Origin of the sequence: Sphingobium sp. TKS (assembly GCF_001563265.1) — a bacterium.
GTDB lineage: Bacteria > Pseudomonadota > Alphaproteobacteria > Sphingomonadales > Sphingomonadaceae > Sphingobium.
The window spans coordinates 3,052,331-3,107,852 of the sequence record NZ_CP005083.1; the positions used below are offsets into that span (position 1 = coordinate 3,052,331).

General features: G+C 64.4%; 58 protein-coding genes and 2 tRNA genes (2 of these 60 cut by a window edge). 31 read left to right on the forward strand and 29 right to left on the reverse strand.

Features of this window, described 5'->3' with window-relative positions; genetic code table 11:
* Together K426_RS15115 and K426_RS15120 are read left to right on the forward strand one after the other, a co-directional pair.
* Nucleotides 1-193: the end of an MFS transporter gene (locus K426_RS15115; protein WP_066558714.1), read on the forward strand. 1,556 nt of this gene lie to the left of the window's left edge; 193 of the gene's 1,749 nt are visible here — the last part of the coding sequence; the start codon falls outside the window, past its left edge; its stop codon occupies nt 191-193.
* Nucleotides 194-300: 107 nt separating this feature from the next.
* Nucleotides 301-819, forward strand: a complete 519-nt coding sequence (locus K426_RS15120) for a GNAT family N-acetyltransferase (protein ID WP_066558716.1) — start codon at nt 301-303, stop codon at nt 817-819.
* 149 nt (nt 820-968) lie between these two features.
* Here K426_RS15120 and K426_RS15125 read toward each other — a convergent pair.
* The 5 genes from K426_RS15125 to K426_RS15145 all read right to left on the reverse strand — a co-directional run bounded on the left by K426_RS15125 (nt 969) and on the right by K426_RS15145 (nt 3,455).
* A tRNA-Arg gene (locus tag K426_RS15125) sits at nt 969-1,045 on the reverse strand.
* 35 nt (nt 1,046-1,080) lie between these two features.
* Entirely contained in the window at nt 1,081-1,563 is a 483-nt protein-coding gene (locus tag K426_RS15130) for a DUF1178 family protein (RefSeq protein ID WP_066558722.1), read from the reverse strand.
* Nucleotides 1,560-2,390 carry a carbon-nitrogen hydrolase family protein gene (locus K426_RS15135; RefSeq protein ID WP_066558725.1) on the reverse strand — a complete coding sequence of 277 codons (831 nt, stop codon included), beginning with the start codon at nt 2,388-2,390 and terminating at the stop codon, nt 1,560-1,562. Before K426_RS15135 ends, K426_RS15130 begins: the two co-directional genes overlap by 4 nt.
* Nucleotides 2,391-2,394: 4 nt before the next feature.
* Nucleotides 2,395-2,652, reverse strand: a complete 258-nt coding sequence (grxC, locus tag K426_RS15140) for a glutaredoxin 3 (RefSeq protein WP_066558728.1) — start codon at nt 2,650-2,652, stop codon at nt 2,395-2,397.
* A gap of 44 nt (nt 2,653-2,696) precedes the next feature.
* The gene (locus K426_RS15145) at nt 2,697-3,455 is read right to left on the reverse strand and encodes a ComF family protein (RefSeq protein WP_066558730.1); all 759 of its coding nucleotides are present in this window, start codon (nt 3,453-3,455) and stop codon (nt 2,697-2,699) included.
* Between the two features lie 41 nt (nt 3,456-3,496).
* Between K426_RS15145 and K426_RS15150 the strand changes: the two genes are divergently transcribed.
* Nucleotides 3,497-4,345 (forward strand): class I SAM-dependent methyltransferase, encoded by an 849-nt coding sequence (locus K426_RS15150; RefSeq protein ID WP_066558737.1) that lies wholly within the window; start codon nt 3,497-3,499, stop codon nt 4,343-4,345.
* 79 nt (nt 4,346-4,424) lie between these two features.
* Here K426_RS15150 and K426_RS15155 read toward each other — a convergent pair whose 3' ends face one another.
* From K426_RS15155 to K426_RS15175, 5 genes are all read right to left on the reverse strand, one after another.
* The gene (locus K426_RS15155) at nt 4,425-5,414 is read right to left on the reverse strand and encodes a nucleotidyltransferase domain-containing protein (protein ID WP_066558739.1); all 990 of its coding nucleotides are present in this window, start codon (nt 5,412-5,414) and stop codon (nt 4,425-4,427) included.
* Nucleotides 5,411-6,274, reverse strand: a complete 864-nt coding sequence (locus K426_RS15160; RefSeq protein WP_066558744.1) for an HprK-related kinase A — start codon at nt 6,272-6,274, stop codon at nt 5,411-5,413. The genes K426_RS15155 and K426_RS15160 overlap by 4 nt, the downstream gene beginning before the upstream one ends.
* Complete coding sequence (locus K426_RS15165) at nt 6,271-6,552, reverse strand: HPr-rel-A system PqqD family peptide chaperone (protein WP_066558747.1); 282 nt, start codon at nt 6,550-6,552, stop codon at nt 6,271-6,273. Before K426_RS15165 ends, K426_RS15160 begins: the two co-directional genes overlap by 4 nt.
* 67 nt (nt 6,553-6,619) lie before the next feature.
* Nucleotides 6,620-7,804 (reverse strand): glycosyltransferase, encoded by a 1,185-nt coding sequence (locus K426_RS15170; protein ID WP_066558750.1) that lies wholly within the window; start codon nt 7,802-7,804, stop codon nt 6,620-6,622.
* Nucleotides 7,805-7,915: 111 nt separating this feature from the next.
* Nucleotides 7,916-8,341, reverse strand: a complete 426-nt coding sequence (locus K426_RS15175; protein ID WP_066561843.1) for a hypothetical protein — start codon at nt 8,339-8,341, stop codon at nt 7,916-7,918.
* Between the two features lie 98 nt (nt 8,342-8,439).
* On the opposite strand from K426_RS15175, the gene K426_RS15180 reads away from it, so the two are divergent.
* From K426_RS15180 to phoB, 7 genes are all read left to right on the forward strand, one after another.
* Nucleotides 8,440-9,708: an ATP-binding protein gene (locus tag K426_RS15180; RefSeq protein WP_066558752.1), complete on the forward strand. Its 1,269-nt coding sequence runs from the start codon at nt 8,440-8,442 to the stop codon at nt 9,706-9,708.
* A gap of 154 nt (nt 9,709-9,862) precedes the next feature.
* Nucleotides 9,863-10,918: a substrate-binding domain-containing protein gene (locus K426_RS15185; protein ID WP_066558755.1), complete on the forward strand. Its 1,056-nt coding sequence runs from the start codon at nt 9,863-9,865 to the stop codon at nt 10,916-10,918.
* A gap of 10 nt (nt 10,919-10,928) precedes the next feature.
* On the forward strand, nt 10,929-12,323 hold the full coding sequence (gene pstC / locus K426_RS15190) for a phosphate ABC transporter permease subunit PstC (RefSeq protein WP_066558757.1): 1,395 nt from the start codon (nt 10,929-10,931) through the stop codon (nt 12,321-12,323).
* Nucleotides 12,320-13,564 (forward strand): phosphate ABC transporter permease PstA, encoded by a 1,245-nt coding sequence (gene pstA, locus K426_RS15195; RefSeq protein WP_066558759.1) that lies wholly within the window; start codon nt 12,320-12,322, stop codon nt 13,562-13,564. The genes pstC and pstA overlap by 4 nt, the downstream gene beginning before the upstream one ends.
* A 5-nt stretch (nt 13,565-13,569) precedes the next feature.
* Nucleotides 13,570-14,370 carry a phosphate ABC transporter ATP-binding protein PstB gene (pstB, locus tag K426_RS15200; protein ID WP_269465587.1) on the forward strand — a complete coding sequence of 267 codons (801 nt, stop codon included), beginning with the start codon at nt 13,570-13,572 and terminating at the stop codon, nt 14,368-14,370.
* Between the two features lie 19 nt (nt 14,371-14,389).
* Entirely contained in the window at nt 14,390-15,085 is a 696-nt protein-coding gene (phoU, locus tag K426_RS15205; protein WP_066558761.1) for a phosphate signaling complex protein PhoU, read from the forward strand.
* A gap of 2 nt (nt 15,086-15,087) precedes the next feature.
* Nucleotides 15,088-15,789 (forward strand): phosphate regulon transcriptional regulator PhoB, encoded by a 702-nt coding sequence (phoB, locus tag K426_RS15210; RefSeq protein ID WP_066558764.1) that lies wholly within the window; start codon nt 15,088-15,090, stop codon nt 15,787-15,789.
* Nucleotides 15,790-15,834: 45 nt separating this feature from the next.
* Here phoB and K426_RS15215 read toward each other — a convergent pair whose 3' ends face one another.
* A complete protein-coding gene (locus K426_RS15215) occupies nt 15,835-16,803 on the reverse strand; it encodes a diacylglycerol/lipid kinase family protein (RefSeq protein ID WP_066558766.1) in 969 nt (322 codons plus the stop codon).
* Nucleotides 16,804-16,813: 10 nt separating this feature from the next.
* On the reverse strand, nt 16,814-17,308 hold the full coding sequence (locus K426_RS15220; RefSeq protein ID WP_066558768.1) for a DUF2141 domain-containing protein: 495 nt from the start codon (nt 17,306-17,308) through the stop codon (nt 16,814-16,816).
* Between the two features lie 131 nt (nt 17,309-17,439).
* Here K426_RS15220 and lptF point away from each other — a divergent pair, with 131 nt between their 5' ends.
* Together lptF and lptG are read left to right on the forward strand one after the other, a co-directional pair.
* Nucleotides 17,440-18,660 carry an LPS export ABC transporter permease LptF gene (lptF, locus tag K426_RS15225; RefSeq protein WP_066558771.1) on the forward strand — a complete coding sequence of 407 codons (1,221 nt, stop codon included), beginning with the start codon at nt 17,440-17,442 and terminating at the stop codon, nt 18,658-18,660.
* 3 nt (nt 18,661-18,663) lie between these two features.
* Nucleotides 18,664-19,767: an LPS export ABC transporter permease LptG gene (gene lptG, locus K426_RS15230; protein WP_066558773.1), complete on the forward strand. Its 1,104-nt coding sequence runs from the start codon at nt 18,664-18,666 to the stop codon at nt 19,765-19,767.
* 51 nt (nt 19,768-19,818) lie between these two features.
* Here lptG and K426_RS15235 read toward each other — a convergent pair whose 3' ends face one another.
* Complete coding sequence (locus K426_RS15235) at nt 19,819-20,886, reverse strand: fatty acid desaturase family protein (protein ID WP_066558774.1); 1,068 nt, start codon at nt 20,884-20,886, stop codon at nt 19,819-19,821.
* 155 nt (nt 20,887-21,041) lie between these two features.
* Here K426_RS15235 and K426_RS15240 point away from each other — a divergent pair, with 155 nt between their 5' ends.
* On the forward strand, nt 21,042-22,199 hold the full coding sequence (locus K426_RS15240; protein WP_066558777.1) for a GNAT family N-acetyltransferase: 1,158 nt from the start codon (nt 21,042-21,044) through the stop codon (nt 22,197-22,199).
* A gap of 8 nt (nt 22,200-22,207) precedes the next feature.
* Here the strand turns inward: K426_RS15240 and K426_RS15245 are convergent, their stop codons facing one another.
* Complete coding sequence (locus K426_RS15245; protein WP_066558779.1) at nt 22,208-23,128, reverse strand: diacylglycerol/lipid kinase family protein; 921 nt, start codon at nt 23,126-23,128, stop codon at nt 22,208-22,210.
* 67 nt (nt 23,129-23,195) lie between these two features.
* Between K426_RS15245 and K426_RS15250 the strand changes: the two genes are divergently transcribed.
* Nucleotides 23,196-24,077 (forward strand): metallophosphoesterase family protein, encoded by an 882-nt coding sequence (locus K426_RS15250; RefSeq protein ID WP_066558781.1) that lies wholly within the window; start codon nt 23,196-23,198, stop codon nt 24,075-24,077.
* A gap of 52 nt (nt 24,078-24,129) precedes the next feature.
* On the opposite strand, the gene xth is transcribed toward K426_RS15250, so the two are convergent.
* From xth to K426_RS15280, 6 genes are all read right to left on the reverse strand, one after another.
* The gene (gene xth / locus K426_RS15255) at nt 24,130-24,903 is read right to left on the reverse strand and encodes an exodeoxyribonuclease III (RefSeq protein ID WP_066558787.1); all 774 of its coding nucleotides are present in this window, start codon (nt 24,901-24,903) and stop codon (nt 24,130-24,132) included.
* A 66-nt stretch (nt 24,904-24,969) separates the two neighbouring features.
* A complete protein-coding gene (erpA, locus tag K426_RS15260; protein WP_066558789.1) occupies nt 24,970-25,296 on the reverse strand; it encodes an iron-sulfur cluster insertion protein ErpA in 327 nt (108 codons plus the stop codon).
* 79 nt (nt 25,297-25,375) lie between these two features.
* Nucleotides 25,376-26,098, reverse strand: coding sequence for a peptidoglycan DD-metalloendopeptidase family protein (locus K426_RS15265; RefSeq protein ID WP_197672718.1), 723 nt, complete (start codon nt 26,096-26,098; stop codon nt 25,376-25,378).
* 107 nt (nt 26,099-26,205) lie between these two features.
* Nucleotides 26,206-27,015: a ferritin-like domain-containing protein gene (locus K426_RS15270; protein WP_066558796.1), complete on the reverse strand. Its 810-nt coding sequence runs from the start codon at nt 27,013-27,015 to the stop codon at nt 26,206-26,208.
* The gene (gene bcp / locus K426_RS15275; RefSeq protein ID WP_066558798.1) at nt 27,012-27,473 is read right to left on the reverse strand and encodes a thioredoxin-dependent thiol peroxidase; all 462 of its coding nucleotides are present in this window, start codon (nt 27,471-27,473) and stop codon (nt 27,012-27,014) included. Before bcp ends, K426_RS15270 begins: the two co-directional genes overlap by 4 nt.
* Nucleotides 27,474-27,475: 2 nt before the next feature.
* A complete protein-coding gene (locus K426_RS15280; RefSeq protein WP_066558800.1) occupies nt 27,476-30,175 on the reverse strand; it encodes a bifunctional [glutamine synthetase] adenylyltransferase/[glutamine synthetase]-adenylyl-L-tyrosine phosphorylase in 2,700 nt (899 codons plus the stop codon).
* 71 nt (nt 30,176-30,246) lie between these two features.
* Here K426_RS15280 and K426_RS15285 point away from each other — a divergent pair, with 71 nt between their 5' ends.
* Both K426_RS15285 and K426_RS15290 read left to right on the forward strand, forming a co-directional pair.
* The gene (locus K426_RS15285) at nt 30,247-30,438 is read left to right on the forward strand and encodes a hypothetical protein (protein WP_066561846.1); all 192 of its coding nucleotides are present in this window, start codon (nt 30,247-30,249) and stop codon (nt 30,436-30,438) included.
* Between the two features lie 239 nt (nt 30,439-30,677).
* Nucleotides 30,678-30,995, forward strand: coding sequence for a hypothetical protein (locus K426_RS15290; RefSeq protein WP_066558803.1), 318 nt, complete (start codon nt 30,678-30,680; stop codon nt 30,993-30,995).
* 6 nt (nt 30,996-31,001) lie between these two features.
* Here the strand turns inward: K426_RS15290 and ypfJ are convergent, their stop codons facing one another.
* Nucleotides 31,002-31,874, reverse strand: coding sequence for a KPN_02809 family neutral zinc metallopeptidase (gene ypfJ / locus K426_RS15295; protein ID WP_066558806.1), 873 nt, complete (start codon nt 31,872-31,874; stop codon nt 31,002-31,004).
* 157 nt (nt 31,875-32,031) lie between these two features.
* Here ypfJ and K426_RS15300 point away from each other — a divergent pair, with 157 nt between their 5' ends.
* The 3 genes from K426_RS15300 to K426_RS15310 all read left to right on the forward strand — a co-directional run bounded on the left by K426_RS15300 (nt 32,032) and on the right by K426_RS15310 (nt 35,456).
* A complete protein-coding gene (locus K426_RS15300) occupies nt 32,032-33,210 on the forward strand; it encodes a patatin-like phospholipase family protein (RefSeq protein ID WP_066561847.1) in 1,179 nt (392 codons plus the stop codon).
* A complete protein-coding gene (locus K426_RS15305; protein WP_066558809.1) occupies nt 33,207-33,998 on the forward strand; it encodes a 3-hydroxybutyrate dehydrogenase in 792 nt (263 codons plus the stop codon). Before K426_RS15300 ends, K426_RS15305 begins: the two co-directional genes overlap by 4 nt.
* Nucleotides 33,999-34,100: 102 nt before the next feature.
* Entirely contained in the window at nt 34,101-35,456 is a 1,356-nt protein-coding gene (locus K426_RS15310) for an amidohydrolase (RefSeq protein WP_066558812.1), read from the forward strand.
* A 211-nt stretch (nt 35,457-35,667) separates the two neighbouring features.
* On the opposite strand, the gene def is transcribed toward K426_RS15310, so the two are convergent.
* The gene (def, locus tag K426_RS15315) at nt 35,668-36,198 is read right to left on the reverse strand and encodes a peptide deformylase (protein ID WP_066558815.1); all 531 of its coding nucleotides are present in this window, start codon (nt 36,196-36,198) and stop codon (nt 35,668-35,670) included.
* Between the two features lie 31 nt (nt 36,199-36,229).
* A complete protein-coding gene (gene recR, locus K426_RS15320) occupies nt 36,230-36,826 on the reverse strand; it encodes a recombination mediator RecR (RefSeq protein ID WP_066558817.1) in 597 nt (198 codons plus the stop codon).
* 187 nt (nt 36,827-37,013) lie between these two features.
* On the opposite strand from recR, the gene fmt reads away from it, so the two are divergent.
* Complete coding sequence (fmt, locus tag K426_RS15325) at nt 37,014-37,922, forward strand: methionyl-tRNA formyltransferase (RefSeq protein WP_066561850.1); 909 nt, start codon at nt 37,014-37,016, stop codon at nt 37,920-37,922.
* Nucleotides 37,923-37,926: 4 nt separating this feature from the next.
* On the forward strand, nt 37,927-38,673 hold the full coding sequence (gene truA / locus K426_RS15330; protein WP_066561852.1) for a tRNA pseudouridine(38-40) synthase TruA: 747 nt from the start codon (nt 37,927-37,929) through the stop codon (nt 38,671-38,673).
* Nucleotides 38,674-38,675: 2 nt separating this feature from the next.
* Here the strand turns inward: truA and K426_RS15335 are convergent, their stop codons facing one another.
* A complete protein-coding gene (locus K426_RS15335; RefSeq protein ID WP_066561854.1) occupies nt 38,676-39,395 on the reverse strand; it encodes a queuosine precursor transporter in 720 nt (239 codons plus the stop codon).
* 86 nt (nt 39,396-39,481) lie between these two features.
* Between K426_RS15335 and K426_RS15340 the strand changes: the two genes are divergently transcribed.
* Nucleotides 39,482-39,558, forward strand: a tRNA-Arg gene (locus K426_RS15340).
* Here the strand turns inward: K426_RS15340 and K426_RS15345 are convergent.
* The 3 genes from K426_RS15345 to fsa form a co-directional block, all read right to left on the reverse strand.
* Nucleotides 39,529-41,643, reverse strand: coding sequence for an acyltransferase family protein (locus K426_RS15345; protein ID WP_082748614.1), 2,115 nt, complete (start codon nt 41,641-41,643; stop codon nt 39,529-39,531). The genes K426_RS15340 and K426_RS15345 overlap by 30 nt on opposite strands.
* Nucleotides 41,644-41,770: 127 nt before the next feature.
* Nucleotides 41,771-42,100 carry an antibiotic biosynthesis monooxygenase family protein gene (locus K426_RS15350; RefSeq protein ID WP_066558819.1) on the reverse strand — a complete coding sequence of 110 codons (330 nt, stop codon included), beginning with the start codon at nt 42,098-42,100 and terminating at the stop codon, nt 41,771-41,773.
* Nucleotides 42,101-42,198: 98 nt separating this feature from the next.
* Nucleotides 42,199-42,852 carry a fructose-6-phosphate aldolase gene (fsa, locus tag K426_RS15355; protein ID WP_066558821.1) on the reverse strand — a complete coding sequence of 218 codons (654 nt, stop codon included), beginning with the start codon at nt 42,850-42,852 and terminating at the stop codon, nt 42,199-42,201.
* Between the two features lie 143 nt (nt 42,853-42,995).
* Here fsa and K426_RS15360 point away from each other — a divergent pair, with 143 nt between their 5' ends.
* From K426_RS15360 to K426_RS15370, 3 genes are read left to right on the forward strand one after another with little or no spacing between them, the layout of a single operon-like run.
* Complete coding sequence (locus K426_RS15360) at nt 42,996-43,661, forward strand: DUF2490 domain-containing protein (protein ID WP_082748616.1); 666 nt, start codon at nt 42,996-42,998, stop codon at nt 43,659-43,661.
* Between the two features lie 47 nt (nt 43,662-43,708).
* Nucleotides 43,709-45,880 (forward strand): primosomal protein N', encoded by a 2,172-nt coding sequence (locus K426_RS15365; RefSeq protein ID WP_066558823.1) that lies wholly within the window; start codon nt 43,709-43,711, stop codon nt 45,878-45,880.
* Entirely contained in the window at nt 45,880-46,035 is a 156-nt protein-coding gene (locus tag K426_RS15370) for a DUF1289 domain-containing protein (RefSeq protein ID WP_066558826.1), read from the forward strand. The genes K426_RS15365 and K426_RS15370 overlap by 1 nt, the downstream gene beginning before the upstream one ends.
* Here the strand turns inward: K426_RS15370 and K426_RS15375 are convergent.
* A complete protein-coding gene (locus tag K426_RS15375; RefSeq protein ID WP_443018193.1) occupies nt 46,004-47,503 on the reverse strand; it encodes a tetratricopeptide repeat protein in 1,500 nt (499 codons plus the stop codon). The two genes, K426_RS15370 and K426_RS15375, sit on opposite strands and share 32 nt — an antisense overlap.
* 79 nt (nt 47,504-47,582) lie before the next feature.
* Entirely contained in the window at nt 47,583-48,644 is a 1,062-nt protein-coding gene (gene ada / locus K426_RS15380) for a bifunctional DNA-binding transcriptional regulator/O6-methylguanine-DNA methyltransferase Ada (protein WP_066558828.1), read from the reverse strand.
* Nucleotides 48,645-48,760: 116 nt separating this feature from the next.
* Here ada and K426_RS15385 point away from each other — a divergent pair, with 116 nt between their 5' ends.
* The 6 genes from K426_RS15385 to atpD all read left to right on the forward strand — a co-directional run.
* The gene (locus K426_RS15385) at nt 48,761-50,299 is read left to right on the forward strand and encodes a S1C family serine protease (protein ID WP_066561859.1); all 1,539 of its coding nucleotides are present in this window, start codon (nt 48,761-48,763) and stop codon (nt 50,297-50,299) included.
* 218 nt (nt 50,300-50,517) lie between these two features.
* Entirely contained in the window at nt 50,518-51,072 is a 555-nt protein-coding gene (locus tag K426_RS15390) for a F0F1 ATP synthase subunit delta (protein ID WP_066561862.1), read from the forward strand.
* A gap of 2 nt (nt 51,073-51,074) precedes the next feature.
* A complete protein-coding gene (gene atpA / locus K426_RS15395; protein ID WP_066558832.1) occupies nt 51,075-52,604 on the forward strand; it encodes a F0F1 ATP synthase subunit alpha in 1,530 nt (509 codons plus the stop codon).
* Between the two features lie 3 nt (nt 52,605-52,607).
* On the forward strand, nt 52,608-53,234 hold the full coding sequence (locus K426_RS15400) for a LysE family translocator (protein ID WP_176392265.1): 627 nt from the start codon (nt 52,608-52,610) through the stop codon (nt 53,232-53,234).
* 3 nt (nt 53,235-53,237) lie between these two features.
* Nucleotides 53,238-54,122, forward strand: coding sequence for a F0F1 ATP synthase subunit gamma (locus K426_RS15405; RefSeq protein ID WP_066558838.1), 885 nt, complete (start codon nt 53,238-53,240; stop codon nt 54,120-54,122).
* A gap of 24 nt (nt 54,123-54,146) precedes the next feature.
* Nucleotides 54,147-55,522, forward strand: the 5' portion of a protein-coding gene (gene atpD, locus K426_RS15410) for a F0F1 ATP synthase subunit beta (RefSeq protein ID WP_066558844.1). Its footprint extends 70 nt past the window's final position; the window shows 1,376 of its 1,446 coding nt (coding positions 1-1,376); the start codon lies at nt 54,147-54,149; its stop codon lies beyond the right edge, outside the window.

A 55,522-nucleotide genomic window follows, 5' to 3' on the forward strand; every position in this document is an offset into this window, starting at 1 on the left:
CTCCATGTCGCTGCCCTATCATATCGGCAATGGCTGGCTGGGCGGGCTGCTGCCGGCGATCGGCTTCGCGATGGTCGCCGCGACCGGCGACATCTATTACGGCCTCTGGTACCCGGTCATCGTGGCGGCGGGAACCGTCGTCCTGGGCCTGATCTTCCTTCCCGAAACCTTCCGGCGTAATATCGACGGATAGCGGAACCCCCGGCCGGCGCGCCCAAAATCCTCCGACATTGTCGAGGATCAATGCGCGCCGGCACTTGGCCCTCTAAATCTGGCACCCTTGAAAAGGGAGACGTTTTCATGACCGACGCCACGCACATCCTCACCCTGCCGACCCGTTCGGGCCTCCAGCTTCACGTTCGCCCCGCGGAGGAAAGCGACGAACCTCTGCTCGCCGCCTTCTTCGACCAGGTCAGCGACGAGGATCGGCGCTTCCGCTTCTTCTCGGCCATCCCGCATGTCGGCCACGAACAGCTCGACCCGCTGATCCATGCCGATCATTTCCGCAGCGAAAGCATATTGGCATTCGATGGCGCCACCGGCGATCTCGTCGCCTCCGGCATCCTCGCCTGCGACAATGCGCTGGACACGGCCGAAGTCGCCGTTTCGGTGCGCGGGGACTATAAGGGCCGGGGCGTGGGCTGGGCGGTGCTCGACCATCTGGCCAGCGAGGCGCAGAAGCGCGGCGTGCGGCGCGTCATCTCAATCGAAAGCCGCGACAATCACGGCACCATCGAACTGGAGCGCGAAAAGGGCTTCGCAGTCGAAGCTGTCGAGGGCGATCCGACCCTGGTCATCCTTGCCAAGACATTCCGCTGAACAAGGGAAGCATGATGAGCGCTTCGCGCAAGTCGGTTCCATGGCCATTGCTGAGCACCGCCGACTGCAATTTTTGGCTCGCATCGCCGCTATACCTCGCAGCGAAAAACTGCCCCGCATTGACGACCGACCCACAACTCATGGAAAAATGGTGCACCCGACGGGATTCGAACCCATGGCCCTCAGATTAGGAATCTGATGCTCTATCCTGCTGAGCTACGGGTGCTCCGGTGACGGCTCTATTATGCGAAAAGGGCGCGGTCAATTCTTCGCTTCGGGGGGAACCACCGGAAAAGGCAAGGGTGCCACCTCCACCCCTTCGGCAATCAAGGCTCGCGCCTCGCTGAGCGCGACTTCGCCATGGATGCTGGCCCGATCCTGCTCGCCATAGTGCATGGCGCGGGCCTGTTCGGCAAAGCCGCGCCCGACCCAGGTGGAATCCTCCAGCGCCTTTTGCTGCGCCTTGGCCAGCGCCTGCACCAGTTCGCGCATCTTCGCCTCCTCGCCCGCGCCCATGGTGATGGACGCGTCGCCCGAGGATGTGATTTGCGGCACGGTTTCCGGGCGGCTGTTGCCCTTCGGCGCGACCGCCGGCGCCATCACGGCTTTGCCCACATGTTCATCGCCGCAGAGCGGGCAGGCCAACAGGCCTCGCGCCTTCTGATCCTCATAATCGGCGCTGGAGCCGAACCACGCCTCGAACACATGGCCTTGGGATTCGCATTTGAGGTCGAAAACAATCACGACACTGTCACATCCATGGGCAAGGATCGCCGGTTGGCGAGCGCAGGCACCCGCCCGCGCACGTCCTCTATGCGCGACAGGTCGATCTCCGCAAGAGCAAGACCCGCCTGTTCGCCCATGTCGAGCACTATGTCCCCCCATGGGTCAACGATCAGGCTGTGCCCGTAGGTGTCGCGGCCGTCCGCATGATGGCCGGTCTGCGCGGCGGCGATAACGAAGCAGCCAGCCTCGATCGCCCGCGCGCGGAGCAATATGTGCCAATGCGCCTTGCCGGTCGGGACGGTGAAAGCCGCAGGCGTGAGCAGCACCGTGGCGCCCGCATTGGTCAGCGCCCGGTAGAGATCGGGAAAGCGCATGTCGTAGCACACCGACAGGCCCATGCGCGCCCAGGGCGTATCGACCGCGACGACCTGCTCGCCCGGACCATAGACCGACGATTCGCGCCAGCTTTCCCCTGTTGCCAGATCGACATCGAACAGGTGGATCTTGTCATAGCGGGCACGGATTTCGCCGCTGCCATCGATCATGAAACTACGATTGGCCCAGCGCCCGTCGGTTCGCTCCTCCTTCAGCGGAAGGGAGCCGAGATGCACCCACAGCCCCTGTTTCGCCGCCGCTTCGCGCACGGCGGCCAGCACGGGATCGTCCTTCTCCGAACGCAGCGTCGCCGCCGCCCGCTGCCGGTCGCGGTCCACATAACCGGCCATTTCCGGGGTGAAGAGCATGTCCGCACCCTCCCCCTTGGCGCGCGCGGCCATGTCCACGATCGCGGCGGCGTTGGCGGCGGGATCGATCCCGCTGGTCATCTGGAAGATCGCGGCGCGCATCCGGCTATGCTCCCAGCAACGCGTCGAGCTTGCCCTGCCGGTCGAGCGCCGCCATGTCGTCGCTGCCGCCGATATGTTGGCCATCGATGAAGATTTGCGGCACGGTGTTCCCGCCCTGGGCGCGGTCCAGCATTTCCTGGCGCTTGGGCCCGCCCATGGTGATGTCATATTCCTCGAACGCCACGCCCTTGCCGTCGAGCAAGGCCTTTGCCCGGGCGCAATAGCCGCACCAGGCCTTGGTATAGATTTCGACCTTCGCCATATTTCACTCCTTGACCGTCGAAATTGTGGTTCGACAGCCGTTTGTCAATCGGCACTGTCCGGCAGCACCCGCGCCCAGCACAGCAGGTGAACGCTTGCCGCGCCGCCGCGTTTCAGCGTCCGGGCGCAAGCCGCCGCCGTTGCGCCGCTGGTGTGCACATCATCGATCAGCAGCACCGCGCGGCCCTTGAGCCCATGCTGCGGGGTCAGGGCGAAGGCGCCACGCACCGCCTTGGCCCGGAGTTTCGGGGTCATCCCGCGCAGGGGCTTGGTCCGGCGGCTACGCAGCAGGGCGTGATTATCCACCGGCAATCGCGTCAGCCGCGCCAGATGCCGGGCGATCAGGGCCGACTGGTTGAAGCCGCGCCACCACAGCCGCCAGCGATGCAACGGCACCGGCACGATGACGGCATTCTCCACCGCCGGAACCTGCCGCGCCATCTGCTTGGCAATCAGCCGGGCAAGGCCGATGCGCCGGCCATATTTGAGGCGCAGCGCCACGGCACGGGCGATATCGCCATAGGCCAGCACCGCCTGCGCGCTGTCGAAGGGCGGCGGATCGGCCAGGCAGGCGCCGCATTCCGCTCCGGCACCGCGATCATAGTCGAACGGCACGCCGCACCGGGCGCAGCACGGCGCGCCCAGAAACCGCATCCCGCTCCAGCAACTCAGGCAGAAGGCATCGTCCGCGTCCACGATTTCGCCACAACCGGGGCAGCGCGGCGGCAGGGCGTAATCGAGCGCCGGGCGCAACAGGCTTTTGACAAATGGGGCGGTCTTGTGCAGCGGCGAAAGGGACATCATCTCCCTTGTTCCCGCTCCTTCGCCGTTGCACAAGGCCCGCCATGACCAATGCCGACATCTTCGACCGCGCGCTGCGCGCCAGGCGGCGCGACCGGATGATGGCTCGCTTTGCCGAGCATGACTTTCTCTATCGCGCGATGCTGGACGAACTGCTCGACAGGCTAGGCGATGTGCAGCGGGATTTTGCCGAAGTGCTGGTCATCGGCTGTCCCGACGACAGCGCCAGGGCAGCGCTGGAGGCGATGGGCAAGCGCGTCGTCTGCGCCGATCCCGGCTTTGCGGCGGCGAAGGCGCAGGGCGGCGTGCAGGCCGATGAGGACGCCCTGCCCTTTGCCGATGAAAGTTTCGACCTGGTGATCGCTTGCGGAACACTCGACAGCGTCAATGACTTGCCGGGCGCGCTGATCCTGATGCGGCGGGTGTTGCGGCCGGATGGGCTGATGCTGGCGGCCTTTACCGGCGCTGGTTCGCTGCCCCGGCTGCGGGCGGCGCTGATGGCGGGCGAAGGGGACCGGGCCGGGCAGCATATCCATCCGCAGGTCGATGTGCGTTCGGCGGGTGATCTGCTGGCGCGGGCTGGATTCACCATGCCGGTCGCGGATGGGGATGTGTTGACGGTCCGCTATGGCGATGTCCTGCGGCTGATGCACGACTTGCGGGGGATGGGAGCGGGCAATGTGCTGGTTTCGCGGCCGCCCGCGCTGCGGCGGGAAGTGCTGGGCGGCGCGGCCGAGCATTTCGCGGCGGCTGCGGATAGCGACGGGCGGACGGCGGAGCAGATGGCGATCCTGTATCTGAGCGGGTGGAAGGCCGATCCGAGCCAGGCCCAGCCTGCGCGACGGGGAAGTGCGAACATGTCCCTGGCCGAGGCGCTCAAGCCGAAGCATTGACGGCCGTGCGATAGATTTGAGGGACAGGCATGAGACGAAACGGATTTTTGGCCACCACACACACAGCGATCTTTATCGGCTAAGCGGGCCGGTGCCCCTTGCGCCATTTGGTGAACAAGTGGCGCGCCAGCATGGCGAGCGGCATCCGCAGCCAGTGCGAGCGCAGATAAAAGGCAAAGCGGAGCAGCTTGCGCCGCTCCCGTCCCCATCCGTCCCGCGCCAGCAGCCGGGCGGCGACGATCCGGTCCCAGACCGTCAACCGCGCGCCCTCGCCATAAAGCGCCGCCGCCAGCCGCCGCGCCTGTCCGACATGGGCCGCAAGGCCATGCCGCGCCGCCCGAGCCTTCAGCGCGTCAGCATCCACCTCGTCGAACAAGCAGTGGATATCCCAGAGATTGCGCAGCCCCCCCGCCAAATCGCCATCGGCCAGCAGATGCGCTGCGGCATGGCAGACCCTGTCCTCCGTGGAGAGCATGTATAACTCATTGGTAATGGGAACCGCCTCAGCAATCATCGCTCCGGCATCGGGCGTCTGACGCGCGGTCAGGGGCAGGACGGTATGGTGCACGTCGATCATCCGATCGCGCCCAGCATGAATCATCGGCGGCAGTTCATGCATCCATTGCCGATAATAGGCGTCGTCATAAGGGTCATCCTTGACCCACTCCCACCCTGCGCGGAGCAGCGCATGCTCGACCTGCCCTATGGCCTCCCGCGGCACCAATATGTCGAGATCCCCGATGAAGCGTCCCTGCCCCGCACGCAGCCCCGCCGCCGCATAGGCAGTCCCCTTGAGGAGCACGACCGGCACGTCGAGGCCGGCAAGCGCCTCCGCCGCACGATCCGCCTCCCACAGCGCCTGCCGCGCTTCTCGCTCCGCCTCCAGCCGCGCATCGCTCAATATCGGCCGCACCGCTTCGGGCACTGGCCGGTCCTCGATCCGCAAGGCCAGCGTGCCGATCAGCCGCTCCGCCCGCGCCATGGCGATCAGGTCGTTCCACCTGCGCGCATCCAGCGCCATGACCCCATCGGGATCACGCAAGGCCTGCACGAGCAGCCGCGCACTCATGCCAGTTCCCCCCACAACCGCTCGACCAGGGCTATGGCGTCATCTCCCGAGGGAAAATCGATGGCGCGGGCAGGCACATTTTTGACGAAGCGGGTCAGGGCGGCAAAGCCCGGCTCGCCCAGAGCGACATAGTTGGTCGACGCCTGGGTCAGCCGCATGAAGACCTCACTCTGCCCGACTGAACGGACATCCGCCTCATGACCGAAACGGGGAAACAGCAGCAGCGCGGGCAAGGCGCCCTCCCCCATCCGCCCGACTGCCTCGCTGCGGGGGATGAGGTGGCGGATGTCGCCCTTGGCCGTCCCGGCGAGCAGCGGCCCCATGCGCGCCGGCGAAGCCTCCGCCGCCAGCACGTCGATGGCGCCATTCTTGAGCGAGACCAGGCGCGGAAAGGGAAAGACCGCGCCCGTCGCCAGATCGAGCAGCGCGAACTCGTCGCCCATCAACCGCCAGCCGCGCTCACCCAATTGGGCAGCCAAAGTGGATTTGCCGGAACCGGACTCGCCCGTCATCACAAGCGCTCTTCCGTCCTTCTCGACGCTGGAGGCATGCAGCAACAGATGCCGCCGCCAGCCCAGCGCCATTTGCAGGTTCATCCCCATTTCCGCCGCCAACAGGCCATGGGCGAGGCTCATCGGCGCGGCATCGGCCAGCCCGTGATCGCCAGTGATATAGATCGATGGCCGGAACCAGCGCCGGAACAGGCCCGCCGGCTCCAGCCGCACGGTGAAATCGGCCACCTCGTCCACGGGCGTGGGATAATCGGCATAGAGCCGCGCCAGCGCCTCCACCGGCTGGCGCCAGGCCGATCCGATGCGGAAGCTTGCCGGACCGATCTTCAGGGACAGCACATGCTTCACGCGATGCGGACCAATCCCAGTTCGGTCAATTCGGTGAGATGCGCCTCGATCTGCGGCACCGCCTCCTCCGCCGGGCCCAGATCATAGAGCCGGGTCAGTTCGGCATGGACCTCACCCGCCGTCAGCGCCGCGCCTTCCTCCAACGTCGCCAATATCTCCGGCACCGGGCTGATCACCATATGGGTCTGTCCCGAAGGCCGGTGATAAAGCAGCACCATATCCTCCAGCACGCAGGAGGCGATGGCGTCCGGACTGTCCTGGCAATAGCGGCGGGGCATGGTCACGAAACGGAGCCTTCGGATGGGAATGTCGCGCCATCCTTAGGACAAAGGAGTAGCCAAGTGCCTAACGCGTCAGGCTATTTTGCGCGATGCCGTTCCATTGCACGCCATCGGTCCGGACGAGCCGGGCAAAGGCGCGCAAATAGGCGTCAAGGGCGCTTTCGACGCAATGCTCCCGTACCGCCTCCCCCAAGCGCGCAGGCGAAACCGGATGCTCCAGCGCCCAGAGGATCGCTTCGGCAAAGGCATCCGCATCGCCCACCGGCACTGGCGCATGCTGGCCCGCAGCAGCCAACGCCGGATGAATATTGGGCGTGGAATCGGTCGCCACCACCCCCGTTCCGCAGCCCAGCGCCTCTATCAGCGTCGCGACCAACCCCTCCCAGCGCGACGGTTGAAGCAGCAGATCGGCCTCGGCCATCAGCGCCGCCAGTTCCGCCTGATCATTCACAAAGCCCAGAAATTCGACCCGCCCGGCTATGTCCAGCCGCTGGCAAAGCGCCTCCAGGTCGCGGCGCAACGGCCCCTGCCCGACGATCTTCAACCGCCAATCGAGATGCCTTAGCCGGGCAAGCGCGAGCAGCGCCGTCGCCTGATCCTTCTGCTCGGCCAACCGCCCGACCATCAGGAAATGCCGGGGCGTCCCCTCCGACCTCGCCTCGCGATCCTGCCGCAACCGTTGCAGCAAGGGGGTGACGGTCGGGCGCGGCAGCAGCGTCACGCGACGGCCCTCCAGCGGCCCGGCTTCAGCCAAGGTCAGCCGGTCCGCCTCACCCATCACGATGGTCATGGCGCTGGCCCGGGCGATGGCGCGAAAACGGCTGCGCCTGACCCAGGCGGACAGCCCCCGCTGGTGCGGGCGGACGATCGGGTTGGAAATGCGGCAAACCGCCTGCGTCGCCGTGCCCAGCGCCGCCAGGGCGCACAGCATGTTGCTCTGATTGCCCGCCGAATAGAGAATATCGGGGCGGTACCGTCGCACCATGGCCGCCAGAGCGGGGAATTGCGCGATCATCGACAGCCGCCGGTTGAGAGGCGGGGCAGGCACCCGGCGCACGGTCAACTGCGGGTCGATCAGCCCGGCCACAGGGCCGTCCACCCGCGTCATCCACAGTTCGACATCCACGCCGCGCATCAGCAGATGATTGGCCAGCAGGATCGCGACCCGATCCAGGCCGCCATCGCTGGGTTCATAGAGATAGATCGCGACCGAACAATTTTGCGTCACCCAATGGGGTGTATGGAACATGGGGTCGCCCTTGCTGCGTCTGACGGGATCGTCGAAGTCTCGACGCCGTCAACGCGGGTGATCCGTAAAAGTTCGGGCCGTAAAAAGTTCGGTCGAAAATCCCGCCTTCGTTCAGCGGGGCATTTGCAGCGATGCGTAGCAGGTAAAGCCGCTCGTGCCGGATTGAAGGCGGCGGATATAGTTCAGATAGGCCTGATTCTGGTCATAGCTGGTGCCGGGCAGACGGCCCCCTCGCAGCGCCTGTTTCACCTGATCGCCGGTAAAGCCCTGCCCGGCGCCGGGGAAGGCGCCCTGCGTGCCCGCCGGCACGACCTGCCCATTGGCGGCGATATAATTGCCCGAACGGCCCTGGTCGGGAACGGGGATCGTACAATTGAGGACCGACGCGGCCGTGTTCGCCAGCGCCGGGCGGATCGATATGATGGCGGATGCCGCGACCGCTCCGCCCATCAGCAACTGACGGCGCGACGGCACGGCAAGGTCCGGTCCGTCGTCCTGCGACTCGGCATTGTTCCGAGGGGGCAAAGGCTCGCTCATGTCATCCTGATCCGCTATCGCGCTTGCCAAACTGTAAAAATTGCACGCTATTGCGACGGTCTTTGCAGCAAATGCGTCAAATTTCCAGCATGGTAACCATGAATCGCCTGACCGCTTCCCAGATCACCGCCTCGCTTGCCGTCCTGCTGCTGGCTACCGGGGGGGCGCTGATGATCGGCGCGGAGCCGCTCGACATCATCCTGCCGGTGCTGGCGGGGCTGGTGGTGCTGATCATCGCGGCGGGAGGCGGCCAGGTCCAGGCGAAAGAGTTGCCCGCAGCGGCTGCGGATGCCACCGACATCATCTCCCATCCCGATGCCCGGAGCCTGCTGGAAGGCATTTCCGATCCGCTGATGCTGATCGAGCGGGGCCGGATCATCTCGGCCAACCGCGCAGCGCAGCGTTTGCTGGGCGCGCATATCGAGGGGGAAGACGCCCGCATCGCCATCCGTCATCCCGCCGCCGCCGAACGGCTCGCCAGCGTGGCGCCGATGGCCGAACCGGTGATGATCGAGCTGGTCGGCCTAGGCAGCCGCGACCAGCGCTGGCAGATGCGGATCGCCCCGGTCGGGGCCAGCGACGGCGACGACACCAAGGTGCGACGTCTGGTCCATCTGGCCGACCATAGCGGCGCGCATGCGGCGGAAAAGATGCGCGTCGATTTCGTCGCCAATGCCAGCCATGAGCTGCGCACGCCGCTGGCGGGGATATTGGGCTTCATAGAGACATTGGCCGACCCCGATCTGGGCAAGGATGACGAAACGCGGCAGCGCTTCCTGAAGATCATGGACGGCGAGGCGCGGCGGATGCAGCGGCTGATCGACGATCTCATCTCCCTGTCCCGCATCGAGGCGGAGAAATATCGCGCGCCCGACAGCGCGGTCGACCTGTCCGGGCTGGTGGCCGAGGTGGTCGGCGTATTCCGCACCAGCCATGGCGAGCGGGGGCGCGAGGTGGAGATGGAGATCGCGCCCGACCTGCCCGATGTGCAGGGCGACCGGGCGCAGCTATCGCAACTGCTCCACAATCTGATCGGCAATTCGGTCAAATATGGGCGCGCAGGCACAACGATCCGCGTGACTTTGAACGAGGGGCCTAGCGGCATGATGCGGCTCAGCGTCGCGGATGAAGGGGAAGGCATCGGCCCCGATCATCTGCCGCGCCTGACCGAGCGCTTCTATCGCGTCGATTCGGGGCGCAGCCGCGCGGTTGGCGGTACGGGTCTGGGCCTCGCCATCGTCAAGCATATCGTGGAGCGGCATCGCGGGCGGCTGGACATCGCCAGCGTGCTTGGCAAGGGCACCACCATCTCCATTCTGCTGCCCCGCATCGCCGTGGAAGAAAAGGCGCTCGCGGCAAAGGCTTGAACAAAAAAAGACAGCGACAGGCCGGGCTTCCGGCCTCATTGTCATAAAAGTGCAATCCAATTGTCACAAAGGCGCGACGTACCGCGGCTACGGCGCATGCCCAGAGGGGGGCGGCGAGAAGCGAATCGCGGCCTTTGACGAAGGAGAATATCCCGTGAAGCATTTCGCTCTGATGGCTGCCACCGCTGCGGCCGCACTCACTCTCGCCGGTTGCGGTCAGCAGTCCGGCGGCGCGGCCGGCGGCACCCGCGACCAGATCCGCGCGGTTGGTTCGTCCACCGTCTATCCCTTCGCCACGGCGGTCGCTGAGATGTTCGTTCAGGGCAATCCCGGCATGAAGTCCCCGATCATCGAATCGACCGGCACCGGCGGCGGCATGAAGCTGTTCTGCGCGGGCGTCGGCGCCCAGCATCCGGACATTGAAGATGCCTCGCGCCGCATGAAGAAGTCGGAGTTTGAGGACTGCCAGAAGAATGGCGTCAAGGACATCATCGAAATCCAGATCGGCGTCGACGGCCTCGCCTTTGCCGAAGCCAAGAATGGCCCCGGCCTGAAGCTGACGCCGAAGATCGTTTATGAGGCGCTGGCCGCCAATCCCTATGGCAAGGGTCCGAACAAGGCCGCGACCTGGAAGGATGTCGACCCCAGCCTGCCCGCCACGCCGATCAGCGTCTTCGGCCCGCCGTCGACCAGCGGCACCCGCGATTCGCTGGCCGAGCTGATCCTGACCAAGGGCTGCGAAACCGACCCGGCGATGAAGGCGCTCAAGGAAAAGGACGAGAAGGAATTCAAGGCCACCTGCACCCGCATCCGCGAGGACGGCAAATATGTGGACTCGGGCGAGAATGATAACCTCATCGTCCAGAAGCTGGGCGCCAACCCCAATGCGCTCGGCGTGTTCGGCTACAGCTTCCTGGAAGAGAATAAGGACACGTTGAAGGACGTCACCATCAACGGCGTCGAGGCAACCTATGAAACCGTCTCCACCGGCACCTATCCGGGCGCCCGTCCGCTCTACATCTATGTGAAGAAAGCGCATATGACCGCGATCCCCGGTCTTCAGGCGTTCCTCAACACCTTTGCGGCCAATTGGGATCCCAATGGCGCGCTGACCAAGCGCGGCATGATCGCGGCGCCGGAAGATGTGCGCAAGGCGAGCGCCGAAACGGTCAAGTCGCTGGCGGTCCTCGACGGCTCCAAGCTGAAATAAGACAGGGAATATGACAGGTCCTGCAATCCTTCTGCTGCTGGCCGGCCTGGGCGCGATCGCCTGGGTCAGCGCCCGCGCCCGCGCGATGCGGCTGCAAAGCGCGGCGCGGGCGTCGGGCCGCCGCGACGCCATGCATAGCCTGCCGGGCTATCATGGCTGGTATGTCGCGCTCTGGACGCTGGTGCCCGCTGGCATTTTCCTGGCGGTCTGGGCGAATGTCGCCCCCGGCCTCATCACGCAGGAAGTGCTGAGCAGCCCGGCCGCGCAGAGCCTGCCCGCCGACGATTTCTCGCGCTCCGCCATTTTGGGCGAAGCGCGGGCGATCGCCACGGGCATGCAGGCAGGGGCGTTCAATCCGCCCTCGCAGGGCTTGGTCGAACCCTATAAGGGCGCTATCGGCAAATATGGTCTGGCGGGCGCAGCCCTTGCCCTCGTGCTGGCCTTTGCCGGTGGCGCCTATGCCTTTACCCGCGTCCGCCCCGATTTCCGGGCGCGCACCCGGGTCGAGCGGCTGGTCATGGCGACCCTGCTGATCGCATCCCTGCTGGCGATCATCACCACTCTGGGCATCGTCGCCTCGCTGCTGTGGGAAAGCTTCCGCTTCTTCTCCATGGTCAACCCGATCGATTTCCTGTTCGGCGCCAAATGGAGCCCGCAGTCCGCCGCGCTCGGCTATGGCAATGACGATGCTTTCGGCGCGGTGCCGCTGTTCTGGGGCACGATCTTCATCGGCGCGATCATCGCCATGGTCGTGGCCATCCCCCTGGGCCTGATGAGCGCCATTTACCTGACGCAATATGCCAGCCCCACCTTCCGCAAATGGATGAAGCCGATATTGGAGGTGCTCGCCGGGGTGCCGACCGTGGTCTACGGCTATTTCGCGGCGCTCACTATCGCCCCTGCCCTGCGCGACTTCGCGGTGAAGATCGGCATTCATGGCGCCTCTTCCGAAAGCGCCCTCGCCGCCGGTTTGGTGATGGGCGTGATGATCATTCCCTTCGTCTCCTCCATGGCCGACGACAGCATCGCCGCCGTGCCGCAATCGATGCGCGACGGCAGCCTGGCCATGGGCGCCACCACCAGCGAGACGATCCGCAAAGTGCTGATTCCCGCCGCCCTGCCCGGCGTGGTCGGCGGCGTGCTGCTGGCGGTCAGCCGCGCCATCGGTGAGACGATGATCGTGGTGATGGCGGCGGGTCTGGCCGCCAACCTTACCTTGAATCCCTTTGCCAGCGTGACGACAGTGACGACGCAGATCGTCCAGTTGCTGACCGGCGACCAGGAATTCGACAGCGCCAAGACGCTGGCAGCCTTCGCGCTGGGGCTGGTGCTGTTCATCGTCACTTTGCTGCTCAACATCGTGGCCCTGCGGGTCGTGAAGAAATATCGCGAGGCTTACGAATGACCGCTACCCGCAACCCCACCGACTGGAAGTCGGATGCGATGCGCAAGCGGATCGCCCGGCGTTATGCCGCGGAGCGCCGCTTCAAGGCGGCGGGTCTGCTGGCCGTCGCGCTCTCCGCCGCCTTCCTTGCCTTCCTGCTGTTCAGCATGCTGGGCAACGGCCTGCGCGGCTTCACCCGGACCGAGATTGCGGTTAAGGTCGACTTTCCCGCCTCCCCGCTGCTGCTCGATCCCAATGCCATCACCGACCAGGCGCTAGCCAACGCGAACCTGCCGATGGTGACGGGCGAGATCGTGAAGAAGGCATTGGGCGCCGATGCCGAGGAGTGGGTGTCGCCCACCGCCTGGACGGTGTTGCGTGATGAGATCAAGGCTGACCCGAAAATCCTGGCGCGGACGGTGACGATTCAGTTGCCCGCATCGACCGCGATAGACCTCGCCGCCAAGAGCAAGGGTTCGCCCGACGCTGAAACAGCGGTAGAGCGTCTCAATAAGGCGAAGCTGCTGACGACCGGCATCAATTGGAGCTTCCTGACCGCGAGCGACGGCACCGATCCGACGCAGGTCGGCATTTGGGGCGCGTTCAAGGGCTCGCTGCTGACCATGTTGGTGACGCTGGCCTTGAGCTTCCCGATCGGCGTCGCCACGGCCGTCTATCTGGAGGAATATGCGCGCAAAAACTGGCTGACCGACATCATCGAAGTGTCGATCAACAATCTCGCCGCCGTTCCCTCGATCATCTTCGGCCTGCTGGGGCTGTCGATCTTCCTCAACTTCCTGCACCTGCCGCGCTCGGCCGCTCTGATCGGCGGCATGACGCTGGCGCTGATGACCATGCCGGTCATCGTCATTGCGGGCCGCAACGCCATCAAATCAGTGCCGCCCAGCATCCGTGACGCCGCGCTCGGCATCGGCGCCTCGCCGGTGCAGGTTGTGTTCCACCATGTGCTGCCGCTGGCCCTGCCCGGCATCCTCACCGGCACCATCATCGGCATGGCCCGCGCTTTGGGTGAAACCGCGCCGCTGCTGATGATCGGCATGCGCGCCTTCATCGCCACGCCGCCGGGCGGGATCACCGACCCTGCGACCGTGCTGCCGGTGCAGATCTTCCTCTGGTCCGACGAAGTCTCCAAGGGCTTTGTCGAAAAGACCTCCGCCGCCATCATCGTCCTGCTGGTGTTCCTGCTCGCGATGAACGGCCTCGCCATCTACCTGCGCAACAAGTTCGAAAGGCGGTGGTAACCGCGATGACAGCCATGATCCATGAACAACAAAGCATGACGCCCGCCGTCGAAACCAAGATGACGGCGCGGGACGTCAAGGTCTTCTATGGCGAAAAACAGGCGATCAAGGGCGTGTCGATCGATGTCGACATGGACAATGTCACCGCCTTCATCGGCCCGTCGGGCTGCGGCAAGTCGACCTTCCTGCGGACGCTGAACCGCATGAACGACACCGTGGCGAGCGCCCGCACCGAAGGCACGATCACGCTGGACGGCGAGGATATCTACGCCGCCAGCATGGACGTGGTGCAGCTCCGCGCCCGCGTCGGCATGGTGTTCCAGAAGCCCAATCCCTTCCCCAAGTCGATCTACGAGAATATCGCCTATGGCCCGCGCATTCATGGCCTGGCCCATGCGAAGGCGGACCTGGACGTGATCGTCGAAAAGTCGCTGCGCCGCGCCGGGCTTTGGGACGAGGTGAAGGACCGGCTGCATGACAGCGGCACGGCCCTTTCGGGCGGCCAGCAGCAGCGCCTGTGCATCGGCCGCGCGATTGCGGTCGAGCCGGAAGTCATCCTGATGGACGAGCCCTGCTCGGCACTGGACCCGATCGCCACGGCCAAGATCGAGGAACTGATCCACGAGCTGCGCGGCCGCTACGCCATCGTGATCGTGACACACAATATGCAACAGGCCGCCCGCGTGTCGCAGCGAACCGCCTTTTTCCATCTGGGCGAGCTGGTCGAATATGGTGTGACGTCCGACATCTTCACCAATCCGCGGCAGGAGCGGACCAAGGATTACATCACCGGGCGCTACGGCTGAACCGGGGGAGAAAAAGACAATGGCAGAACATACGATCAAGGCGTTCGACCAGGAAATGGACAAGCTGCGCGGTCTGATCGCTGAAATGGGCGGTCGCGCGGAATCGGCCATCGAAAAGGCGATGCTGGCGCTGCAACGCCATGACAAGGAACTGGCGGCGGAAGTCGTGGCCGAGGACAAGCGCATCGACGCGATCGAGGCGGAAGTCGAAAAGCTGGCGATCGAGATCATCGCCCTGCGCGCGCCCATGGCGAACGATCTGCGCGACGTGATCGCCGCGCTGAAGATCGTCGGCGTGGTCGAGCGCATCGGGGATTATGCCAAGAACATCGCCAAGCGCGTTCCGCTGATCGCCGCCAACCAACGCACGCAGGAGCCGATCGCGCTTCTTCCTTCCATGGGCCAGGTCGCAGGCGAGATGGTGCAGGATGCGCTGAACGCCTTTGCCGCGCGCGATGCGGACCTGGCCGTCGCGGTGGTAGAGCGCGATACGGTCGTGGACGATTTCTACAACAGCGTCTTCCGCACGCTCGTCACCTTCATGGTCGAAAATCCCAAGACGATCAGCGAATGCGCGCATCTGCTGTTCATTGCCAAGAATATCGAGCGCATCGGTGACCATGCCACCAATGTCGCGGAGATGGTCTATTATGCCGCGACCGGCCAGACCCTGCCCGACCGCGAACGCGGCGGTGCGCAGAGCCAGGAGGACTGAGCATGGCCCGGGCCAAGATGCTGCTGGTGGAAGATGACGCGGCGCTGGCCGAACTGCTCATCTGGCACTTCAAGCGGGAGGATTTCGAGGTCGCGCACACCGTCGACGGCGAGGAAGCGCTGCTGCTGGCGCAGGAAAATGTGCCCGACATCGTACTGCTAGACTGGATGGTCGAAAGCCTGTCGGGGATAGAGGTCTGCCGCCGGTTGCGGCGCATGAACGGCACGGCGAACGTGCCGATCATCATGCTGACGGCGCGTGGCGAGGAAGAGGACCGGGTGCGCGGTCTGGAAACGGGCGCGGACGATTATGTGACCAAGCCTTTCTCGCCCCGCGAACTGGTGGCGCGCGTCGGCGCGGTCCTGCGGCGCGTGCGTCCGGCGCTGGCGGGGGAAACGCTGACCTTCGCGGATGTCGAAATGGACACGGTCGGGCACAAGGTCCGCCGCGGCGGGCAGGTGATCCCGCTCGGCCCCACCGAGTTCCGGTTGCTCAAGCATTTCCTGGAGCATCCCGGCTGGGTCTTCTCACGCGAGCGTTTGCTCGACAGCGTGTGGGGGCAGGACAGCGATATCGAACTGCGCACGGTGGACGTGCATATCCGCCGCCTGCGCAAGGCGATCAACGCGGATGGGCGCCATCATGACATCATCCGCACGGTGCGGTCGGCAGGTTATGCGCTGGATACGGATGGAGTAGCCTAGGACGGCCGCTGCGGGTGCTTCGTGAACGCACCCATCCGGCTGGGCTTACGCGGCCAGGCGCAGGAAGGGCACGGGTTCGGTCGAGCGCAGGACGATCGGCTTGCCTTCCGACGCCTCGAACAGTTCGCCGTCCAGAATGACGCTGCTGTGGTCCCCTTCGATGCGGATCACGTCGCCCTGTTCCAGATGGATGCCCTGCATCTGCGCCTTCCCCACCCGGTTGGTGACGCTCGCCCAGACGAGACGCAACAGCGCGGGCAGGTTCTGGTCGACGGCCATCAGTTTCATATTGCCGCGCCGGCTGTCGCCCGGCTGTACGCCCAGCAACAGCTTCTCCAGCGTCGTCACGATCAGCACCGCGAAGCGTCCGGCCAATTGCCCGTCACGAATCAGCGAGATGCGCACCGGATGGCTCGATTGCGGCAGGAATCGGGCACGAACGCCGAACAGCAGCGACACGACAACCGCCAGCGCCGTCAGGAAATGGCTGAGGCCGTTGGACAGGCCCAGCGGATAGATCTGGTTGCGGCAATAGAGCATGTAATCGGCCAGTCCCGCGCCCCCTAGGAACATGCCCAGCACCGGCCTGCTTTCCGCCTGCCCGTCGGAGAGCGCGATCAATTCCCGCGCCACAACATGATCGTCGACGCCCGCCTTGGCGATCTGGACGATCCTTTCCAGCGCCTTGATCGGATCGCCATGAATGCCAAGGTCGAGCGCGATCAGGTTGGTCTTGCCGTTGGGCAGCACCGCGATCGGCGGCACGCGGCCCTGGAAATGCTCGCCCTGATAGAGTTCCGTCAGCGCCGCCTGCACCGTGCCGTCGCCGCCGTTGATGACGATGACGACGGGATCGACGCGGGCGATGGTCTGGAGCGCCCGGCCGATCTGGTCGACATGCTCCACTTCATAATGGAAGATGTCGGGGTTGCTGGCGCAATAGCTGCGCACGCGCGGAAGCGTCTGCCGGTTGCCCGTGGATTTGGGATTGGACAAAAGGGCGACGCGGACCATGCTCGGGGGATCACATATATTTGAGGTTGATGGTGATTTTCGTCACGCCCGGACCGGCATAGAAGGCCGCCTTTTCGACCCCCGGCTTGCCCAGGTTGAAGATGTTGATCGACGGATTGTTCGAAAAGCCGCCGCCGTCGCGTGAAATGTCGGTCTTGCCATTGCCGTCGCGGTCGTGGCGCACGGCGATGCCATATTTGCCCGGCTGCGGCACCGGCATACAGAAACGCATCTCGCCATTGCTGGCCCTGACCGGCACGTCGATGCGGCCCAGCCATTGGCCCTTGGCCAGCCAGGCCGCCTTGGTCGCGGGATAGGATTGCACACGCACCGTCCCGGTCGCGGCGGAAAAACCGCGCACGTCGACCAGAACCGCCGGCCCCTTGGCCGAAGCGGAACAACGATCCAGGTCGTTGCCAATCTCCATGCCATGGGCGATTGCCGGGGCGGCGGCGAACAAAGCCCCCACCGACATCAGACCCAATGCAACTTTGAACATGACCATCCAACTCCGTGAAGCTATAGCCGCCCGTTGAAACCGGACGGCGAGCCCCTGTTCGCCCCGCAAATCGACCTGACTCGCATATGGGGGGGGTTTGCGGCCAAATCATGGTGATGGGACGACCACATAGAGAAATGCTGACAGCCACCGACAGATATCTCGCCCGCCTGATCGCCTTGCCCATGTTGGGAACGCTGGTGATCTCCGCGATGCTGCTGGTGCTCGACAAGATGCTGAGCCTGTTCGACTTCGTCGCGGCGGAGGGCGGACCGGTCAGCGTCGTGTGGCGCATGCTGGCCAATATGATGCCCGAATATCTGTCGCTGGGCATTCCCATCGGCCTGATGCTGGGCATCCTGCTGGCTTTCCGGAGGCTTGCCATGTCTTCCGAACTGGACGTGATGCGGGCGGTGGGGCTTTCCTACGGCCGGTTGCTGCGCGTGCCCTATATGTTTGCGATCGCGCTGGCTCTGCTCAATTTCGGCATTGTCGGCTTCGTTCAGCCGCTGTCCCGCCACGCCTATGAGGCGCTGCGTTTCGAGCTGCGTTCAGGGGCGCTGGGCGCGTCGATCAAGGTGGGCGAGTTCACCAATCTGGGCAAGCGCATGACCCTGCGGATCGAGCGCAGCCTGGACGAAGGCCGCAACCTGCAAGGGATTTTCGTCCGCGCCGTGGGCAAGGATGGACAGACCGTCGCGGTGACGGCGGCACAGGGCAGTTTCCTGGCCACCGACGATCCCGACACCATCATCTTCCGCCTGCGCGACGGCGTGCTGGTCAATGACGCGCCCAAATATAAGTCACCGCGAATCCTGTCCTTTTCCAGCCACGATCTGCCGATCGACCTGCCGCAGATCGAGAAATTCCGTGGGCGCGACGTGGATCGGGAAAAGACCATCCCCGAACTGGTGGTGATCGGCCATGATCCGGGCACGCCCGTCAAGCTGCGCAACGAGATTCGCGCCAATTTCCATTTCCGCATGGTCGAGGTGGCGATGATGCTGCTGTTGCCGCTGGCCGCACTGGCCTTCGCCATCCCGCCCAAACGATCCACGTCGGCGCTGGGCGTGTTCCTGTCGATCGTGTTCATCGTGACCTATCACAAGGTCAACGAATATGGGCAGGGCGTGGGGTCGCTGGGCAAGATCGACCCGATCATCGCTTTGTGGGCGCCGTTCCTGCTGTTCGCGGGGCTGATCCTGTGGATGTACCATGTGATCGCGCATCGGCCCGGAGGCCAGCCGATCGCCGCGCTGGAATATGCCTTCGCCAAGATCGCCAAGCAGGTCTTCCGGCTGCTGGGCCGTATTCGGCGGCGGCCAAGGGTGCAAACCATGGCGGAAGGAGCCGTCTGACCCATGCATCAGCTCAATTTCTTCCCGTCGCGTCAGCTTAGCTGGTACATGGCGCGGCTGTTCCTGACCCGGACCTTCGCGGTGCTGGCGATGCTGGTCGCTGTGCTCCAGACGCTCGATCTGCTGGGCGAATCGGGGGACGTCCTGGCCTATGCAGGCAATGGCGACGCGCAGCTCTGGCATTATGTGGCGCTGCGGGCGCCGCAGATCGTGGCTCGCTTCCTGCCCTTTTCCGTGCTGCTCGGCACGCTGATCATGCTCGCCAGCCTCAACCAGAACAGCGAGATCATCTCGATGAAGGCGGCGGGGCTGTCCGCGCACCAGATATTGGCGCCATTGCTGGCCGCGGCGCTGGGCGTGGCGCTGATCAGCTATGCCTTCAACGAGAGGATCGTGGCCCGCTCCACCGCCCGGCTTTCGGCCTGGCAGGCAGTGGAATATGGCCCCCTGCCCCCCGAAACCGGCATCAAGGCCAGCCCCTGGGTGCGTGACGGCAATAATCTGGTGACGGCAGCGATCGTCGCCGGTCGCGGCACGGGGGTCCAGCTACGCAAGGTGGAGATTTTCAACCGCATCAACAATACGCTGACCACCATCGTCCAGGCGCCCAAGGGCCATTATGATCCCGCGAGCAAAAGCTGGGTGCTGGAGGGGGCGCGGCAGTTCGACGTGGCAAGGGGGACCGAGCGGCAGATCGGCACGGTCCGCTTCGGCCATGATATCCGCCCCGATCAGTTCACTCTGGCCAAGGTCGATCCCGATGCGCTGACCTTCAGCCAGTTGCAGGCGGCGATCAGCGACCTGCATGACGCGGGACGCCCTACGGCGGAGCTGGAGGGAAGCCTGTGGCACAAGCTGTCGGGGCCTTTGTCCGCGCTGCTGATGCCGATATTGGGGTCCGTGGCAGCGTTCGGACTGGCACGTTCGGGGCAATTGTTCGTGCGCGCCGTGATGGGGATGGCGCTGGGCTTCGCCTATTTCGTGGCGGACAATTTCTCGCTCGCCATGGGGAATTTGGGGGCTTACCCGCCCTTTTTGGCGGCCTGGGCGCCGTTCCTGCTGTTCCTGCTGGTGGGTGAGACGGTGCTGTTCCGGACGGAAGAATGAAAATCCGGTGACGTGCTCCCGCCAAGGCAGGAGCACGGAAACGCTGAACGTCTAGCGGCGCACCATCGTCGAGCGGGCAATCTTGCCGACCAGCGGCCACATGCCGGGGTAATTGCCCTTGTGATAGGGAGAATCGCTCGCCAGCGTCGCCACCAGCCGCTTATGCGCTTCGCCCAGCGCGTGATAGGGTACGCTCGGCAACAGATGGTGCAATGCATGATAGCGCAACCCCACCGGCGCCCAGATCGCGGCGAAGGGCGACGGCGGCGGAACATTGACCGAGTCCAGATATTGCGCGGTCACGGTCATAGCCTCGCCCTCATTTTCCCAGAGATGCGCGACCAGCGTGCGGAGCTGGTTGATGACGGTCATGGCTGAATGCACCGCCATATAGATGAGCAGCGGCTTCCAGCCGAAGGCGAAGACGCTGCCGATCAGCGCCAGCGCGAAGAGGGACGCGCCCGCTTCCTGCCAGGCCCATTGGCGGGCGAACTCCCCCTCCGGCGCGCGGCGGCGATAGGCGGGATTGATCGAGAGAGCGGAAAATTCCGCCACCACCTTGCGGCGCAGCGGCGGGATGATCAGGCTGAGCGGCGTCAGCACGCCGAAACGCAGGATCAGGCCGACCGGCGCCAGCGCCGCCACCAGGATGAACAGCGGCAGCGACCAGGGCTTCATCAACGCCAGCGGCAGATATTCCGGATCGTTCGCCGTACCGTAACGGGTGCGCGCATGATGCTGTGTGTGCACGTCTTCATATAGGAAGGAGGGGATCATCAGCGGAATGCCGACGATCAGGTTCCAGCCGAAGCGAAAGCCCGGCAGGGCGCCCTTGCGGATATGGGTCAGTTCATGGATGAAGCTTGCCGCGCGATAAAGCGCCAGCATCGCCACCAGCCCGAACGCCACCGCCAGCGCGGCATCACCGGTCAGGATCGCTCCTGCCAACGCGGCATATCCAAAGAGGGCCGATGCCAGCATGTCGGGCCAGTAAATGGAACGCCTGGCCGTCGACAGCTCGCGCGTCAGGTCGGCCGCGGCGCGCAGCATCGCCGCATCGTCGGGGATCGTGCTTTTCGTCCGCGACGCGGCTGCAATAAGGGGGTCGTGCACAGTCATGCCCTGGTTCCTAAGGGGTAAATGCGCTGCAATTGGGGCAACAACATGACGATTTCGTCCTGTTGGGCCATCCGATCATGTCCCGATTGACATTCTCCAAACAAGCGACGAACTGCTCTGGGACTAACCCAAATCTCTCCAGCGAAAGCTCCGCCGTGGCCAATCAAGAACTGGTGATTACTCCTGTCATGTCCAAGGCCGACCGCAAGGCTTTTGTCGACCTGCCCTGGCGAATCTATGCCCATGATCCCAATTGGGTTCCGCCGTTGAAGGATGAGGTTTACAGCCTGATAACGCCGGGCAAGAACCCCTTTTTCAGCCATGCGGAGGCACAATATTTCCTCGCCCGCCGGGGTGGCAAAGTGGTCGGGCGCGTGTCGGCGCATCTTGATCGTCTGGCGCTTGCCCAGCCGTCCGAGCAAGGCATGGGGCCGGGCACCGGTAATTTCGGCCTGTTCGAGGCGGAAGATGCGGAAGTCGGCGCGGCGCTGATCGCGACGGCGGAGGGCTGGCTGCGGGCCAAGGGGATGACCCGTTCGCTTGGGCCGATCTCGCTGTCGATCTGGGAGGAGCCGGGCCTGCTGATCGAAGGTTTCGACCATAAGCCCACGGTGATGATGGGCCATGCCAAGCCGGAATATCAGGCGATGGTCGAGGGCGCGGGCTACAGGCCGATCAAGCAGCTCAAAACCTATGAGCTGGACATCACCCGGCCGTTCCCGCCGCTGATCCAGCGCATCGTCCAGTCGGGCGAGAAGAATGAACGCATCCGCATCCGCAAGGTCGACAAATCGAAATTCGACAGCGAGGCGGCGATCATCCTTGCCATATTGAACGACGCCTGGGGCAATAATTGGGGCTTCGTGCCGATCACCGATGAAGAGGTGGCGCATTTCGGCAAGCAGTTGAAGCCGATCGTGTTCAACGACCTCATCATGATCGCGGAGCTGGAAGGGGAGCCGGTGGCCTTCATGATGACGCTGCCCGATCTCAATGAGGCGATAGCGCCACTCAACGGATCGCTCTTTCCCTTCGGTTGGGCGAAGCTGCTCTGGTGGCTCCGGAAGCCGCAGGTGCGGACCATGCGCGTGCCGCTGATGGGCGTGGTGCAGCGGCTGCAATCGTCCCGCATGGCGAGCCAGCTCGCCTTCATGATGATCGAATATATCCGCCGCAACGCGACTGCGCATTATGGCGCGACCCGTGGCGAGATCGGCTGGGTGCTGGACGACAATCAGGGCATGAACGCCATTGCCGATGCGATCGAAAGCAAGGTGAACAAGGTCTATCAAGTCTACGAGAAGGATTTGTAAGGCGCGTCTCAGCCCTGTCCGCGGGAGGGGGATGACCGTGCCTGGGGCACGGCTACATCCACCGCTCCCGCCGCGATCTTCACCGTCACGGGCGTCTTCGCCAGCACTTCTCCATCGATGGAAATGCGCTGTGGCGGCACCGTCTCCACCCGGAAGGATTTTCCGCGAAATTCCTCCGTATGCGCATCCCTGTCGCGCAGCTTGAAGAATTTGGCATACCAGTCCCAGGCGAGCCGCGCATGACTGCGTCCCACCACCGCCTGGATCACGATCTCGCCCGTGTCCACATCGGCCTGATCGGACAGTTCTACCCCGCCATGATAGGGGCCGTTCAGGATGCGCACCTCCGTCGACCACATCCTGCGCTGATTGGTCCCATCGTCCAGCGCGAGCCGAAAGGCGCGAAAGCCTATGGAGCATTTGACCGCCCAGAGCAGATAGCCGATCCGCCCCAGATAGCGCTTCAACCTGTGCGGCACCGTTTCCCCGATCTTCGGTGACAGCCCCAGCGACGCCGCATTCACGAAATAATCCTGATCGATCATGCCAAGGTCGATCCGCCGCCGCCGACCGCCGGCAATGGCCGCCACCGCTCCCTTCAGATCGAGCGGAATGCCGAGCGTCCGCGCAAAGCTGTTCGCCGTGCCGAGCGGCAGGACGCCGAAGACGCAATCCTTGCCCACCAGTTCATCCACCGTTCCGGACAGTGACCCATCGCCGCCGCCGACGATCACCATCGGCGCGCCCTTCGCCACCGCTTGCCCCACGGTCTCCTGCAAGCGGTCCGGCTCCTTCACCGCATGCGCGGCGATCAGGCGCAGGCCCGCCTGCTCCAGCAAGGTTTTGGCGTCCTTGAACAGCGCTTCCCCTCGGCGGGAATGCACATTGACGATCAGCACCGCCTCTTGCGGCAAGGATTTCATTTCCATGCCTCAACAACGCCCCAATGCGCGGCAGGGTCCGAAACCAATATCGGCCCGCGCTCGTTCATGACTCATGGCCCGCATCGCTCACCTGTCCGACATCCATTTCGGCGCGCATGATCCCAAGATCGTTGCCGCGACCGAAGCCTGGCTGCAACAGCATCAGCCCGGCCTGGTCGTCATCAGCGGCGATTTCACTCAGCGCGCCAAACGCGACCAGTTCCGGCACGCCAGCGCCTGGATCAATCGGCTGCGCGCGGCGGGCATGAAATTGCTGGTCATTCCGGGCAATCATGACGTGCCGCTTTACAATCTTGCCCGCCGCTTCGGGGCGCCGCTGCGTCGCTACAAGCGGTATATCAGCAATGATCTTTGCCCCTTTTACGAAGATGACGAGATCGCGATTCTGGGCCTCAACACCGCACGGTCGCTGACCATCAAGGACGGGCGGATCAATCATGACCAGATGCGGCTGCTGAGGGACCGTTTCGCGCGCGTGACGGCGGAGAAGACGCGTATCCTCGTCACCCATCATCCGCTGTTCGCCATGCCGATCGGCAAGGGCGGGGAGTTGAGCGAAGCCGTCGGGCGCCATGAAGACGCGGTGCGGGCGGCGGCCGAGGCGGGAATCCACATCGCGCTGGCGGGGCATTTCCATCGCACCTATGCGGAGGCGGCGCAAAAGATGGTGGCCCATGCCGGAGCGGCGCTGGTGATCCAGGCGGGGACGGCGACCTCCACCCGGCTGCGCAATGCCGAGCCGCAGAGCTTCAACTGGCTGCATGTCCACCGCCATGACGAGATCGAATTGCAGGTGGTGGTGTGGGATGGCGCCAGCTTCCAACGGGGGCACCATATCGCCTATTTTAAACGGAACGGCGCGTGGATCGGACTGGATATGGTCGATCCTGGGGCATTGCCTGGTATCCAGGTGGCAGAGAAGGCGCGGGTTTAGGGATGCGTTGGCTATGCCGCCCTTCGGGGCGCTGGGATGACGATGCCGAAACCTACTCGGTCAGTTCCACCCAGGTTGGGGCATGATCGCTGGCCTTCTCCCGCCCACGGAAGTCCTTGTCGACCTGGGCGTCGATCAGCCGGTCGGCGGCGGCGGGACTGAGCAGCAGATGATCGATCCGGAACCCAGCATCGCGCGGCCAGGCGTTCATCTGATAGTCCCAATAGGTCCATAGCCCGCCCGCCGGATGCCGCGATGCTATGGCGTCCGTCCAGCCATCGCCCAGCAAGCGGCGATAGGCGGCACGGCTTTCCGGCTGCATCAGCGCATCGTCCGCCATGGCCTTTACCGAATAGACGTCCTTGTCACGCGGGATGACATTGTAATCGCCCGCGAGGATCGCCGGCACTTCTTCCGCCCAGATTTCCGCCGCACGGGTCCGCAGCCGCTTCATCCAGCGCAGCTTGTAATCGAATTTCGGTCCCGGCTGCGGATTGCCGTTGGGCAGGTAGATGCTGGCGACGCGCAGCCCCTTCACATCGGCCTCGAGATAGCGGCTATGCTCATCCTCCGGCTCGCCTTCCAGACCCCGCCGCACTTCCACCGGGGTTTCGCCGCGAGCCAATATGGCGACGCCGTTGAACCCCTTTTGCCCATGCCAGATCGCGCCATAGCCGATATCTTCGATGTCCTTGACCGGGAAGGTGTCGTCGGAGGTCTTGATTTCCTGAAGGCAGGCAATGTCGGGGCGGGTTTCGTCCAGCCATTCCAGCAGACGCGGCAGGCGCGCCTTGATCCCGTTGATGTTGAAAGTGGCGATGCGCATGGACGAAATCTCCTTGCGCGCATCCCTAAAGAGGATGAGTGCCCTCCGGCAAGGGCAGTGCGGCGATTAAACCGAAAAGCTGGTGCCGCAACCGCAACCGGCAGTGGCATTGGGGTTCGTCACCTTAAACGCCTTCCCGCCCAGATCGGAGACGAAATCGACCGCCGAGCCCCGCACCAGGTCGATGCTGACATCGTCGACCACCAGCGTCACGCCATCCCGCTCGACCGTGACGTCATCGGCCTCCACCATATCGGCCAACCCAAAACGATATTGAAAACCCGAACAACCGCCCCCCTCCACAGCCAGGCGCAAGATGGCGGGCTTGCCTTGCTTGGCGGCAATAGCGGCAACGCGGGCCGCGGCAGAAGGAGTCAGATCGATATCGGTCATGCCGCTTAGATAGGATCAAGCAAAAGGCCCGGCAAGCTTTCGCGGACCGGGCCTTTGAAAAGGGAGACGGAATGTCCGATTATTCGGCGGCCTTTTCCTGGGCCTTGGTCGGGCCACCCATGGCGATAGGCGGCTTGGTGTTCATCGCCACCAGATAGTCCGGTCCGGCGACGAAGGGGATCGGATTGATCGCCTGACCGTCCACGCGCACTTCATAATGCAGGTGGCTGCCGGTCGAGCGGCCCGTCGAGCCCATCAGGCCGATCAACTGGCCGCGATGGACATAGGCGTTGGGCGATACCAGCAGCTTCGACATATGGCCGTAGCGCGTTTCCATGCCGCCGCCATGCGAAATCTGGACCAGATTGCCATAACCGCTGGCCCAGCCGGCGCGGCTGACGATGCCGTCGGCGGTCGCGTAGATCTTGGTGCCGAGCGGACCCGGAATATCGATGCCCTTATGCATCCGGGCGCCGCCGTTGAAGGGGTCGGAGCGGACGCCGAAGTTGGAGGTCAGGGAGAGTTTCTCGACCGGACGCCCCGAAGGGATGTAGTTGGCCGACTTGGCCTGGCCATCGAGCCGCTGAAGGCTGGAGAAGAGATTGGAAAAGCCGACATCGGCCGGACCGAGCGCGCTGGTGTTGATTTCCGACGCGTCCCCATAGGGATCGTCTTCGTCCGCCTTGGCCTGGGCAGGCACTGCGGCGCAAAGCGCTCCCGCCATGCCGGCTGCGCCAGCAATTTTAAGGACAGAACGGAACCATCGCGCAGCGCGCGCATTATCAGAATGAAGAACCAACATGCCGACCCCGACTATATGACCGGAGGCTTTTGCCTCTCGGTTCTCCCCACGTTAACCAAAATGCGGCTGATGCCGCCCCCGCTGTCATCAAGAGGACATGTCCCGACTCATAGTGCAAGCGGAGTGTAAAATTCCCGCGTTAAACCGGCTTGTCGGCGCGCCGAGTCGTTGAACGGAGGCTTCAACGCACCACGAAAGTGGCGTTTCACAAGGATTTGGTAATGATTTGCGGGGTTCACGCCCAATCGCTTCGTCGCGTGGCCGAACCATGTCGTCCCGGCCGCGACGTGCCGAATCTCATCTGTCATGATCCGGCGCAACATGCGTGCGGAGACTTCGTCCCCCGCCCCCTCAAACCGCTCTATGGTGGCGGGCGTGATGTCGAGGGCACGCGCTTCAAGCACCATCGGCACGATCGCGAGGCGCGCGAGCGCATCATGCGCCGTCTCGCTGGCCGCCTGCCAAAGGCCGTCATGTGCGGGCAGTGCGCCGTAAGAACTGCCAAGCTGCCGCAGCCGCCGGTCCAGCAGCGCGAAATGCATCGCTTCATCGGCGCCGACCCGCATCCACTCCTCAGTAAATTCCGGCGGAAACTCCGCCCCGAAGCGTCCGATCAGGTCGAAAGCGAGGTCAATTGCGACGAATTCGATATGAGCGAGCGCGTGGAGCATCGCGATCCGCGCCCGTTCGGAGCCGATCTTGCCACGCTTGGGCATTTGATTGGGCGGCAGGAGTTCGGGCTTTTCCGGCCGGGCGGGCCGGTCCGGCATCGCGACGTCAAAGCGGTGCGCCAGCCGCCCCAGCCGCCAGTTCCGCGCTACCGCCCGCGCCGTCATCAGCTTCGACACGGGATCGGGCGTCAACAGCACATGCGCGCAGGCCGCGCCCACGCCCTCAATGGAAGCGGGCAGGGTCAAAGCGCTTTTGCCGCTTCCAGCACCTCGGCAGCATGGCCCTTGACCTTCACTTTCGGCCAGACGCGCAGGATATTCCCATCCGCGCCCACCAGAAAGGTCGCCCGCTCTATGCCCATATATTTGCGGCCATAGAGCGATTTTTCGACCCAGGCGCCGAAGGCTTCGCACATCTCGCCCGGCTCGTCCGAGGCGAGCGTGACGGTCAGGCCATATTTATCGGCAAATTTCTTGAGCTTGGCGGGCTTGTCCTTGGACAGGCCGACCACCGGCACGCCCAATGCCGCGAAATCGGCGGACAGCGCGGTGAAATCCTTCGCCTCACTGGTGCAGCCGGGCGTATCCGCCTTGGGGTAGAAATAGACGACCAGCGGCTTGCCCCGATAGCGCGACAGGGTGAAGTCGGCGCCCTCGGCATCCTTCAGCACCACTTCCGGGACAGCATCACCCACGTCCAGCATAGTCATTCCTCCTGATAGGACGCGGCGAGCGCCGTCCATGCGTCCCCGACCCTTTGCCGGGCCTGCGCGTAGCTTTCAAGCAGCGCTTCCCAGCTTTCGACGCCGCAGGCGCGCGCCACCAGCGGACGGGTGGCTTCGGGCGGCTCGGTCGATTTGGGCGAAACGAGGCGGGAGACCACGAGAAAGCGCGTGATGAGGTCATGCGCGGCGATCAGATCATCCGGCAGATGGCCTGCCGCGACCAACTGCTCCAATGCCTCGCGCAGATCGGGGTCGAAGGCCATATTATGGCGGAACTGCATGACATGGATCAGGAATTCCAGGTCGACAAGGCCGCCCGGCACCAGCTTCACGTCGAGGTCGCTGGCCGGCGGCTTATGCTTGGCGATGTCGCCGCGCATCTTCACCGCATGGCGCGCCAGTTCGTCGAAATCCCGGGGCCGCTCCAGCGTTTCGGTCAGAATCGCATTGAGCGCCGCCCGCGCCGCGTCGGAACCAAATAGCGGCCGGGCGCGGGTGAGCGCCAGATGCTCCCAGGTCCAGGCCTCCTCCCGCTGGTAGCGGGCGAAACTGTCGAGGCTGACCGCCAGCAAGCCCTGCGCGCCGGAGGGCCGGAGGCGCGTATCGACCTCATAAAGCGGCCCGGCGGCTGTCGAGACGGACAGCGCATTGGTGATCCGCTGCCCCAGGCGATTGAAATATTGCGTCGCGCCCAAGGGCTTCGGCCCATCGGACTCCGTCTCGAAACTGCCCGTGAACAAATAGACCAGATCAAGGTCGGAGGCATGGGTCAATACCCCGCCCCCTAGCCTGCCCAGCGCCAATATCACCATCTCCCCGCCGGGCACTTTCCCATGGGCGCGTTCGAACTCGGCAACGGTGGCGGCGCTCAAGGCCTCGATGGCCGCCTCCGCCACCCGCGAATAGCCCCGCCCCGCCTCCAGCGGATCGCCGCCCCGGATGATCTGCGCGCCCAGGGCAAAGCGTCGGTCGTTGACCCGCTGCCGCACCCGGTCGAGCAAGGCCTGATAATCCTCGCCCTCCTCCAGCCTCGCAAATTGTTCAGCCAGCACTTCCACAGAGGGCGGCGGATCGAAGGCGGAGGTATCGATGAGGCCATCGAGCAATTCCGCCCGCCGTCCCAAGGCATCGGCCAGGGTGGGCGCGTGGCTCAAAAGTTCCACCAATAGTTCCGCAAGGCCGGGCCGGGCCGCCAGCAGCTTGAAGAAGTTGATCGCGCTTGGCAGGCGTCCGATCAGGTCGTCCAGCCGATTGAGCGCCCGCGCCGGATCGGGCGCCGCCGCCAGCGTGCGCATCAGGCCGGGCAGTAACTCCTCCAGCGCTTCCCGCGATGCCCCGCTGCGCAAGGCCCGGATCGTGCCGGAACGCCAACGGGTGATGCGCGCGAGCGGCGTTTCCGGATCGGCAAAGCCCAGTTCGGCAAGCTGCGCCTTCAACCGATCCTCATCATGGTACAGGGATTCCTCGGCCGCCGCCGGGGTCAGCCGGTCATAATTGCTCCCCACCCACTGCACATGCGGGCGGAGCAGGTCGAGCAGCGCCGCGCCATCCGCCACCCCATGCAGCCGCGCGACATTGTCCATCGCCTCCGCCGTCTTGGGCAGTTCGTGGGTCTGGCGGTCTTCGACCATCTGCAGGCGATGCTCGACGGTGCGGAACAGCACATAGGCATCGTCCAGCTTCGCAGCGACCTCCGGCTCGAACACCCCCGCCGCCGCCAACGCCCGCAAGGCCTCCCGCGTATTGCCGGACCGCAGCGAGGGATCGCGCCCGCCATGGATCAACTGATGCACCTGCGCGAAAAACTCGACCTCTCTTATACCGCCGCGCCCGCGCTTGAGGTCATAGCCCGGCCCAAAGGCCTGCCCCTGCGAATAATGGTCGCGGATGCGGCGGGAAATGTCGGTGATCGCATCGATCGCTCCGAAATCCAGGCTCCGGCGCCAGACGAAAGGGCGGATCGCCTGCATGAAATAATCGCCCAGCGCCAGATCGCCCGCCGCCGGACGCGCCCGGATGAAGGCTGCCTGCTCCCATCCGAGCGCGGTCGATTCATAATAGCCGATCGCCGCCTCCACCGGCAGCGCGATCGGGGTCGCTTCCGGGGAAGGCCGGAGCCGCAGGTCGACGCGGAACACATAGCCGTCGCCGTCGCGGGCGTTCAGCAATTCGCTGACCCGCCGTCCGATCCTGACCGCCGCATCCGCCGGATCCTCCCGCTCGCCATGCGGCAGGGTCTTGGGATCGTAGAGCAGGATCGGGTCGATATCGGAGGAATAATTCAGTTCCCGGCTACCATGTTTGCCGAGCGCCAGAACGACGAACCCCCGGTTTTCCGCATCGGGATAACGCTCCGCCATGGCGGCGGCCAGCGCTTCCTCCAGCGCCTGGTCGGCAAAGTCGGACAGGGTGCGGGTGACCCGGTCCAATCCCCAGGCTCCCGCCAGATCAGCCGCCGCCGTGACCAGCGCCACCGCGCCACGCCTGCGCCTCAAGGAGCGCGCAATGCCGTCGTCCGGGGCGGCAACCTTCTGCGCGGCGGCCCAGGCGCCCTCGAAATCTCCGCTTTCCAAAAGCCCGGCGACATCCGGGAAGCGATCCAACTGCCGCGCCAGAAAAGGCGAATGCGCCCGCATCCTGGCCGCAGCCGCCTTACCGTCCGTCACCCAAGTCTCTCCCATAATGGAGCCGATATCGCGTGCGTTTGCGACGAATGCCAGAAACTTTTATGTGCCTGGACAGTTATTTGAACATGGAAATGCAGCGTAAACCCCTCAGCCGGTCGGCCAAGATACAGGATGGCGCGATGCGCCGCGTCCTGAATATCGGCGTGCCGCAGCCCTATGAGGGCATCGGCAATGCGCTGCGTTCCACCTTCCGTGCCGGACGCGAGTCGATGCCGGACGATATGCTGGATCTGCTGGCGAAACTCGACCGGCATTAGGTTTGTTGGGGGATTTGGCTGGTTTTGGTCAAAAGTGGATGTTGAGAATGTCGTCATCCCCGCAAAAGCTGGGATTTCGTGAGGTCAGGCCGTGCGCTATCGCCTGAGATCCCGGCGTTGACTATGCCGCCCTTCGGGTCGCTGGGATGACGGAAATGATGTCGGCTTCCCGCCCAGAGCAGCAGCATTTTGTTTACGCTCCGCACCTATGATGGCGCGATCATCAACGGACGTGCCATATGATCTACAAGGCCTTTGCCGCCGTGACCTTGATCGCTGCACCGATAGTGGTGCTGACGGTACAGAGTTTCGTGCCTCAGACGAAAGAGACGATGGCGCCTGCAATTCCGGCATCCATTGCGGCGCCCACGGTCCAACCCGCTCCGCCTCCACTTCCGGTCAGTGACAGCTCCGACGGGATTGCCTCTTTCGGTCAGCCCATGCCCGAGGCCGGAAAACCTTTTCTGACGCCGGGCGCGGGCCTGCCCGATGCTCCTGCTGTATCGCAGCCTCCGGTCGAGAACGCTCCGCCGCCGCCGGACGAAGTACCCCGATAAGGGGCGTCACGCCCCCTTGAACGTATCGCACTGGGCGGGATCGCCGCTGTCCAGTCCCTTGCGCAGCCAGTTCATCCGCTGCTCGCTGGTGCCATGGGTGAAGCTCTCCGGCACCGGACGCCTTCCAGCCGCCTTTTGCAGCGTATCGTCACCGATCGCCTGCGCGGCCTTCATCCCTTCCTCCAGATCGCCCGCTTCCATCAGCCCCGTGCGCTTGGCCCAGACGCCCGCATAGCAATCCGCCTGCAATTCCACCCGCACCTGCAAGGCATTGCCCTCTTCTTCGCTGACGGCGCGCTGCTGCTGGTTCACCTGGCCCAGAGTGCCCTCCAGATCCTGCACATGATGGCCGACCTCATGCGCGATCACATAGGCCTGGGCGAAATCGCCGGGCGCGCCGAAGCGCTGGCGCAGTTCGGTGAAGAAGTCCGTGTCCAGATAGACCTTCTTGTCGTTCGGGCAGTAGAAAGGGCCCATGGCGCTCTGCGCCGCGCCGCAACCCGATGATCCACTCTGTGAATAGAAGGACAGCACCGTCGGCTGATATTGCTGGCCCGCCTGTTGGAAGGCCTGCTGCCAGACCCGTTCCGTCGATCCCAGCACCTTCAATGACCAATGCTGGATATCGTTCAGCTTGGACGCGTCGCGACTCACCTCTCCGCTCTGCGGCATCTGACCGCCGCCGCTCATCAGGCTGAGGGGATTGACGCCCATCACCGCCAGGACGATCAGCACCACGACGATCCCGCCGCAGCCGAAGCGACTGCCGATCAGCGGCAGCAGCAACCCAAGGCCACCGCCAAGCCCGCCGCCCATGCCGCCGCCACGGCCGTCCTGGACTTCGAAATTGGTGCTTTCCGGTTCATCGTCCAGCCGCATCTCGTCCCTCTCTTTCCTAACCCTGCCTAATCCATTCGGCCGCCTGTGGAAACGTCCCGTTGCGCCACGGGTTGCTGCGCATGAGCGGCCCGATGAACAGATTGTAACGAGACATTCAGTTGGAATGATGCGGCAGAATTCTATATTGCGCTGCGACATGGCCGATATCGAACCCCAGCCGCGCCACCGCGCCAATACGCCGCTGCCCCTTCCCCGCGAGGTCGCCCTGTTGTTGCAGGGCGGCGGCGCGCTCGGCTCCTTTCAGGCAGGGGTCTATCAGCGACTCGACGAGTTGGGGGTCGACATAAGCTGGGTGGCGGGAATTTCGATCGGCGCGGTCAACGCCGCCATCATCGCGGGCAATCCCCCGCACAAACGGCTCGGCCGCCTGAAGAAATTCTGGCTCACCGTTTCGGGCGGCATGCCCAACATTGTCCTGCCGGAAATCGATCATATCCGCGAAGCCGCCCATCTGATGGCGGCCGGGACCGTCGCCACTTTCGGCGTGCCGGGCATGTTCCGCCCCCGCCTGTGGCCCGCGCCGCTGATGCCCGAAGGCACGCCGGGCGCGATCAGCTTCTATGACAGCGCGCCACTGAAGGACACGCTGGACGCCTGCGTCGACTGGGATCTGCTGAATGACGGGCCGGTACGGCTGTCGGTGGGCGCGGTCGACGTGGAAAGCGGCAATTTCGCCTATTGGGACACGCGCGGTCACGGCGGCAACACCCGGATCGACGCGCGCCATATCATGGCGTCGGGCGCCCTGCCCCCAGGCCTGCCGCCGATCGAGATCGACGGGCGCTGGTATTGGGACGGGGGCATCGTGTCCAACACCCCGCTCGCCCATGTGCTGGATCATCAGACCGACGACATGCTGGTGTTCCAGGTCGACCTGTTCCCCGCCGAAGGGCCGTTCCCCCGGCAGATGACGGACGTTTATTCCCGCGCCAAGGATATCCAGTTTTCCAGCCGCACCCGGCAAGTGACGGACCAGTATCTGCGGCTGCGCAAGGAGCATAAGGCCATCCGCGCCCTGCTCGACAAGCTGCCGCCCGAATTGCAGGAGGATGCCGACGCCCAGCGGCTGCGCCAGTTGCTGGACGTGGGTTCGGTCAATATCGTCCACCTCATCTATCGCAGCCGCGCCTGGGAAAGCGGCGCGCGCGATTTCGAATTTTCCCGCTCCACCATGCTCGATCACTGGTCTCAGGGCCGCGACGCGGTGGAGGAAGTGATGCACAAGGGCGACCTTATCGCCCGCAACATCGTCAACGGGAAAAGCTCCACCTTCGACCTCGACGCCCCCGACCATCTCAAGGAGAAGCAGGCATGAGCAAATCCTTCGCCGGAAAGACCGCCCTCATCACCGGATCGACCTCCGGCATCGGCCTTGCCTATGCCAAGGCGCTGGCCGGGGAAGGCGCCAATGTGGTCATCAACGGCTTCGGGGATGCAGACGCGATCGAGAAGGAACGGGTCGAGCTGGAGGCGCTGAGCGGGGCCAGGGCGCTCTATAGCGGCCATGACCTAACCAAGACCGACCAGATCGAAGCGATGATGAAGGAGGCAGCGGGTGCCTTTGGCGGCGTCGACATCCTGATCAACAATGCCGGGATGCAGCATGTCGCGCCGGTCGAGGATTTCCCGGTCGACAAATGGAACCTCATCATCGCGCTCAATCTCAACAGCGCGTTCCACACTTCGCGTCTCGCCATTCCCTATATGAAGTCGAAGAAATGGGGGCGGATCATCCAGACGGCGTCGGCGCATTCGCTGACCGCCTCGCCCTTCAAGAGCGCTTATGTGACGGCGAAGCATGGGCTGGCGGGCCTTACCAAGACGCTGGCGCTGGAACTGGCGACCTTCGGCATCACGGCCAATTGCATTTCGCCGGGCTATGTCTGGACGCCGCTGGTGGAAAACCAGATTCCCGACACGATGAAGGCGCGAGGGATGACGCGCGAGCAGGTGATGAACGATGTGCTGCTGGCGGGACAGCCGACCAAGCAGTTCGTCACGGTCGAACAGGTCGCCGCCATGGCGCTTTATCTGTGCAGCGATGTCGCGGCCAACATCACCGGGGCCAATATGAGCATCGACGGCGGCTGGACCGCGCAATAAACAAGCGGCTGGGAGCAGCGGCCAATTGGGGAAATTCCACCCCCTCTTAAAACCCCGACAAATTCCTCCTATGCTGCCGCAGCCTTCCAGGGAGACCAATCGATGCGTCAAGCGTTGACGGCCATCATGGCCGCCGCCAGCCTTTCTTCTGTTGCCCATGCGCAGACCGATGCGGTGACGCCCGCAATGGCCGCCCCACCGCCCAGTGCCATCGCGACGACCATCGCGAAGGACATGGACGGCCTGATGACGCTGTATCGCGACCTGCACGCCAATCCCGAACTGTCGGAGCAGGAGTTCTCCACCGCCGCCAAGCTTGCCCGCCGCCTCAAGGCGATGAAGTTCGCCGTTACCGAGAAGGTCGGCGGCACCGGCGTCGTCGCCGTGATGAAGAACGGGTCCGGCCCGGTGCTGCTGATCCGCGCCGACATGGACGCCCTGCCCGTCACCGAGCAGACGGGCCTGGAATTCGCGTCCAAGGTCAAGGCCAAGACGGCCGAAGGTGCCGAGACCGGCGTCATGCACGCCTGCGGTCATGACACGCATATGACCGCCTTCATCGAAACGGCCCGGCTCCTGTCCTCGATGAAGGAGGAGTGGAAGGGCACGCTGGTGATGATCCTCCAACCCGCCGAGGAAGTGGGACGCGGCGCCCGGCTGATGCTGGAGGACGGACTCTACACCCGCTTCCCGAGGCCGACCCACGCCATCGCCTTCCACGACGCCGCTAATCTGGAGGCGGGCAAGATCGGTTATACGCCCGGCTTCGCGCTCGCCAATGTCGACAGCGTCGACTTGCTGGTGCGGGGCACGGGCGGCCATGGCGCCTACCCGCAGACCACACGCGACCCGATCGTGCTGGGCGCGCGTATCGTGACCGCGCTGCAAACACTGGTCAGCCGGGAACAAGACCCGTTCGACCCCGCCGTGGTCACGGTCGGCAGCTTCATGGGCGGCGCCAAGCATAATGTGATTCCCGATGATGCGAAGCTGCTGCTGACGGTGCGCAGCTATTCGGACGAGACGCGGGAAAAGCTGATCCGGGGCATAGAGCGCATCGCCAGGGGCGAAGCCATTGCGGCGGGCGTTCCCGACGACAAAATGCCGGTGATTTCCGTGAAGGACGAATTCACCCCATCCACCTACAACCCGCCCGCCTTCGCCAACCGGATGGCGGATGTGCTGAAGGCGCATTTCCCCGCAGACACGGTCAACGAGACCAAGCCGTCCATGGCGGGCGAGGATTTCGGCCGCTATTATCGGGCTGACAAGAGCATCGAAAGCTTCATCTTCTGGGTCGGCGGCGTTCCGGCGGACCAGATGGCCAAGGCCGCGGCGGGCGAGATCAGCCTCCCTTCGCTCCATAGCCCCTTCTGGGCGCCCGAGGCCGACAAGGTCATCGCCACCGCCAGCGAGGCCATGACGGTGCTGGCAATGCATATATTGAAGCAGGATTGAAGCGAAAGAGGCGAATTCGGGAATGGTAGAGTAGGGTGGGAAGCCGACACCATTGCCGTCATCCCAGCGAAAGCTGGGAACTTAAAAGCTGGGACTTAGGCGATAGCGTACGACCTAACCTAACGCGATCCCAGCTTTCGCTGGGATGACGATATTATCAACGTCCCCTATTGGCCAAAACCGGCCTCCCCTACCCCACAAGCCGAACCGCTCAGGCCGCCTTGCGCGCCTTGGTCAGCTTCTTCATCAGCATATCCCGCTTCAACCGGGAGAGATGGTCGATGAACAGCACGCCCTGCAAATGATCCATCTCATGCTGGAGGCAGGTGGCAAGCAGACCTTCCAGCCGCTCCTCATGGATCCGTCCATCGCGGTCCATCCAGCTCGCCCGGATGCTTGCAGGCCGTTCCACTTCCGCAAACTGGTCGGGGACCGACAGGCAGCCTTCATTATAGACTGACAGGTCTTCCGAGCCTTCCAGAATCTCCGGATTGATGAACACCATCGGCTTCTTGACCGACGGCGCGTCTTCCTCGTCAGACTCCGGTTCCTGCAGGTCGATCACCAGCACCCGCTTGGGCACGCCCACCTGGATCGCGGCCAGGCCGATGCCCGGCGCGTCATACATGGTTTCCAGCATATCGTCGATCAGACGCTGCAAATCGTCATCGATCGCCTCCACCGGAGACGAGATGGTACGCAGGCGCGGATCGGGCGCCTCTAGGATTGGAATAATGGCCATCGCCCTAAAATAATCCGGCGGCGGGAAAAATTCAAGCGATCGGCCGCCGCGCCCGAAGCGCCTGCGCCAAAGTGCCTTCGTCCAGATAATCCAGCTCCCCGCCGACCGGCACGCCATGCGCCAATTGAGTCAGCCGCACCGGGAACCGCTCCAGCCGCTCGGCCAGATAATGGGCGGTGGTCTGCCCTTCCAGCGTGGCGTTCATCGCCAGCACCACCTCGTCGATACCGCCCGCCTCGACCCGCGCCACCAGCGCATCGATGCTCAAATCCTCCGGCCGCACGCCCTCCAGCGCAGAGAGCCGCCCGCCCAGCACATGGAAACGTCCCGGAAACAGCCGCGATTTGTCCAGCGCCCAGAGGTCCGCCACATCCTCCACGACGCAGAGCGCCCGCGCATCACGGCGCGGATCGGTGCAGATGCCGCAGGGATCGACCGTGTCGACATTGCCGCATAGGCTGCACGTCACCAGCCGGTCGTTCACTGCGTCAAGGGCGCGCAAAAGCGGCTCCAGCGCGGATTCGCGCTTCTTGAGCAGGTGCAGGACAGCGCGCCGCGCGGACCGCGGGCCAAGGCCGGGCAGGCGGGACAGCGCCTGCGTCAGCGCTTCGATTTCAGGAGAAGCCATGGAACCGGAATAAGGGCTTGCAAGTCGTGGACACAAGGGGTTTGAGAGGGCGTCTTTGGAAATACGCCTTCGGCGCATTTCAGATGCGGCACCGGCCCGCCCCCCCACCCGGCCACCCAACGGCAGTATCATATGGGTGGCCGGGTGGGGGCGCGGGCCGGTGCCGAAACCCGATAAAAGGCCCACCATGCGTATCGTCTATATGGGAACCCCTGATTTCGCCGTTCCGGCACTGGTCGCGCTGGCGAAGGCCGGGCATGCGATCGTCGCCGTCTACAGCCAGCCGCCTCGTCCAGCCGGGCGCGGCAAGGCGCTGCGCCCCTCCCCCGTTCACGCCAAGGCGGAGGAAATGGGCATTGAGGTCCGCACGCCGGTTTCGCTGAAAGATGCCGATGTGCAGGCCGCTTTCGCCGCGCTGAAAGCCGATGTCGCGGTGGTCGCCGCTTACGGCCTGATCCTGCCGCGCCCGATTCTCGACGCGCCGCGCTTCGGCTGCATGAATATCCACGCTTCCCTCCTCCCCCGCTGGCGTGGCGCGGCCCCGATCCAGCGCGCCATCCTCGCAGGGGACAATGTCACCGGCGTCACCATCATGGATATGGAGGCGGGGCTCGACACCGGCCCGATGCGCGCCAAACATGTCACCCCGGTCGAGGACAAGACCGCCGGCGCGCTGACGGAGGAGCTGGCCGATGCGGGCGCAAAATTGATGGTCGAGGTGCTGGACGATATCGCGCTCCATCCACCCATCGCGCAGCCGGAAGAGGGCGTCACCTATGCGTCCAAGATCGACAAGGCGGAGTCGCGCATCGATTTCAACCGCGACGCGCATCAGGTCGAGCGGCAGGTACGCGCCTTCAATCCCGTCCCCGGCGCCTTCTTCGAATATCGCGGCGAGCGCTTTCGCATCCTGGCCGCCCATGTCGAGGAAAATGAAGGCGCGGCCGGGGAACTGCTCGACAACAGCCTGCTGATCGGATGCGGCCATGGCGCGATCCGCCCGACGCTGATCCAGCGCGCGGGCAAGGGCGCGATGTTAGCGGGCGAATTGCTGCGCGGCTATGACATGCCTGCGGGCAGCCGGGTCGACGCCTGAAAAGATGACGCGATTCGCCTTCACCGTCGAATTTGACGGCCGCCCCTTCATGGGCTGGCAACGGCAGGCCCATGGCCCCAGCGTCCAGCAGGCGATCGAGCAGGCGATCTTTGCCGTCACGGGTGAGCGGGTCGCGATCCATGCCGCCGGGCGCACCGATGCGGGCGTCCACGGGCTTGCCATGCGCGCCCATGCGGACATTGCGAAGGACTTCACGCCCTTTCGTCTGATGGAGGCGCTGAACGCGCTTCTTCGACCCGCGCCCGTCGCGATCCTGGCCTGCGAGGTGGTGCCCGATGACTGGCATGCCCGCTTTTCCTGCATCGGCCGGTCCTATGTCTATCGCATCGCCAACCGCCGCGCGCCGCTGACCTGGGAAAATGGGCTGGTCTGGCGGGTGATCCAGCCGCTCGATGCCGCCGCGATGCAGGAAGCGGCGCAGCTTCTGGTCGGGCGGCATGACTTCACCACCTTCCGCTCGGTCCATTGCCAGGCGGAAAGTCCGGTGAAGACGCTGGACCGGCTGGACGTGGAGCGTTCAGGTGACCGGATCGCCATATTTGCGGAGGCACGGTCCTTCCTGCATCATCAGGTGCGGTCGATGGTGGGATGCCTTGCCATGGTCGGCATGGGGCGCTGGTCGATCGGGAATCTGGAGGCTGCGCGGGATGCGAAGAATCGGGCGGCGCTGGGGCTGAATGCACCGCCGGACGGGCTATATTTCGTGAGCGCGCGCTATCCCGGCGAGTGAAGCTAAAGACTCGCCCGGAACGGGGTGAAATTCGTGCTCTCATCGAACACGTCCAGCCCTTCGGCGCGCTTGAGGCTGCCGACCACCACATAGGTCACAGGCGTCAGCACCGCTTCCCAGGTCACTTTCATCAGCCAGTTGGTGATCATCACCGTCACCACCTGAGCATTGGTCCAGTCGCCATAGAAAGCCAGCGGATAGAAAAGCAGGCTGTCCACCCCCTGCCCCACGACGGTCGACCCGATCGTGCGCATCCACAGGTGCTTGCCCTCTGTCAGCAACTTCATCTTCGCGAGGACGAAGCTGTTGGCGAACTCCCCCGCCCAAAAGGCCGTGACCGAGGCGAAGACGATGCGCCAGGTGCTGCCGAACACCGCCTCATAGGCTTTCTGGTCGGGCCAGCCCTCCGCCGGGGGCAGCTTCACCACCACCCAGCTCATCAGCGCCATGAACAGCATCGCGCCGAAGCCCGCCCAGACGCAGCGCCGCGCCCGCGCATAGCCATAGACTTCGGTCAGCACGTCGCCCAGAACATAGCCCAGCGGAAAGAAAAGGATGCCCGCGCCGAAGGTGAAGCCGCCCACGGTCGACAGCTTGGCCGCGCCGATCAGGTTGGACAGCAGCAATATGGCGACAAAGGCCGCCATGCAGAAATCGAAATAGCGCAAAGGGCGGGCGCCCAGTGCATAGGCATCGATTTTCCTTACCCCCGGATCGGTCATGCGCCCCTGCATATCGGCCCGGCGGGCAAATGCAATGCCGCCTATGATTGCAAGCCGGCCAAAGCCCCGCTATCGAACGCCCCAACGGCCCCGTAGCTCAGCTGGATAGAGCATTCGCCTTCTAAGCGAATGGTCACAGGTTCGAATCCTGTCGGGGTCGCCATTTTCCTTTTCGGTCCGCGGGGCCACGGATCGGCCGCATCGCTTCATAGACCATGCCGCTTAAAAGCAGGCTGCCCTGGCGTGACAGATGGTCGTCGTCGGAATAAAGCGGCACGCCATGCGCCACCGTCGCGCATTGACCGCTGCGGCAGAGGAGATGGTGCGGATAGATGATGCCGACCGCAAAACGCCGCTGCATTTCATCGAAAACGCCGAAAACTTGCCGCTGACGGCGCAGATAGTCCGCGCGCGACAGCACCAGTTGCGTCGGTTCGCTGTAGAGTTCCGCCCGCGCCAGGCTTTCGGGCACGTTGCGGCGGAATTCCGGAATGGGGGCGACCAGGATGACCCGCTTGCCCATGGCCGTCAGCGTCCCGACCGTTTCGTTCAGGCCCGAGCGGAACAGCAGGGCGTCACGGCTGAGGCTCTTGTCGTCATTCTCATCTCGGCCGAGATAGCAGGGCGTTCCCCCTTCGGGTCGGCGGCCATTGGCGCACAGACCCCATCGAGAGACGAGAAAGACGGTGTGGATGGTCGGGTTGTCGCGCAACATCGCCAGCACCTGGGCATTGAAGGCGCTGCAATCATGGCTAGGCGGTTGGTCGAGCCGGTCGAGGCCGAGCAGCGTCGGGCAGGCGGGATAGGATGCGATCCGCCCGGAAAGTCCCAGCGCATCGCCTGCCTGATCGAAAGCGGGTTTCAGCGCATGGGCATGGGAATCGCCCCACAGCAGGAAGCTGGGCGCCGTACCGTTATGCGCGCCCACCGCGCACAGCGTTCGGTGCCGCACCGCCGCCATGCCCGAACAGCGCTCCGGCAGATAGGCCATGCTCCGGCTCGCCGCGTCGAGCGCCGCGACCGAGGGCGCCACCCGCGCAGGTAGGCCGCCGGAAAGGTAAAGCAATGCCCCCGCCCCGCACCCGGCAACCACCATCGCTCCGGCAAAGGCGAAGGCGCGGCCGATCGTGAAGTAGTGCGCCCTGCGGAACGGTTCTTCGATGAAACGCCAGGAAAGGGCGGCGACCAGCAGCGAGAGCAGCACGATCAGCACCTGTTCCCGCAACCGCCAGTCGCCATCGGTGCGATAGGTCCAGAAAACGACGATCGGCCAATGCCACAAATAGAGCGAATAGGAGATGCGGCCGATCGCCACCGGCAGCGCGCCGCTCAGCATCCGGCCGACCGCCGAACCGCCCTGTCCCGCATGCAGGATCAGCATCGCCCCCAGCACGGGGTAAAGGGCGTTCAGGCCGGGAAAGGCGGTCCCGCCGGAAAAGCCGAAGACCGCCCAGCCGATCGAGACGATACCGGCAAGCGCGCAAAGCTGCGCCGCCCATCCGCTCCGCAACGGCGGCAACAGGCCGGTCGCCAGCAGCGCCCCCGCCAGAAACTCCCAGGCACGGGGGAAAGGCAGGTAAAAGGCCAGGACGGGCGCCCGGTCGACCAGCAACAGCGCGAAGTCGAAGGAGAGGAGCGCCATCGCCGCCAGCAAAAGCCGGGTCCGTCCTCCCGCCCAGAAAGCGCAAAGCATCAGCAGCGGGAACAGGATATAGAATTGCTCTTCCACCGCCAGCGACCAGGTGTGGAGCAGCGGCGCTTCCTCCGCCGCGCTGCCGAAATAGCCGCTGTGCCGAGCGAAATAGAGATTGCTGGCGAACAGCACCGTTGCCGTCGCGCTCATCCCGAGCGCTCGATAATCAAGCGGCAGCAGTATCTGGCTGCCCGCCACTATGGTGACGGCGATCGTCGCGAACAAAGCGGGGAATATGCGGCGGATGCGCCGCGCATAGAAGGCGGTGAGGCTGAACCTGCCTTCCGCCAGTTCCCGCGCGATGATCGAAGCGATCAGATAGCCGGAGATGACGAAGAAGATGTCGACGCCGACAAAGCCCCCGAAAAAGGGCCAGAGGCGGACATGATAGAACAGCACCGGCAGGACCGCCAAAGCGCGCAACCCATCGATGTCGCGCCGATAGGCTGAGGCGGAACCCCCCTCTATCGCCAGGGGGACCGGCAAGACGGAACAGGATGCGCTGGCGGCGATGCTCTTTCGCTCCTCTTTTCCAGGGACTTGGCAGGCAATCATGGTGATAGAGCCTGTATCGCCCGGCGCATCAGCGCATCGGGACAGTCGCAAGGGTCAAAGGTGTTAGAGGGCTGGCTGGAAGGCGCAGGGGAAGCGAACGGAAGGGATGCGGGCTTAGGCCGATTGGTCAGGCCGCTGCCGATCGCAGCAGCAGGTCGTCGATCACGGTCATGGTGAAGATCGGATCGGTGTCGGGCGGAACTTCCGCAATGGCATCGACGAAGGCGGCGCGAGTTTGCGGATCGTCATAGACCATCTTCTGGTCGAAGGCGGCGCGCCAGGTCGCTTCGTCCGGCCATTCGGCATAGCCGACGAAACGCCCGTCCGCATCGCGGTGCAGCCGCGATCCATAACTGCCATATTTTTCGCGGATGAGGTCGGTTCCCCGGCGCCAGGCCTTGCGGAACTGCTCCTCCTTGCCGGGGTGGACACGCCACCAATAGACCGCGACGAACATCGGCTCTCTCCTTTTCTGGAGAGAATGATGCGCGGCGGCAGAAGTTGCGACAGAAAAAGGGCGCCCGGTTCCCCGCGCGCCCTTCACCGAAGAGAAAATCAGAGAACCGACTGGCCGGTTTTTTCCCAGTCCGCCAGGAAGCCGGCAATGCCCTTTTCGGTCAGCACATGGTTGAACAGCGCCTTGATGACCGAGGGCGGCGCGGTCATCACGTCGGCGCCGATCTTCGCGGCTTCCAGCACGTGGATCGGGTGACGCACGCTCGCGACCAGAATTTCGGTAGCGAAGGAATAATTGTCGTAAATCAGGCGGATATCCTCGATCAGTTTCATGCCGTCGAAGCCATTATCGTCATGCCGTCCAACGAAGGGCGAGATGAAGCTCGCGCCCGCCTTGGCCGCCAGCAGCGCCTGATTGGCCGAGAAGCAGAGGGTGACGTTCACCATCACGCCCTCGCCGGTCAGCGCCTTGCAGGTCTTGAGCCCATCGATGGTCAGCGGCACCTTGATGCAGACATTGTCGGCAATTTTCCGCAGCACGGCGGCTTCCTTCATCATCGTCTCATGGTCGAGCGCGACGACTTCGGCCGAGACCGGCCCTTCGACGATGCCGCAGATTTCCTCCACCACTTCCAGGAACTTGCGGCCCGACTTGTGGATCAGCGAGGGGTTGGTGGTGACGCCGTCCAGCAGGCCGGTGGCGGCCAGTTCGCGGATTTCGTTGGTGTCGGCGGTGTCGACGAAGAATTTCATGGGTCTGCTCCAGGGAGGGTAAGGACGAATCGCGTCTCCTTTAGCCGCTCCATGCCCGATTAGCCATTATTGCCCGAGCCCGGCCCTTTACCTTGGGCCCGGCGCAACATTATGACGGCGGTACCTTTCCAAAGGACCGATCCATGCTCCGCCTTTTGCGTCCGCGCCATATATGGGACGCGCTTGCCTCCATCGCAATATTCGCAGCCGCACCCGCCGTCGCGGCGACCAGCGAAACCCAGGCATGGCTGACCGAAACGCTGACGATCAAGGCCAGCGATGCCGACATTATCAGCCTCGACCTCAGCCAGCGCTTCCGCCGCGACGCCTCCAACGGCGGTCAGCAGACGACGCGCATCCTGATCGATCATCGAATCGCGACCGGCGTGCAGATCGGCGGCGGCCTTGCCTATTTCCATTCGGGGCCGGAGCAGGAAATGCGGCTGTTCCAGCAGGTGACGCTGACCAGGGGGATATGGCTTTCCCGCACCCGGATCGAACAGCGCTTTTTCGATACCGCCGACGAGGCAAGCTGGCGGCTGCGCCAGCGGGTGCAGGCATCGATCCCGCTCGATTCGGCGCAAAAATGGACATTGATCGCCACGACCGAGCTGATGTTCCACCTGAACCGCGCCCGCCCGAGCGACAAGACCGGCCTTGCCGTCATGCGCAACCAGATCGGCCTGCGCCATCCGATCGGCAAGGCGCTGGACGTGCAATTGCTCTATATGCGCCAGCAGACCTTCCGCGATGCCCGTCCCGATGCGGTCGCGCATATCCCCTGGCTGACATTGAACTGGAAAATCTGACGCTTCTTGGCCTTGCCTCACCCGCCCCTGCCATTAGGGAGGAGGCCATGAGTTCGCGCGCCCGTGTCATCCTGCTGAACGCCGCCCTGGGGCCGCTCGACTATCGGGTGCCGCACGGGATGAACGCCAGGCCCGGCAGCATCGTCGTCGCGCCGCTGGGGCCGCGCCAGATCGTCGGCGTGCTGTGGGAGGAGGACAGCTTCCCAGAGATCGAGACGGTGGGCGACAATCGGCTGCGCAATATCGTGGGGCTGGTCGACGCGCCGCCGGTGCCCGAAACGCTGCGCCGCCTGATCGAATGGACGGCGGACTATTATCTCGCCCCGATCGCCGCCGTGCTGCGCATGACGCTGGCGTCGATGGCGGCGCTGGAGGGCGCGCGGACCGTCATCGAATATCGCGCTACGGGTGAATTGCCGGACCGGATGACCGAGCAGCGTGCCCAAGCCATGGAGCGCATCGGTGAGCGGCAGGGGCTGATCCGCGAGCTGGCGATGATCGGCGGGGTGAGCGACGCGGTGATCCGCGGGCTGATCAAGGCGGGCGCCTTCGAAGCGGTGGAGGTCAGCGTCGACACGCCCTTCCCCGCGCCCGACCCCGATCATGCCCCGCCGCTGCTGTCCGACAAGCAGGGCGCGGCCGCCGATCAGTTCATCGACGCGGTCAGGGAACGGGCCTTCGCCCCCTTCCTGCTCGACGGCGTGACCGGATCGGGCAAGACGGAGGTCTATTTCGAGGCCATCGCCGCCGCCATTCGGGGGGGGCGGCAGGTGCTGGTGTTGCTGCCCGAAATCGCGTTGACCGAGCCTTTCCTCGAACGGTTCGAAAAGCGCTTCGGCACCGTGCCGGTCAACTGGCACAGCGGCCTGCGCCAGAGCGAACGACGGCGCGCCTGGCGGGCAATCGCGGCGGGCGAGGCGGCGGTGGTCGTGGGCGCAAGATCGGCGCTATTCCTGCCCTATCCCAATCTGGGCCTGATCGTCGTCGATGAAGCGCATGAAGCCAGCTTCAAGCAGGAGGACGGGGTTCATTATCACGCCCGCGACGTGGCGGTGATGCGGGGACTGATCGAGAAATTCCCCGTCATCCTGGCCTCCGCCACGCCCGCCATCGAGACGCGGCATCAGGTGGAACTGGGCCGCTATCGCGAGATCAAGCTGCCCTCCCGTTTTGGCGGCGCGCAAATGCCTGCGATCGAGGGCGTGAACCTGCTGACCGACCCGCCGGAACGCGGGCGTTGGATCGCCCCGCCACTGGTTCGCGCCATCGATGAAAATATGTCCAAGGAGGAGCAGAGCCTGCTCTTCCTCAACCGCCGCGGCTATGCGCCGCTAACGCTCTGCCGCCATTGCGGCTATCGCTTCCAGTGCCCCAATTGCACCGCCTGGATGGTCGAGCATCGGCTGACCCATCGCCTTGCCTGCCATCATTGCGGCCATGTCATCCCGGCCCCCCGCTTCTGCCCCGATTGCAAGGAGGAGGACAGCCTCGTCGCCTGCGGCCCCGGCGTCGAACGGATCGCGGACGAGGTGAAGGCACTCTGGCCCAATGCGCGTACCGCCATCGTCACCTCCGACACGCTCTGGTCCCCTGCCAAGGTGGCCGAATTCGTGAAGTCGGTGGAGGCGGGCGCGGTCGACATCATCATCGGCACGCAGCTCGTCACAAAAGGCTATCATTTTCCGAACCTGACGCTGGTGGGGGTGATCGACGCCGATCTGGGCCTCGAAGGCGGCGACCTGCGCGCGTCGGAGCGCACCTTCCAGCAGATCGTCCAGGTGGCGGGCCGCGCCGGACGCGGGCAGAAGCCCGGCCGCGTCTTCATCCAGACCCGCATGCCCGAGGCGGAGGTGATCAAGGCGCTGATCGCGGGCGATTCGGAACGCTTCTACGAGGTGGAGACAGCCAATCGCCGTCACGCCAACGCCCCGCCTTTCGGCCGCTTCGCTGCGATCATCGTTTCCAGCGAGAATGCCGACGAAGCCGCCGAAATCGCCCGACTGATCGGCAAGTCGGCCCCGCTGATCGAAGGGATGCGCGTCTACGGACCCGCCCCCGCGCCGCTTTCCATGCTGCGCGGACGGCATCGCCACCGCCTGCTGATCCACGCCACGCGGCAGGTCGACGTGCAGGGCGCCATCCGCGAATGGCTGGGCAACCTTACCTGGAAGTCGGGCACGCGCGTCGCGGTGGACGTCGATCCCTACAGCTTCATGTGATGGAAAGCCCCTGCGTCAACATCTGCAAGCTCGACAAGGCCGGGCGCATCTGCACCGGCTGCGGGCGGACGACCGACGAAATCCGGCGCTGGACGGGCATGAGCAAGGCCCAGCGGCGGGCGATCATGGAACGGTTGAAGGGCTTTTCTTCTTAGCCGCCTCCGCATCGAAACGTTTCTTGAGCGCCAGCGCCGCGTCGCGCATGCCGGAGGGATGCGGCGAATAGGCCAGCGGATCGAGCAACCGGGACGCCTCGGCATATTTCCCCCGGAATGCGAGGGCCTGCACATAGGTCATGCGATATTCCGGACTTTGCGGCAGCAGCTCAAAAGCCTTGGCCAAGCCGTCATAGCCGATATCCGGCATCGGCCCGCCCTTCATCGCATGATAGCGGTAGAAGAGCGCCAGCGGCACCGGATCCTCGGTGTCCGCACGGTTCGCCTTGACGATGGCCTTGAGCGCAGCCTTCCAATCCTCCTCCCGGTCATCGTCACGCGCCCGCTCCAGCAGCACCCGCGCCCGGATGCTGTAGGCCCGCGACAGTCCGGGATCGAGCGCGATCGCCCGATCGGCGTCGGCCAGCGCCGCCGCCTTTTCCTCAGCATCCCATTCCGCCTCCGCCAACAGCGCCAGCGCATAGCCACTCGAAGGGAATTTGGCGGCAGTGGCCCGGATCGCGCTGACGATCTGGGGCAGGTCTTCGGTGCGGGGATGGTTCATCAGCCACAATTCATCCTCGATCAGCGCGCCCCGCGCCGGATCGACCGGGCTAATCGTGATGGCGCCGACCGTCACTGCCTTGGGGTCGAGCCGCGATGCCGACAGCGGACGGCGCATATAGGCCTTGAGGTCCTTTTCCAGCCCATCGATGCCGCCGGCAAAATAGCCATCCAGCTTCATATCCGGCACGCCGGCGGTCAAATCCTTCAGATAATGGCTGATTTCCGCTCGCCGGTCAGTCTTGTACTGGAAATAATGAGTGAGCAGCCAGGCCGTGCCATAATAGCGGTCTCCATCCCGCAGCCCCAGCCCTTCGGTGTCGCGGGCGAACAGATCCTTCAGCGGATAGGGCGAATCCTGCACCAGCGTGGGCGCCCGCGCCATCGGGATGCGCCCGAACTGGATCGACCCATCCTTGGGAAATTTCACGACGGAGAAAAATTCCGCGAAGCCCTCCACATACCAGGCCGGATAGGCCGCCGGGAAATGGTGCAGCATGAAATGATGGCTATATTCGTGGAACAATATGTCCTCGGCGCCCACATCATATTCGCTCATCTTCGCGCCGCGCGCCAGGACGGCATAGGCGAAGCGATCCGACGTCGTATAGAAGCCCGCGATATTGGGGTTGCGCGCCAGCGCCTTCACCTTGGAGTCGTTCGACAGCAGATAGACATGGACCGGGCTGCCAGCCTCGGGATCGTCGATGCCGGTCGCGTTGCGCAACAGGCCGTCGAACTTTTCCAGCTTCTCGGCAAATTCGTGCAGCTTCGCTTCGCCGCCATCGCTGGTAATGGTGAAATGCCGGCTCTTCGCCTGCAACCATGCCGCCTGCGCCGTTCCCGGAACAAGCGCCAGCGCGCCCGCCAGGACCAGCAGCCCCTTCAACCCCAGAATCTTCACGCCACCCCCTGCAATGGCATTGAACCATGGTCGCGTTCATGGCGGATAGCCTGCTGTAAGAAAAGCGAAAAGCGGTGTCTCAGCCCTGTCTTTCCCGCTCCAGCAAAGCCTGCTTGCGCTGCGCGCCATAGGCATAGCCGCCCAGGCTCCCGTCGCTCCGCAAGACCCGGTGACAGGGAATCAGCACGGCCAGATTATTGTCCCCGCAAGCCGTTCCGGCGGCCCGCACCGCCCCCGGCCTGCCGATCGCCGCCGCGATTTCGCCATAGGTGCGCGTCTGCCCCGGCGGGATCGCGCGCAGCGCTGCCCAGACCGCCTGCTGGAAAGCCGTTCCGCACAGGTCCATCGGCAAATCAGGCGCATGCGCCGGATCATCCACCAGCCGCGCAACTTGCTCCGCTAATCCTGCCAGCGCCTTGTCCGCCGGCAGGATCTCCGCCTTGGGGAAGCGCCGCCGCAAATCCGCTTCATCCTCGTCGAAGCTGATCCGGCACAGGCCTCGCGCCGTGCCCGCCACCAGCACCGGACCCTGGCTGGTCGGCACCACGGCATGGCGAATCGCCACGCCCCGGCCGCCATCCTTCCAGGCGCTGGGCGTCATGCCCAGATGCCGCTCCGCATCGGCATAGGCGCGGCTGGGCGCATTATAGCCCGCCTCATAGATGGCGCCGGTGACGCTGCCCCCTTCCTCCAGCGCGCTTTTCAGCCGTTCGGTGCGCAGCGACCGGGCGTAGGCGGCGGGCGTCATGCCCGTTTCCCGCTTGAACAGCCTGTGGAAATGATGCGGCGCATAGCCGGCATGACCGGCCACTTCCTCCAGCGAAGGCGGCGTTTCGGCGGCGGCGATGAAAGCGACCGCCGCCTCCACCGCCAGCCGGTCGCGCCCCACCTCATCGGGGCGACAGCGCAGGCAGGCGCGGAAACCCGCCGCGCGCGCCGCCTCCGGGTCAGGCAGGAAGATCATATTCTCCCGCCTGGGGTGCCGCGCGGCGCAGCTTGGCTTGCAATAGATGCCGGTGGTCAGCACGGCGCCCACGAACCGCCCGTCGAAGCCGCGATCCCGGCGCAGAAATGCGTCCCAGCAGGCATCGGCATCCGGCATGGCATGCATTGGGGCTTGGGGCTGTCTCATCTCGTTCATAGATAGGGCATAGCCGATGGGAAGACATCAGACTTCCCGCCGCTTGCGGTCAAAAAGCGGTTTCGCGCATTTCCGCATTGCCTCAATCCCACCATCGCATATGAATGCCGCCAATCATGGTCGCACTACTCCGTCGCCTCGCCCTAATCCTCGCTCTTGTCGCGCCCTTGAGCGCGCGCGCCGAGCAGCAGGATATCGCCGCCGCCGCCCGCGGGGTGGTCCGCGTCGTGCTGGTGGCGACCAACGGCTCCGACGCCTATTTCGTGGGGCATGGCAGCGGCTTTGCGGTCGCGCCGGACAAGATCATCACCAACGCCCATGTGGTCGAGTTGATGCGGGAGGAAAAAAATCTCGTCATCGGCGTCATCCCTTCGGAGGGGACCAAGACATATGGCGGTAAGATCATCGCCTTTTCGCCCGGCAACGACCTGGCGCTGATCCAGTTGGAGGAAGGCAGGCTGCCGGTCAGCACCTTTTACGCGGGGGCGGTCAGCGATGGGCAGCATGTCACCGCCATAGGCTATCCCGGCACGGTCGACCGCGCCCAGGGTCTGGGCCTCAAGCAATTGGTCGAACCGCTGGGCACGGTGAAGACCAGCGGCAATGTCTCCTCCGGCCGGGCGAGCCAGAATTTCGATACGGTGCTGCATACCGCGCCGCTGGCGGCGGGCAATAGCGGCGGGCCGCTGGTGGACGATTGCGGCCGGGTGCTGGGGGTCAACAGTTTCGGTTCCGTGTCGGACGGCAACGATGCGGAGTTCGGATTTGCGGTGTCGTGGCGGGAAATCGCATCCTTCCTGCGGCAAGCAGGCGTTGCATCGCTGCATACCGTCGTCCCCTGCCGGTCGATGGCGGAGGCCGACGCCGCCGAAGCCGCCCTCACCCAGCGCGAGGACGCGCGGAGCGAGCAATCCGAACGCGCCCGCGCCGATGCCCGCGAAGCCGCGATCAACAAGGCCCGCGACACCGCCGAGCGCGATGTCATCTCCGCCCGGGAGAATGCCATGGCCGGCGCAGCTGTGCTGCTGGCGCTGGCCGTGCTGGGGCTTGGCGCGGGCGGCCTTTTCTACAGCCAGGGACGGGAAAAACGCGCGACCTGGTGGCTGGCGGGCGGCGGCCTGCTGCTGTTCGGTGCGATCGGGCTGTTCTTCCTGAAGCCAAGCTTCTCCAGCATCGACGAACGCATCCAGTTGCCCGAGGACAAGAGCGTCACCGGCAACAATGCCTATGCCTGGGCGGGCGACAATATCTGTCGCGTGGACGTGAATCGCAGCCGGCTCACCATATCGGAACCCAATGACATCGGGTTCCACTGGGCCGAGGGCGGCTGCGTCGACGGCAACACCCAATATGTCTCGTCCGGCACCGGCTGGCAGCGCGCGAACGTGCCCGACGACCATGGTTTCGTGACGGTCAGCCGCTTCGATCCCGCCACGGGCATGCTGCGGGTTCAGCGCTGGCTGCCCGATATCGACACCATGGCCAAGATCCGTGCGCTGGGGGACGGGCCGATCAAGGGCTGCGGCAACGATTCCGCGCTGCTGGCGAAAATCGCCTCGTTGCAGAGCGATCTTGCCGCCCTGCTGCCTGCCCAGCCCAATGAGCGGATCGTCTATCATTGCCAAAAGGGTCGGCTCGCTCCGGCCGTCCGGTGAAGACGGCCTACAAAATCGTCGATTCGGGCGTCATAAAAACTCAGTCAAATCGCGATGTTTTCATCCGAACGGTCGAATCGCGTTCCATGACTTGCATAGTCACAATCCCACTGCTAACCGGCCCCCCAACAGGGGACCGGGACGGATCAGAACCGCGCCCCCTTTTTGCATGACCGGCAAATCAAATGCCAGGAAATCAAGTGGAGGACGGTAAGCGCGTGGAGACTACCGGCGGTATTCAGGCTAGCCTCAGCGGCCGCTATGCGGTGGCGCTGTTCGATCTGGCCCGCGACGGCAAGACGCTCGACACCGTCGCGGCGAGCTTGGCGGCGCTCAAGGCGGCTTTGGCCGAATCGACTGATTTCAAGGGGTTGATCAACAGCCCCGTCCTCAGCCGCGACGCAGCAGGCAAGACGATCGCGGCCGTAGCATCCTCCATGGCGATCGATGCGCTGACGACGAATTTTCTTGGCGTGCTCGCCCAGAACCGTCGCCTGTCGCAGCTTCCCGCCGTCATCCGCGCCTATGAGACGCTGCTGTCGAATCACAAGGGCGAAGCCCGCGCCGAAGTGACGAGCGCCCATCCGCTCAGCAAAACCCAGATTACCGCTCTGCAGAAGAGCCTCAAGGCCCGTGTCGGCCGCGACGTCGCGGTCGATGAAAAGGTCGATCCCGCGATCCTGGGCGGGCTGGTCGTCAAGATCGGCAGCCAGATGATCGATTCCTCCATCCGCACCCGTTTGAATAGTCTCGCTTTGGCGATGAAAGGCTGAACATGGATATCAACGCCGCAGAAATTTCGAAGGTCATCAAGGACCAGATCGCCAATTTCGGCACCGAAGCGCAGGTGAGCGAAGTCGGTTCCGTGCTGACCGTGGGTGACGGCATCGCCCGCGTCCATGGCCTCGACAACGTCCAGGCGGGCGAAATGGTCGAGTTCGCCAATGGCGTGCAGGGCATGGCGCTGAACCTCGAAGCCGACAATGTCGGCGTCGTGATCTTCGGCTCGGACGCCGAGATCAAGGAAGGCGACACCGTCAAGCGTACCGGCACCATTGTGGACGTTCCGGTCGGCAAGGGTCTGCTCGGCCGCGTCGTCGACGGCCTCGGCAACCCGATCGACGGCAAGGGTCCGATCCAATATACCGAGCGCAAGCGCGTCGAAACGAAGGCTCCGGGCATCATCCCCCGCAAGTCGGTGCACGAACCCGTGCAGACCGGCCTCAAGGCCATCGACGCCCTCGTCCCCGTCGGCCGCGGCCAGCGCGAGCTGATCATCGGCGACCGTCAGACCGGCAAGACCGCCGTCGCGATCGACACCTTCATCAATCAGAAGGGCATCAACGCTTCGGGTGACGAAAGCAAGAAGCTCTACTGCATCTACGTCGCCATCGGCCAGAAGCGCTCGACTGTCGCGCAGATCGTCAAGCAGCTCGAAGAAAATGGCGCGATGGAATATTCCATCGTCGTCGCCGCCACCGCTTCGGAGCCCGCTCCGCTCCAGTATCTGGCGCCCTATACCGGCGTCACCATGGGCGAATATTTCCGCGACAACGGCATGCATGCCGTGATCGTCTATGACGACCTTTCCAAGCAGGCCGTCTCCTATCGCCAGATGTCGCTGCTGCTGCGCCGTCCTCCGGGCCGTGAAGCGTACCCCGGCGACGTGTTCTACCTGCACAGCCGCCTGCTGGAGCGCGCGGCGAAGATGAACGACGCCAACGGCGCCGGCTCGCTGACCGCGCTGCCGATCATCGAAACGCAGGCGGGCGACGTGTCGGCCTACATTCCGACCAACGTGATCTCGATCACCGACGGCCAGATCTTCCTCGAAACCAACCTCTTCTACCAGGGCATCCGTCCGGCCATCAACGTCGGCCTGTCGGTATCGCGCGTCGGCTCGGCCGCGCAGACCAAGGCGATGAAGAAGGTTTCCGGCTCGATCAAGCTGGAGCTGGCTCAGTATCGCGAAATGGCGGCCTTCGCCCAGTTCGGTTCGGACCTCGACGCTTCGACCCAGAAGCTGCTGAACCGTGGTGCGCGCCTCACCGAACTGCTGAAGCAGGCCCAGTTCTCGCCGCTGCCCTTCGAGGAGCAGACCGCGTCGATCTTCGCGGGCACCAACGGCTATCTGGACAGCGTGCCGGTCAAGGATGTGACGCGCTATGAAGAGCTGATGCTCGCCTATCTGCGTCACGACCATGCCGATGTCCTCGCCGCGATCCGCGACAGCAAGGATCTGGGCGACGAGCCCAAGGCCAAGCTGAAGGCCGCGCTGGACTCGTTCGGCAAGACCTTCGCCTAAGACGTGCTGACCGCCCATTCCCTCCTTGCCTGGACCGTCATGGCGATCGGTCTGGTGCTGCTGCCGGGACCGGACACCATGTTGGTGGCTGGTCACGCGGCACGGCGCGGGCTGAAGGCGGGAATGGCGGCGATCGGCGGCATCCAGCTCGGCGGGCTGTTCTACATGGCGCTGTGCGGCTTCGGCTTCCTCAGCGTCTTGAACGCGGTGCCGGGGCTGTTCGTGGCGGTGAAGATTGCTGGCGCGATCTACCTCGCATGGCTCGGTCTTTCGATGCTGCGCGGCGCTGTTAAGCCCGCGCCCGCGTCGGAAACGCCTAAACTGCGGATCGGCGGATCGCCCTTCGCCCAGGGTTTCATCAGCACCGTGCTGAACCCGAAGGTCGCGATCTTCTTCCTCGCCGCGTTGCCACAATTTGTCGGCACCGGCCCGGACGCACCGTGGCAGGGCATGCTGCTGATCGCGATCGTCTATGGGCTGGGCTTCTTCTGGTGCGCCCTTCTAGCGGCTCTCGCCGTCAAGGCGGGCCGCAAGGTCGGGCAGAGCAGCGCGATGCGCTGGTTCGAAGGCGCCATGGGCGTCGGTTTCTTTGGTCTCGCGGGCCGTCTGGCCCTTGCTCGGAATGTTTGAACTATGGCTAGCCTCAAGGAACTGAAGCTGCGGATCGGGTCGGTGAAGTCGACCCAGAAGATCACCAAGGCCAAGCAGATGGTCGCTGCCGCGAAGCTGCGCAAGGCGCAGGCCGCTGCCGAAGCCGCGCGCCCCTATTCCAGCCGCCTCGAAGCGGTCGTCGCCTCGCTGGCTTCGAAGATCGCGGGCGGTTCGGGCGAAGGCGCCTCCCCGCTGCTGGCCGGCACCGGCAAGGATGAGGTCCATCTGCTGGTGGTCGCCAACTCCGACCGTGGCCTCGCCGGTGCGTTCAACGCCAACATCGTCAAGGCCGCGCGCGCCAAGGCGCAGGAGTTGATCGACGCGGGCAAGACCGTCCGCTTCTACCTCATCGGCCGCAAGGGCCGTCCGGTCATCAACCGCACCTTTCCCGGCATGATCGTCGCCCAGTTCGACACCACCGGCGCGAAGGAACCCGGCTATTCGCAGGCCGAAGAAATCGCGCACGAGCTGACGCAGATGTATCTGAACGGCAAGTTCGACGTCGCGTATCTCTTCTTCTCGCGCTTCAAGTCGGCCCTCGCGCAGATCCCGACCGAGCAGCAGATCATCCCGGTCAAGATCCCCGAGGATGCCGACCGCAATGCCATCGCCGCGACGGTGGAATATGAACCGAGCGAGGAAGCGATCCTCGACGACCTGCTGCCGCGCAACATCACGGTGCAGATCTTCAAGGCGCTGCTGGAAAACAATGCGTCCGAACAGGGCGCTTCGATGACCGCCATGGACAATGCGACCCGCAATGCCGGCGACCTCATCAATAAACTGACCATTCAGTATAACCGCAGCCGTCAGGCCGCGATCACCACCGAACTCGTCGAAATCATCTCGGGCGCCGAAGCCCTCTAAGATCACGCACGCAAGGAAGCAGTCATGGCAACCACCAACAATGTAGGCCGCATCTCGCAGGTCATCGGCGCTGTCGTCGACGTGACCTTCCCCGATGCGGTGCCGTTCATTCTCTCGGCGCTGGAAACCAGCAACAACGGCCAGCGGCTGGTGCTGGAAGTCGCACAGCATCTGGGTGAGAACACCGTCCGCACCATCGCGATGGACTCGACCGACGGCCTGACCCGCGGTCAGGAAGTGACCGACACCGGCGCGCAGATTCGCGTTCCCGTCGGCCCGGCCACGCTCGGCCGCATCCTGAACGTCGTTGGTGAGCCGATCGACGAGCGCGGCCCGGTGGAAACCACCCTCTCCGCCCCGATCCACGCCAAGGCTCCCGAGTTCGTCGACCAGTCGACCGACGCCAGCATCCTCGTCACCGGCATCAAGGTCATCGACCTTCTCGCCCCCTATGCAAAGGGCGGCAAGATCGGCCTGTTCGGCGGCGCGGGCGTCGGCAAGACCGTGCTCATCCAGGAACTGATCAACAACATCGCGAAGGGCCATGGCGGCACCTCCGTGTTCGCGGGCGTCGGTGAACGGACCCGCGAGGGCAACGACCTTTATCACGAGTTCCTCGACGCCGGCGTTATCGCCAAGGACGCCGACGGCAACGCGATCAGCGAAGGTTCCAAGGTGGCCCTGGTTTACGGCCAGATGAACGAGCCGCCGGGCGCCCGCGCGCGCGTCGCCCTGTCGGGCCTGACCATCGCGGAATATTTCCGCGATCAGGAAGGCCAGGACGTGCTGTTCTTCGTCGACAACATCTTCCGCTTCACCCAGGCGGGCGCGGAAGTGTCGGCTCTGCTCGGCCGTATTCCTTCGGCCGTGGGCTATCAGCCGACCCTCGCCACCGACATGGGCGCCCTTCAGGAGCGCATCACCTCGACCAACAAGGGTTCGATCACCTCGGTGCAGGCCGTCTACGTCCCCGCAGACGACTTGACCGACCCGGCGCCCGCGACCTCATTCGCGCACTTGGACGCCACCACCGTTCTCAACCGCGCCATTTCGGAACTGGGCATCTATCCCGCGGTCGATCCGCTGGACTCGACCAGCCGCGTTCTGGAACCCCGCGTCGTCGGTCAGGAGCACTACGAAACCGCCCGTGCGGTTCAGGCGATCCTGCAGAAGTACAAGTCGCTTCAGGACATCATCGCCATTCTGGGCATGGACGAGCTGTCGGAAGAGGACAAGCTGACCGTCGCCCGCGCCCGCAAGATCCAGAAGTTCCTGTCGCAGCCCTTCCACGTCGCGGAGGTCTTCACCGGCATTTCGGGCAAGTTCGTCCAGATCGAAGACACGGTGAAGTCGTTCAAGGCCGTGGTCGAAGGCGAATATGATCATCTGCCCGAAAACGC

Bases quoted from the DNA above. Each gene is read 5' to 3' on its own strand.
- K426_RS15120 (WP_066558716.1), top strand. From the start codon at position 301: ATGACCGACGCCACGCACATCCTCACCCTGCCGACCCGTTCGGGCCTC.
- K426_RS15135 (WP_066558725.1), bottom strand. From the start codon at position 2,390: ATGCGCGCCGCGATCTTCCAGATGACCAGCGGGATCGATCCCGCCGCC.
- grxC (WP_066558728.1), bottom strand. From the start codon at position 2,652: ATGGCGAAGGTCGAAATCTATACCAAGGCCTGGTGCGGCTATTGCGCC.
- K426_RS15145 (WP_066558730.1), bottom strand. From the start codon at position 3,455: ATGATGTCCCTTTCGCCGCTGCACAAGACCGCCCCATTTGTCAAAAGC.
- K426_RS15150 (WP_066558737.1), top strand. From the start codon at position 3,497: ATGACCAATGCCGACATCTTCGACCGCGCGCTGCGCGCCAGGCGGCGC.
- K426_RS15155 (WP_066558739.1), bottom strand. From the start codon at position 5,414: ATGAGTGCGCGGCTGCTCGTGCAGGCCTTGCGTGATCCCGATGGGGTC.
- K426_RS15165 (WP_066558747.1), bottom strand. From the start codon at position 6,552: ATGCCCCGCCGCTATTGCCAGGACAGTCCGGACGCCATCGCCTCCTGC.
- K426_RS15170 (WP_066558750.1), bottom strand. From the start codon at position 7,804: ATGTTCCATACACCCCATTGGGTGACGCAAAATTGTTCGGTCGCGATC.
- K426_RS15175 (WP_066561843.1), bottom strand. From the start codon at position 8,341: ATGAGCGAGCCTTTGCCCCCTCGGAACAATGCCGAGTCGCAGGACGAC.
- K426_RS15180 (WP_066558752.1), top strand. From the start codon at position 8,440: ATGAATCGCCTGACCGCTTCCCAGATCACCGCCTCGCTTGCCGTCCTG.
- pstC (WP_066558757.1), top strand. From the start codon at position 10,929: ATGACAGGTCCTGCAATCCTTCTGCTGCTGGCCGGCCTGGGCGCGATC.
- pstA (WP_066558759.1), top strand. From the start codon at position 12,320: ATGACCGCTACCCGCAACCCCACCGACTGGAAGTCGGATGCGATGCGC.
- pstB (WP_269465587.1), top strand. From the start codon at position 13,570: ATGACAGCCATGATCCATGAACAACAAAGCATGACGCCCGCCGTCGAA.
- phoU (WP_066558761.1), top strand. From the start codon at position 14,390: ATGGCAGAACATACGATCAAGGCGTTCGACCAGGAAATGGACAAGCTG.
- phoB (WP_066558764.1), top strand. From the start codon at position 15,088: ATGGCCCGGGCCAAGATGCTGCTGGTGGAAGATGACGCGGCGCTGGCC.
- K426_RS15215 (WP_066558766.1), bottom strand. From the start codon at position 16,803: ATGGTCCGCGTCGCCCTTTTGTCCAATCCCAAATCCACGGGCAACCGG.
- K426_RS15220 (WP_066558768.1), bottom strand. From the start codon at position 17,308: ATGGTCATGTTCAAAGTTGCATTGGGTCTGATGTCGGTGGGGGCTTTG.
- lptF (WP_066558771.1), top strand. From the start codon at position 17,440: ATGCTGACAGCCACCGACAGATATCTCGCCCGCCTGATCGCCTTGCCC.
- lptG (WP_066558773.1), top strand. From the start codon at position 18,664: ATGCATCAGCTCAATTTCTTCCCGTCGCGTCAGCTTAGCTGGTACATG.
- K426_RS15235 (WP_066558774.1), bottom strand. From the start codon at position 20,886: ATGACTGTGCACGACCCCCTTATTGCAGCCGCGTCGCGGACGAAAAGC.
- K426_RS15245 (WP_066558779.1), bottom strand. From the start codon at position 23,128: ATGGAAATGAAATCCTTGCCGCAAGAGGCGGTGCTGATCGTCAATGTG.
- K426_RS15250 (WP_066558781.1), top strand. From the start codon at position 23,196: ATGGCCCGCATCGCTCACCTGTCCGACATCCATTTCGGCGCGCATGAT.
- xth (WP_066558787.1), bottom strand. From the start codon at position 24,903: ATGCGCATCGCCACTTTCAACATCAACGGGATCAAGGCGCGCCTGCCG.
- erpA (WP_066558789.1), bottom strand. From the start codon at position 25,296: ATGACCGATATCGATCTGACTCCTTCTGCCGCGGCCCGCGTTGCCGCT.
- K426_RS15265 (WP_197672718.1), bottom strand. From the start codon at position 26,098: ATGTTGGTTCTTCATTCTGATAATGCGCGCGCTGCGCGATGGTTCCGT.
- bcp (WP_066558798.1), bottom strand. From the start codon at position 27,473: ATGCTGGACGTGGGTGATGCTGTCCCGGAAGTGGTGCTGAAGGATGCC.
- K426_RS15280 (WP_066558800.1), bottom strand. From the start codon at position 30,175: ATGGGAGAGACTTGGGTGACGGACGGTAAGGCGGCTGCGGCCAGGATG.
- K426_RS15285 (WP_066561846.1), top strand. From the start codon at position 30,247: ATGGAAATGCAGCGTAAACCCCTCAGCCGGTCGGCCAAGATACAGGAT.
- K426_RS15290 (WP_066558803.1), top strand. From the start codon at position 30,678: ATGATCTACAAGGCCTTTGCCGCCGTGACCTTGATCGCTGCACCGATA.
- ypfJ (WP_066558806.1), bottom strand. From the start codon at position 31,874: ATGCGGCTGGACGATGAACCGGAAAGCACCAATTTCGAAGTCCAGGAC.
- K426_RS15300 (WP_066561847.1), top strand. From the start codon at position 32,032: ATGGCCGATATCGAACCCCAGCCGCGCCACCGCGCCAATACGCCGCTG.
- K426_RS15305 (WP_066558809.1), top strand. From the start codon at position 33,207: ATGAGCAAATCCTTCGCCGGAAAGACCGCCCTCATCACCGGATCGACC.
- K426_RS15310 (WP_066558812.1), top strand. From the start codon at position 34,101: ATGCGTCAAGCGTTGACGGCCATCATGGCCGCCGCCAGCCTTTCTTCT.
- def (WP_066558815.1), bottom strand. From the start codon at position 36,198: ATGGCCATTATTCCAATCCTAGAGGCGCCCGATCCGCGCCTGCGTACC.
- recR (WP_066558817.1), bottom strand. From the start codon at position 36,826: ATGGCTTCTCCTGAAATCGAAGCGCTGACGCAGGCGCTGTCCCGCCTG.
- fmt (WP_066561850.1), top strand. From the start codon at position 37,014: ATGCGTATCGTCTATATGGGAACCCCTGATTTCGCCGTTCCGGCACTG.
- truA (WP_066561852.1), top strand. From the start codon at position 37,927: ATGACGCGATTCGCCTTCACCGTCGAATTTGACGGCCGCCCCTTCATG.
- K426_RS15335 (WP_066561854.1), bottom strand. From the start codon at position 39,395: ATGACCGATCCGGGGGTAAGGAAAATCGATGCCTATGCACTGGGCGCC.
- K426_RS15345 (WP_082748614.1), bottom strand. From the start codon at position 41,643: ATGATTGCCTGCCAAGTCCCTGGAAAAGAGGAGCGAAAGAGCATCGCC.
- K426_RS15350 (WP_066558819.1), bottom strand. From the start codon at position 42,100: ATGTTCGTCGCGGTCTATTGGTGGCGTGTCCACCCCGGCAAGGAGGAG.
- fsa (WP_066558821.1), bottom strand. From the start codon at position 42,852: ATGAAATTCTTCGTCGACACCGCCGACACCAACGAAATCCGCGAACTG.
- K426_RS15360 (WP_082748616.1), top strand. From the start codon at position 42,996: ATGCTCCGCCTTTTGCGTCCGCGCCATATATGGGACGCGCTTGCCTCC.
- K426_RS15365 (WP_066558823.1), top strand. From the start codon at position 43,709: ATGAGTTCGCGCGCCCGTGTCATCCTGCTGAACGCCGCCCTGGGGCCG.
- K426_RS15370 (WP_066558826.1), top strand. From the start codon at position 45,880: ATGGAAAGCCCCTGCGTCAACATCTGCAAGCTCGACAAGGCCGGGCGC.
- ada (WP_066558828.1), bottom strand. From the start codon at position 48,644: ATGAACGAGATGAGACAGCCCCAAGCCCCAATGCATGCCATGCCGGAT.
- K426_RS15385 (WP_066561859.1), top strand. From the start codon at position 48,761: ATGGTCGCACTACTCCGTCGCCTCGCCCTAATCCTCGCTCTTGTCGCG.
- atpA (WP_066558832.1), top strand. From the start codon at position 51,075: ATGGATATCAACGCCGCAGAAATTTCGAAGGTCATCAAGGACCAGATC.
- K426_RS15405 (WP_066558838.1), top strand. From the start codon at position 53,238: ATGGCTAGCCTCAAGGAACTGAAGCTGCGGATCGGGTCGGTGAAGTCG.